Annotated in this window: 53 protein-coding genes; 29 read left to right on the top strand and 24 right to left on the bottom strand. The window is 59.1% G+C overall.

Annotation, left to right across the window (positions count from 1 at the left end; translation table 11 throughout):
* Positions 1–393: 393 nt before the first annotated feature.
* On the bottom strand, positions 394–1,356 hold the full coding sequence (gene msrP, locus RDA78_RS15330; RefSeq protein WP_434050694.1) for a protein-methionine-sulfoxide reductase catalytic subunit MsrP: 963 nt from the start codon (positions 1,354–1,356) through the stop codon (positions 394–396).
* A gap of 299 nt (positions 1,357–1,655) precedes the next feature.
* Here msrP and RDA78_RS15325 point away from each other — a divergent pair, with 299 nt between their 5' ends.
* Positions 1,656–2,789 (top strand): serine hydrolase domain-containing protein, encoded by a 1,134-nt coding sequence (locus tag RDA78_RS15325; protein ID WP_434050693.1) that lies wholly within the window; start codon positions 1,656–1,658, stop codon positions 2,787–2,789.
* 170 nt (positions 2,790–2,959) lie between these two features.
* On the opposite strand, the gene RDA78_RS15320 is transcribed toward RDA78_RS15325, so the two are convergent.
* The gene (locus RDA78_RS15320) at positions 2,960–5,026 is read right to left on the bottom strand and encodes an elongation factor G (protein ID WP_434050692.1); all 2,067 of its coding nucleotides are present in this window, start codon (positions 5,024–5,026) and stop codon (positions 2,960–2,962) included.
* A gap of 680 nt (positions 5,027–5,706) precedes the next feature.
* Here RDA78_RS15320 and RDA78_RS15315 point away from each other — a divergent pair.
* Positions 5,707–6,003 carry a hypothetical protein gene (locus tag RDA78_RS15315; RefSeq protein ID WP_434050691.1) on the top strand — a complete coding sequence of 99 codons (297 nt, stop codon included), beginning with the start codon at positions 5,707–5,709 and terminating at the stop codon, positions 6,001–6,003.
* A 104-nt stretch (positions 6,004–6,107) separates the two neighbouring features.
* Here RDA78_RS15315 and RDA78_RS15310 read toward each other — a convergent pair whose 3' ends face one another.
* Positions 6,108–6,716 carry a hypothetical protein gene (locus RDA78_RS15310; RefSeq protein WP_434050690.1) on the bottom strand — a complete coding sequence of 203 codons (609 nt, stop codon included), beginning with the start codon at positions 6,714–6,716 and terminating at the stop codon, positions 6,108–6,110.
* 258 nt (positions 6,717–6,974) lie between these two features.
* Here RDA78_RS15310 and RDA78_RS15305 point away from each other — a divergent pair, with 258 nt between their 5' ends.
* The 4 genes from RDA78_RS15305 to RDA78_RS15290 are packed head-to-tail and all read left to right on the top strand — an operon-like array spanning position 6,975 to position 11,178.
* Positions 6,975–7,982: a glycosyltransferase family 2 protein gene (locus tag RDA78_RS15305; RefSeq protein ID WP_434050689.1), complete on the top strand. Its 1,008-nt coding sequence runs from the start codon at positions 6,975–6,977 to the stop codon at positions 7,980–7,982.
* Positions 7,969–9,498 (top strand): hypothetical protein, encoded by a 1,530-nt coding sequence (locus RDA78_RS15300; RefSeq protein ID WP_434050688.1) that lies wholly within the window; start codon positions 7,969–7,971, stop codon positions 9,496–9,498. The genes RDA78_RS15305 and RDA78_RS15300 overlap by 14 nt, the downstream gene beginning before the upstream one ends.
* Complete coding sequence (locus RDA78_RS15295) at positions 9,495–10,262, top strand: class I SAM-dependent methyltransferase (protein WP_434050687.1); 768 nt, start codon at positions 9,495–9,497, stop codon at positions 10,260–10,262. Before RDA78_RS15300 ends, RDA78_RS15295 begins: the two co-directional genes overlap by 4 nt.
* Before the next feature lie 19 nt (positions 10,263–10,281).
* Entirely contained in the window at positions 10,282–11,178 is an 897-nt protein-coding gene (locus RDA78_RS15290) for a hypothetical protein (RefSeq protein ID WP_434050686.1), read from the top strand.
* A 52-nt stretch (positions 11,179–11,230) separates the two neighbouring features.
* Here RDA78_RS15290 and RDA78_RS15285 read toward each other — a convergent pair whose 3' ends face one another.
* Positions 11,231–12,430 carry a pyridoxal phosphate-dependent aminotransferase gene (locus RDA78_RS15285; protein ID WP_434050685.1) on the bottom strand — a complete coding sequence of 400 codons (1,200 nt, stop codon included), beginning with the start codon at positions 12,428–12,430 and terminating at the stop codon, positions 11,231–11,233.
* Positions 12,431–12,563: 133 nt separating this feature from the next.
* A complete protein-coding gene (locus RDA78_RS15280) occupies positions 12,564–13,697 on the bottom strand; it encodes a hypothetical protein (RefSeq protein ID WP_434050684.1) in 1,134 nt (377 codons plus the stop codon).
* A 262-nt stretch (positions 13,698–13,959) separates the two neighbouring features.
* Between RDA78_RS15280 and RDA78_RS15275 the strand changes: the two genes are divergently transcribed.
* Together RDA78_RS15275 and RDA78_RS15270 are read left to right on the top strand one after the other, a co-directional pair.
* Positions 13,960–14,187, top strand: coding sequence for a hypothetical protein (locus RDA78_RS15275; RefSeq protein ID WP_434050683.1), 228 nt, complete (start codon positions 13,960–13,962; stop codon positions 14,185–14,187).
* A 42-nt stretch (positions 14,188–14,229) separates the two neighbouring features.
* Positions 14,230–14,457: a hypothetical protein gene (locus RDA78_RS15270; RefSeq protein ID WP_434050682.1), complete on the top strand. Its 228-nt coding sequence runs from the start codon at positions 14,230–14,232 to the stop codon at positions 14,455–14,457.
* A 9-nt stretch (positions 14,458–14,466) separates the two neighbouring features.
* On the opposite strand, the gene RDA78_RS15265 is transcribed toward RDA78_RS15270, so the two are convergent.
* Both RDA78_RS15265 and RDA78_RS15260 read right to left on the bottom strand, forming a co-directional pair.
* Complete coding sequence (locus tag RDA78_RS15265) at positions 14,467–14,898, bottom strand: YqaA family protein (RefSeq protein WP_434050681.1); 432 nt, start codon at positions 14,896–14,898, stop codon at positions 14,467–14,469.
* 141 nt (positions 14,899–15,039) lie between these two features.
* Positions 15,040–15,345, bottom strand: a complete 306-nt coding sequence (locus RDA78_RS15260) for a helix-turn-helix domain-containing protein (RefSeq protein ID WP_434050680.1) — start codon at positions 15,343–15,345, stop codon at positions 15,040–15,042.
* Positions 15,346–15,473: 128 nt separating this feature from the next.
* On the opposite strand from RDA78_RS15260, the gene RDA78_RS15255 reads away from it, so the two are divergent.
* A complete protein-coding gene (locus RDA78_RS15255; protein ID WP_434050679.1) occupies positions 15,474–16,913 on the top strand; it encodes a helix-turn-helix domain-containing protein in 1,440 nt (479 codons plus the stop codon).
* 50 nt (positions 16,914–16,963) lie between these two features.
* On the opposite strand, the gene RDA78_RS15250 is transcribed toward RDA78_RS15255, so the two are convergent.
* Positions 16,964–17,368, bottom strand: a complete 405-nt coding sequence (locus RDA78_RS15250; RefSeq protein WP_434050678.1) for a LuxR C-terminal-related transcriptional regulator — start codon at positions 17,366–17,368, stop codon at positions 16,964–16,966.
* 15 nt (positions 17,369–17,383) lie between these two features.
* Between RDA78_RS15250 and RDA78_RS15245 the strand changes: the two genes are divergently transcribed.
* Positions 17,384–17,746, top strand: a complete 363-nt coding sequence (locus tag RDA78_RS15245) for a nuclear transport factor 2 family protein (protein ID WP_434050677.1) — start codon at positions 17,384–17,386, stop codon at positions 17,744–17,746.
* 28 nt (positions 17,747–17,774) lie between these two features.
* Here the strand turns inward: RDA78_RS15245 and RDA78_RS15240 are convergent, their stop codons facing one another.
* The 9 genes from RDA78_RS15240 to RDA78_RS15200 form a co-directional block, all read right to left on the bottom strand.
* Positions 17,775–18,275, bottom strand: coding sequence for a hypothetical protein (locus tag RDA78_RS15240; protein ID WP_434050676.1), 501 nt, complete (start codon positions 18,273–18,275; stop codon positions 17,775–17,777).
* A gap of 58 nt (positions 18,276–18,333) precedes the next feature.
* A complete protein-coding gene (locus tag RDA78_RS15235; protein ID WP_434050675.1) occupies positions 18,334–19,011 on the bottom strand; it encodes a L,D-transpeptidase family protein in 678 nt (225 codons plus the stop codon).
* 21 nt (positions 19,012–19,032) lie between these two features.
* Positions 19,033–19,560 (bottom strand): L,D-transpeptidase, encoded by a 528-nt coding sequence (locus tag RDA78_RS15230; RefSeq protein WP_434056153.1) that lies wholly within the window; start codon positions 19,558–19,560, stop codon positions 19,033–19,035.
* 113 nt (positions 19,561–19,673) lie between these two features.
* Positions 19,674–20,000 carry a hypothetical protein gene (locus tag RDA78_RS15225; protein ID WP_434050674.1) on the bottom strand — a complete coding sequence of 109 codons (327 nt, stop codon included), beginning with the start codon at positions 19,998–20,000 and terminating at the stop codon, positions 19,674–19,676.
* A 106-nt stretch (positions 20,001–20,106) separates the two neighbouring features.
* On the bottom strand, positions 20,107–20,835 hold the full coding sequence (locus tag RDA78_RS15220; RefSeq protein ID WP_434050673.1) for an aspartate/glutamate racemase family protein: 729 nt from the start codon (positions 20,833–20,835) through the stop codon (positions 20,107–20,109).
* Positions 20,836–20,842: 7 nt separating this feature from the next.
* Positions 20,843–21,682, bottom strand: a complete 840-nt coding sequence (locus RDA78_RS15215; protein WP_434050672.1) for an ABC transporter permease — start codon at positions 21,680–21,682, stop codon at positions 20,843–20,845.
* A 3-nt stretch (positions 21,683–21,685) separates the two neighbouring features.
* Complete coding sequence (locus RDA78_RS15210; RefSeq protein WP_434056152.1) at positions 21,686–22,633, bottom strand: ABC transporter permease; 948 nt, start codon at positions 22,631–22,633, stop codon at positions 21,686–21,688.
* Positions 22,633–23,925, bottom strand: coding sequence for an ABC transporter substrate-binding protein (locus RDA78_RS15205; protein ID WP_434050671.1), 1,293 nt, complete (start codon positions 23,923–23,925; stop codon positions 22,633–22,635). The genes RDA78_RS15210 and RDA78_RS15205 overlap by 1 nt, the downstream gene beginning before the upstream one ends.
* Before the next feature lie 62 nt (positions 23,926–23,987).
* Positions 23,988–24,977 (bottom strand): ABC transporter ATP-binding protein, encoded by a 990-nt coding sequence (locus RDA78_RS15200; protein ID WP_434050670.1) that lies wholly within the window; start codon positions 24,975–24,977, stop codon positions 23,988–23,990.
* Between the two features lie 238 nt (positions 24,978–25,215).
* Between RDA78_RS15200 and RDA78_RS15195 the strand changes: the two genes are divergently transcribed.
* From RDA78_RS15195 to RDA78_RS15180, 4 genes are all read left to right on the top strand, one after another.
* Complete coding sequence (locus tag RDA78_RS15195) at positions 25,216–25,953, top strand: GntR family transcriptional regulator (protein WP_434050669.1); 738 nt, start codon at positions 25,216–25,218, stop codon at positions 25,951–25,953.
* Positions 25,954–26,163: 210 nt separating this feature from the next.
* Positions 26,164–27,804 (top strand): hypothetical protein, encoded by a 1,641-nt coding sequence (locus RDA78_RS15190; protein ID WP_434050668.1) that lies wholly within the window; start codon positions 26,164–26,166, stop codon positions 27,802–27,804.
* A gap of 509 nt (positions 27,805–28,313) precedes the next feature.
* Complete coding sequence (locus tag RDA78_RS15185) at positions 28,314–28,724, top strand: DUF3775 domain-containing protein (RefSeq protein WP_434050667.1); 411 nt, start codon at positions 28,314–28,316, stop codon at positions 28,722–28,724.
* A 570-nt stretch (positions 28,725–29,294) separates the two neighbouring features.
* Complete coding sequence (locus RDA78_RS15180; protein ID WP_434050666.1) at positions 29,295–30,257, top strand: heparan-alpha-glucosaminide N-acetyltransferase; 963 nt, start codon at positions 29,295–29,297, stop codon at positions 30,255–30,257.
* On the opposite strand, the gene RDA78_RS15175 is transcribed toward RDA78_RS15180, so the two are convergent.
* The gene (locus RDA78_RS15175) at positions 30,247–31,032 is read right to left on the bottom strand and encodes a phosphotransferase (RefSeq protein ID WP_434050665.1); all 786 of its coding nucleotides are present in this window, start codon (positions 31,030–31,032) and stop codon (positions 30,247–30,249) included. The genes RDA78_RS15180 and RDA78_RS15175 overlap by 11 nt on opposite strands.
* Before the next feature lie 150 nt (positions 31,033–31,182).
* Between RDA78_RS15175 and RDA78_RS15170 the strand changes: the two genes are divergently transcribed.
* Positions 31,183–31,476, top strand: a complete 294-nt coding sequence (locus RDA78_RS15170) for a SelT/SelW/SelH family protein (RefSeq protein WP_434050664.1) — start codon at positions 31,183–31,185, stop codon at positions 31,474–31,476.
* Positions 31,477–31,528: 52 nt separating this feature from the next.
* Here the strand turns inward: RDA78_RS15170 and RDA78_RS15165 are convergent, their stop codons facing one another.
* Together RDA78_RS15165 and RDA78_RS15160 are read right to left on the bottom strand one after the other, a co-directional pair.
* Entirely contained in the window at positions 31,529–31,912 is a 384-nt protein-coding gene (locus RDA78_RS15165; RefSeq protein WP_434050663.1) for a carboxymuconolactone decarboxylase family protein, read from the bottom strand.
* A complete protein-coding gene (locus RDA78_RS15160) occupies positions 31,866–32,342 on the bottom strand; it encodes a MerR family transcriptional regulator (RefSeq protein ID WP_434050662.1) in 477 nt (158 codons plus the stop codon). Before RDA78_RS15160 ends, RDA78_RS15165 begins: the two co-directional genes overlap by 47 nt.
* A 452-nt stretch (positions 32,343–32,794) precedes the next feature.
* Between RDA78_RS15160 and betC the strand changes: the two genes are divergently transcribed.
* Positions 32,795–34,312 carry a choline-sulfatase gene (gene betC, locus RDA78_RS15155; protein ID WP_434050661.1) on the top strand — a complete coding sequence of 506 codons (1,518 nt, stop codon included), beginning with the start codon at positions 32,795–32,797 and terminating at the stop codon, positions 34,310–34,312.
* 11 nt (positions 34,313–34,323) lie between these two features.
* On the opposite strand, the gene RDA78_RS15150 is transcribed toward betC, so the two are convergent.
* A complete protein-coding gene (locus RDA78_RS15150; protein WP_434050660.1) occupies positions 34,324–35,175 on the bottom strand; it encodes a hypothetical protein in 852 nt (283 codons plus the stop codon).
* A gap of 231 nt (positions 35,176–35,406) precedes the next feature.
* Between RDA78_RS15150 and RDA78_RS15145 the strand changes: the two genes are divergently transcribed.
* From RDA78_RS15145 to RDA78_RS15120, 6 genes are all read left to right on the top strand, one after another.
* A complete protein-coding gene (locus RDA78_RS15145) occupies positions 35,407–36,942 on the top strand; it encodes a diguanylate cyclase domain-containing protein (protein WP_434050659.1) in 1,536 nt (511 codons plus the stop codon).
* Positions 36,943–37,039: 97 nt separating this feature from the next.
* Complete coding sequence (locus tag RDA78_RS15140; RefSeq protein ID WP_434050658.1) at positions 37,040–37,942, top strand: HNH endonuclease; 903 nt, start codon at positions 37,040–37,042, stop codon at positions 37,940–37,942.
* Positions 37,943–38,502: 560 nt separating this feature from the next.
* Entirely contained in the window at positions 38,503–39,441 is a 939-nt protein-coding gene (locus RDA78_RS15135) for a hypothetical protein (protein WP_434050657.1), read from the top strand.
* A 38-nt stretch (positions 39,442–39,479) separates the two neighbouring features.
* A complete protein-coding gene (locus tag RDA78_RS15130) occupies positions 39,480–41,078 on the top strand; it encodes a D-Ala-D-Ala carboxypeptidase family metallohydrolase (RefSeq protein ID WP_434050656.1) in 1,599 nt (532 codons plus the stop codon).
* A 109-nt stretch (positions 41,079–41,187) separates the two neighbouring features.
* Complete coding sequence (uvrB, locus tag RDA78_RS15125; protein WP_434050655.1) at positions 41,188–44,334, top strand: excinuclease ABC subunit UvrB; 3,147 nt, start codon at positions 41,188–41,190, stop codon at positions 44,332–44,334.
* A gap of 254 nt (positions 44,335–44,588) precedes the next feature.
* Positions 44,589–44,876: a GIY-YIG nuclease family protein gene (locus RDA78_RS15120; RefSeq protein WP_434050654.1), complete on the top strand. Its 288-nt coding sequence runs from the start codon at positions 44,589–44,591 to the stop codon at positions 44,874–44,876.
* A 416-nt stretch (positions 44,877–45,292) separates the two neighbouring features.
* Here RDA78_RS15120 and RDA78_RS15115 read toward each other — a convergent pair whose 3' ends face one another.
* On the bottom strand, positions 45,293–46,603 hold the full coding sequence (locus RDA78_RS15115) for an adenylate/guanylate cyclase domain-containing protein (RefSeq protein WP_434050653.1): 1,311 nt from the start codon (positions 46,601–46,603) through the stop codon (positions 45,293–45,295).
* Between the two features lie 181 nt (positions 46,604–46,784).
* Between RDA78_RS15115 and RDA78_RS15110 the strand changes: the two genes are divergently transcribed.
* Positions 46,785–47,957 (top strand): DUF1176 domain-containing protein, encoded by a 1,173-nt coding sequence (locus tag RDA78_RS15110; RefSeq protein WP_434050652.1) that lies wholly within the window; start codon positions 46,785–46,787, stop codon positions 47,955–47,957.
* 30 nt (positions 47,958–47,987) lie between these two features.
* Positions 47,988–48,980 (top strand): agmatine deiminase family protein, encoded by a 993-nt coding sequence (locus RDA78_RS15105; RefSeq protein WP_434050651.1) that lies wholly within the window; start codon positions 47,988–47,990, stop codon positions 48,978–48,980.
* Between the two features lie 186 nt (positions 48,981–49,166).
* On the opposite strand, the gene RDA78_RS15100 is transcribed toward RDA78_RS15105, so the two are convergent.
* On the bottom strand, positions 49,167–49,454 hold the full coding sequence (locus RDA78_RS15100; RefSeq protein ID WP_434050650.1) for a GIY-YIG nuclease family protein: 288 nt from the start codon (positions 49,452–49,454) through the stop codon (positions 49,167–49,169).
* 470 nt (positions 49,455–49,924) lie between these two features.
* Between RDA78_RS15100 and RDA78_RS15095 the strand changes: the two genes are divergently transcribed.
* Entirely contained in the window at positions 49,925–51,424 is a 1,500-nt protein-coding gene (locus RDA78_RS15095) for a hypothetical protein (RefSeq protein WP_434050649.1), read from the top strand.
* Positions 51,425–51,596: 172 nt separating this feature from the next.
* Positions 51,597–53,768, top strand: coding sequence for a cation:dicarboxylate symporter family transporter (locus tag RDA78_RS15090; RefSeq protein WP_434050648.1), 2,172 nt, complete (start codon positions 51,597–51,599; stop codon positions 53,766–53,768).
* 27 nt (positions 53,769–53,795) lie between these two features.
* On the opposite strand, the gene clpS is transcribed toward RDA78_RS15090, so the two are convergent.
* Positions 53,796–54,098: an ATP-dependent Clp protease adapter ClpS gene (gene clpS, locus RDA78_RS15085; protein WP_434050647.1), complete on the bottom strand. Its 303-nt coding sequence runs from the start codon at positions 54,096–54,098 to the stop codon at positions 53,796–53,798.
* 432 nt (positions 54,099–54,530) lie between these two features.
* Here clpS and RDA78_RS15080 point away from each other — a divergent pair, with 432 nt between their 5' ends.
* Genes RDA78_RS15080 through RDA78_RS15070 form a run of 3 tightly spaced genes read left to right on the top strand, consistent with a single transcriptional unit; the run spans position 54,531 to position 56,864 of the window.
* Positions 54,531–55,094, top strand: a complete 564-nt coding sequence (locus tag RDA78_RS15080) for a chalcone isomerase family protein (protein ID WP_434050646.1) — start codon at positions 54,531–54,533, stop codon at positions 55,092–55,094.
* Between the two features lie 28 nt (positions 55,095–55,122).
* Positions 55,123–56,463, top strand: coding sequence for an MFS transporter (locus RDA78_RS15075; RefSeq protein ID WP_434050645.1), 1,341 nt, complete (start codon positions 55,123–55,125; stop codon positions 56,461–56,463).
* A gap of 56 nt (positions 56,464–56,519) precedes the next feature.
* Positions 56,520–56,864 carry a DUF6665 family protein gene (locus RDA78_RS15070; RefSeq protein ID WP_434050644.1) on the top strand — a complete coding sequence of 115 codons (345 nt, stop codon included), beginning with the start codon at positions 56,520–56,522 and terminating at the stop codon, positions 56,862–56,864.
* Positions 56,865–57,129 lie beyond the last annotated feature (265 nt).

The following is a 57,129-nucleotide window of genomic DNA, read 5'->3' as shown; positions in this document are numbered from 1 at the left end:
CGATTTTTCCACTCCCTCAACGAATGCATTCAGGAATGGAATCCGGATTTTTCCGAATAAGTTTAGCTGATTGGCAGCAAGACGCCTAGACAAACGATTGTAAAGAAACACTTTTCGCGCTGAGATATGCACACGCCTTCCAGCCTTGCAGAAAATGCATAGCAGATTTGCGCACCTGCCACTTGTTTATGCAGCTTGTGCACCGCATATAAGCATCACTGTTGGTCACACGGGGATCACATCCTCCTCCCAGTGATGCCCGGACCAGCTGTTCCCCTCTGGAAGGTGATTCCACTGTTTTCAGTGAATCAAAATAAACTGCCGGGTCCTTAAAGACCCGGCTCTTTTTTTGTCCAGCCGATATTGCGGCGCACAATTTAGAGCACTGTCCACTCACATGAACAGGCTTTCACCGCCGAGATTCTTGTACAATCCTGCGACCTGCTCTTCGTAGCCATTATAAAGCAGCGTATCTCTGCGCTCATCCGTGCCGAGCAGTTTTTCGCTCGCCTGCGACCAGCGGCGGTGCGGAACCTCCGGATTCACGTTGGCCCAGAAACCATACTCCTTGGGCTGGATTTCTTCCCAGAAACTGACAGGACGTTCCTTTGTGAAGGAGATCCGAACCACCGACTTGATGCACTTGAAGCCGTATTTCCACGGCGTCACCAGGCGGATCGGGGCACCGAACTGCTTGGCCAACGGCTTGCCGTAGATGCCGGTCGCCATGAACGCCAGCTCGTTGGTTGCTTCTTCCAGCGTGAGACCCTCGACATAAGGCCACGGATACCAGCTTTGTTTCTGTCCGCTCGCAATGGACGGATCCATGAACGTTTCAAAGCGGAGATACTTCGCGTCTGCCTGCGGCCCTGCCAGCTTTACCAGTTCGGCCAGGGGAAATCCGGACCAGGGCACGGCCATAGACCAGGCTTCCACGCAGCGATGCCGATAAAGCCGTTCTTCGAGCGGCATTTTGGCGAGAAGCGCGTCGATGTCGACGATCTGCGGATTGTCGACCAGACCATCAAGCGTCACCGTCCAGGGGCGGATCTGAAGTTTCTGTGCCGCAGGCCAGATCTGCTTGTGGGAACCGAATTCGTAGAAGTTGTTGTATTGCGAAGCAATCTCTTCGGACGTCAGGTCGCGGTCCAGCTTGAAGGCCGGATTGCGCGTGACCGGATAAAGGCCGGCACTCGGATCGTCCTCCGCGAACGCCGGGCGTACGCCGAGACCGGACCCCAAGAGAACGCCGCTACCCGCAAGGCCCGCGAGGATCTGACGGCGGTTCAAAAACACATGTTCCGGTGTGGCTTCACGCTCTGGAAGTTCCCAGCTGCGCTTCTTCAAGATATGCATGTCATGGCTCCTGTTTGCCAAAGAAAGAACCGGAATCGGGCTTCAAAGGCAAATAACGCCCTAGTGACCGGGAGCAACAGGATCGTGAAGAAAACCACGTCGCCACACCAAAAGCCGGCGCTCAAAGATATCGGACGCCGTTTGCTGTTGGACCTTGATCCGAAAACTCTTGCATTGCGGAGATCACATTCCGGACGGAAGTCTGCGTCTTGGTGGTATTGCGAATTGAATAGCAACCAGTGCGATTATGGGTCTATTGTTGGATACTGAAAAAAATGACAATAGCGGGGAGGACACAAATGTCGATCGAGAGCGTACTGAGAAATGCCGTCGATGAAGAGAAAGTGCCATTCGTTATAGGCATGACCGGCAATTCCGATGGTGTCACATCCACACATGCGTCCGGTAATGCCACCGCGTCGAAGCCTGTCGATGCCGATACCGTATTCCGCATTTTCTCCATGACCAAGGCCGTCGGCGGCCTCGCCGCCGCTATCCTGGTGGACAGGGGCAAGCTGACACTCGACACACCGGTAGGAGAACTCCTGGACGCCTGGAACGGTCTGAAGGTGCTGGAGGGTTTCGACGGCGACACTCCTCAATTGCGCGCGCCGAAAACCCGCGCCACCTTGCGTCATCTTGTGACGCACACAAGCGGGATGGAATACGAATTCTGGAACACGGACGTGCCGCGCTACATGGAACTGACCGGCCATCCCACGATCCTGTCCGGGCTGAAGAGTTCGCTTCATTATCCGTTGACCTCCGATCCTGGAACACGCTGGGGCTATGGCCCCAGTACCGATTGGCTGGGTCAGATGATCGAGGCTGCCGACGGCAGGCGCATCGACGTCTTCTGCCAGGAGGAAATCTTCGAGCCGCTCGCCATGACCAGCACGGCATTTGAGCCCGACGGACTTCAGGAGCGGCTCGCCGACGTCCAAATCCGCGGTGAAGACGGCAAGTTCGCTCCGATGGAGATCGCGCCTCCGGCGTTACCGGAAGTCTACGGCATGGGGCATGCCCTTTACTCCACCCCGAACGATTACATGCGGTTCCTGCGCATGATCTTGAACGGGGGACAATTGAACGGCAACCGGATTTTGTCGGAGAGCGGTCTGGAAACAATGCTCGCCGACCAGATGAACGGCCTTACGTTTGAGACGATGGTTTCCTGTGCTCCCATCACGGCCGATGTCGTTCTGCCGGATGACACGTCGCACAGCATGATCGCAGCGCTGCACACATCGGATGTTCCCGGCAAGCGGTCTGCCGGAACGCAAAGCTGGGCGGGCGTTTGCAATACCCACTACTGGGTCGACCCGGGCAAGGATCTGGCCGCCGTGATCATGACCCAGTCCCTCCCCTTTGTGGAACCGCCTTTCATGGAGACTTACGACGCGTTTGAGCGCGCGGTCTACGCTGGTCACTGACCTTCAACACGCCGCTCATGAAGGCATACGAAGACCGCAGACGGAACCAATTGGCGTGGCCCCTTTAAACAAGGGGCGCATCCCGGCCCGCAGCTACTCGTCAACCCAAATCACAAAGAGGAGCCAGTAGCCCCTCTTTGGAAATGTGCGGGTTTGCCAATTTCGGCCAATCAGGCCGCCTGCTGCTTCCCGGACTTCTGAAGCGCCTGCTCGGCGGCCTTGCCGGCAAGTTCGGCCATGTGGTCGAATTCGGACGTGTAGCTGGCGACGCCCGCCGTGGCGGATCTGAGTTCGACGATCAGGTCGCCGATTTCCGCTTCCGGCATCAGCGCCTGCACCTCGTCCCAACCCGGCCAATTCGGCCGGGCATCGAAGCCGAGCAACTGACCGCGCCTTGCCGAAACAATGGCGTTGACCCGCGCCGTTGCATCGTTCGGGCAGGCAACCACGACCTTGTGGATCGGCTCCAGCAACACCGGCTTGCACTCCGGAAGTCCCTCGCGGATCGCCAGAATGCCGGCCATCTTGAACGCCTGGTCCGAGCTGTCGACAGAGTGATAGGAGCCATCCGTGAGGCAGACGGCGACATCCACGACGGGAAAGCCGAACGTGCCCCGTGTCAGCGCGTCCATCACGCCATCCTTCACCGAAGGGATATACTGTTTGGGCACGACGCCGCCGGTGATCGTGTCGGTGAACTGAATGCCTTCGCCTCTTGGAAGCGGCGAGATTTCAATAACCGCGTCTCCGAACTGGCCGTGTCCGCCAGACTGTTTCTTGTGGCGCCCGCGCACCTTGGTCTTGCCCCGGATCGTCTCCGCGTAGGGGACGTGCGGCGTATGCACCGCGACATCAAGCCCGTATTTTCCGGCAAGCCGTTCCTGGGCGACCCTGAGATGCATTTCACCCTGGCCTTCCAGAAGCGTTTCCGCCGTCGCCTGGTTCTGGCTGATCGAAAGGGACGGATCCTCTTCCACCAATTTCGCCAGCGCCGTTGAAAGCCGAACCTCGTCCTTTCTCTGGGCGGCCGCAACAGCGGTTGCCAGCACCGGAGCGCGGCGTTCGCCGGCATCCATGCTGACCAGGTCGCCCTGGTCATGGCTCAGAAGATCCCCGGTCGCCACCTCGTCGAGGCGGCCGAGTGCGACAAGGTCGCCCTTGCTGGCCGTCGCCGTCTTGCTGGCATGCTGTCCGAAGATGGAGAAGAGGCCCGACACCTTCACTTCATCGCGGCCGTTGCGGAAAAGACTGTCGCCGTCCGAAACCTCACCCTCAAGCACGCGGGCAATGGAAAGCTTGCCGCCGTGCTGGGTGTGCATGGTCTTGATGACCTGGAGCACGGACCCGGTTTCGCGATCGGTCGTGCGGTATTTGAGCACATCGACACCCGGTGCTTCGTGGCGCAGCGCCTTGAGAAGACGGCTGACACCGTTGCCGTGATCCGCGGACCCGAAGAACACCGGACAGATGAGACCGTCGCGCATTTCCTTGACAAGATCGGAGAAAACCAGGTCGCGGTCCGGGGCGATGTCCTCCAGCAGCGCTTCCATGAGATCATCATCGTGATCGGCCAAAAGCTCCAGCATCGTGAACCTGGCTTCCAGTTCACGTGCGTGGTCCTCATCGGACATGTCGATCTGCGTGCTGGCCTCCTTCTCGTGATAGACATGCGCGCGTTCCAGCGCCAAATCAATGAAACCGGTCGCCTGTCCGTCCTCCCAGATCGGGATCTGCCGCAGCACGAGCGGTACGGCGGAAGCCGGTTGCAGCACGCTCAGCACATCACGGACGCGCCGGTTGCTCTTGTCGATCTTGTTCAAAAACAAAACCCGCGGGATGGCGCGGGCTTCAAGAGCTTTCAGGATGAGCTGCAAGGCTGGAACCTTGCGCTCGTCGTCCTCCGCGACAACGATGGCAAGATCGACACCACTTAGAGCTCCGTCCATTTCGCTCAGGAATTCAACAGAACCCGGACAATCGACGAAGACAAACCGGTCACCGAGATAGTCCGTTTCCGCGATGTTCACTTCGACACTCATCCCGTGCGCACGCGCTTCCGGGGAGGCATCGCCGACGGTGTTTCCGTCGGTCACCGTGCCCTGCCGCTGCAGCTTGTCGGTTCGCGCAAGCAACGCCTCCAAGAGACTGGTCTTTCCGCTGCCGAAAGGACCGACGAGGGCGATGCAGCGCGGCGTACTGCCGGCAGCTGATCCTTTTCCGTTTATCGTGTTTGCCATAATGAGCCTCCCGTTTGTTCGAGGATATCCCCGTAACAACGCGGCATGGCCGACGAGGGACGCGGGCCTGCCGCGTCACACCCCTCAAGGATCTTTGCCCGGTCCGGCTGCATGGCTCTTTGCCCTGCAAATCGGGCACTCGATCTGGGGCGAAGAGATATCGTCGCGCCGAAAGAGGCCTCAAGGCAAGGGAATAATGCGCCGCAGCGCAGCAATTCCGCCCTCCGATTGGAATCAAGACCCGAATACAAAGTCTTGCCGTCTTGGTCGCTGAAACCAAAGATAGAAGAGTTCACCCACTGGCGCTGCAGCCGCATGCACCGTTGCCGAATGGATAGGGAAAGCGCTAGGGTACGGACTCATAAATGAAGTCGATTTGGCGGCAGAAATGGCAAAATCTCGGGAGGAAGCGTGTGCAGAGCGGGCTCATTGCCCGGTCAAGCGCGGTGACGCTGCGAGGTACAGCCATTTTGCCGTCCTCTGGATTTGGCCGTTTTGGCCATCTGCAACGTCGCGAAAGGCTTGAAAATGAATCACATTTCCTGCGCTTTCGCTTCTCGCAGCTGGTCAAAACGATCCAAACCAAATTGACTTCAATTAGGAGTCCGTACCCTGGGGTACGGACAGATGTCAGGGTCATCTCATTGGTGAGATGACAGGAGAAATCGAAAGTTTCCTTGATGAGTGTTGGCAAAAGCCTGCTGCTGGCTTCCCTCTGTTGCTTCTGTATTCAGCCACTGGCGGCGCAGAACGTGCAGCTCCGTGGCCTGCCAAATTCGAGCACGCTGCCGTCCGCCGAGCAGATGCTCAATCAGAACCTAAACAATCAAAGGAACAATTTCTCGACCCAACAGCAGATCGAAAGAGCGAACCGTCTGAACCGGACCGATCAGATCAACCGCCTCAATTCCAGACGCGAGAATCCGGCGAACCCTTGCGCAGGTCCGGGCGCGCCATGCGACATCCAGCAACGGTAGAACCGGACGGGCAAACGCCCGGCCTGAAACGCTTGCCCGTCATTCGCTTGGAACCCTTCGCGGCTAGTTGATCTCTTGCAGCGTCAGTTTGCTGACCCCGAGGGTCAGGTCTCAGCCATTGGGCTGGACACCTCCCCAGCCGGCAAGACACCAAGCGGCGCCAGCGCGGAGGAGGAGTTGTCCGCCTGACGCGCCAGCACGAACCTGCGTCCGGCGATCAGCGCCGTGAGCGTGACAACGACGGGCACCAGGCTGCTATCCGGCTGCGACAGTGCCCAGATCATCCCGAGTGCGGAGACCGCAAGCATCGCGAACGAATAGCGTCTGTTCCGTTTTGGTGGCAGTCCCTTTGATCCGATGAAACCGCGCTCGGAAAAGATGGTGAGGAAAACGCCTGCCAGAAAGACACTCACCAGGACAGCGCTGTGGGCATAAGCCGCCAGGAATGCGCCAAGATCCGCGAAGCCGAGGCGATAAGTCCCGACGATCAGGGGCGTCACGATGAGGAGATGCAGATTGATCCCCAGCAGCACCGGATTCATCCTGGACCTGGCCGCGAAGAACAGCACAAACGAAATCAGCGCGAGCAAAGCCCCGCACCAGCCTGCAAGTTCCAGATCTCCGCTCTGGCGCCATACGAGCAGAAAAGCGACCGAAGGCAGTCCTTCGAGGATATCCTGAAGCCATTGTTGCTGATGCGATTTCATGCTCACGAACCTCGCTCATTTGTTGCCGAACGCCCGAAATACAACCGCCCGACTTCATTGAAATTCAAGACTATTGTCCGGTTTCGGGCAGTCAAGGCTTATCATTTTTTTAAAGTGTGAGTGCTATGTCTCGACAACCGAATTAACGAGTCCTGACCCTGGTTGCGGAAACGGAAGAACATGCGACAAGTCTTCCCCACCTCAAACGCACAGCCTGGTCATCGGCGGAACAAACGTAAACCAGTCTGAAGTCTTGCGCTTTCCATGAAACTGATCGTCCAAATCCCCTGCTACAACGAAGAAGCCACGCTGGCCCTTGTTGTTGCCTGTATTCCCAGATCGATCCCGGGGATCAGCAAGGTCGAAATCCAGATCATCGATGACGGATCGACCGACCGGACCGTTGAAATTGCCCGTCTGTGCGGCGTTGACCACATCGTTCAGAACGGGCGCAACAAGGGACTTGCGAGAAGCTTTCAAAAGGGGATCGAATCCGCGCTCGCGCTCGGCGCCGACATCATCGTCAACACCGATGGCGACAACCAGTATTCCGGCGGCAGCATTCCGGACCTTGTCAAACCGATCCTGGAAAAACAGGCAGACATCGTGGTCGGCGATCGCAACCCCGGTGACAATCGGGAATTCTCCTGGCTGAAACGCCAGTTGCAGAAACTCGGAACGCGCGTCGTGCGCAATCTCTCCGGTGTCGATGTGGGTGACGCAGTTTCAGGCTTCCGGGCCTACACGCGCGAGGCGGCCTTCACCATCAACGTCATGACCCGTTTCAGCTACACCACGGAAACACTCATCCACGCCGGACAGCACGGGCTGACTGTTCTGTCGGTTCCGGTTGAAACCAACCCGACGACGAGACCGTCGAGGCTCGCTGGATCCACTTTCCGTTTCCTGAAGAAGCAGATCGTCACCATTCTGCGCAGCTATTTCATGTATCGCTCCCTGAACGCGTTCCTGTGGGCCGGCATGATCATGATCGCGGTTGGCTTGCTGCCTGTTCTACGGTTCCTCTACTTTTATTCGATCGGCGATGGGGAGGGGCGGCTACAGTCGCTCGTTCTTGGCAGCATGTTCCTGCTGGCCGGATACATCACGGTCGTGATCGCGTTTTTGAGCGATGCGCTGGCTACCAATCGGCGTCTCACCGAAGCCGTTCTTGAGCGTGTGCGCCGCCTCGAACAACACCCCTCTTCCGAGAAGCCGTCGGAACTGAACGAACCGCTTCGTATTGTTGGTCAATCACATGACACAGTCTAGTTCCGCTGCGGGCCCGGCCGAAAACATCACGCTTTTCCGGGCGATCGATCTGATTGCCATCGGCACGGTATTCTACGGCATTCTGGCCAGCGGGTTGCTGCAGGGGCCGGACGCTTTTCCCCTCGGCCAGAACATCTACGACGAATACTATCTGGCGATCCTCTCCGGCCACCTCGATCTGCCGGCACGCGTTGTCCAGATCGAAGGGCATTACACAGCCGACGGCACGGCCTACCTCTATCATGGTGTCGGACCGCTCTTGACGCGGTTCCTTCTCGGCTGGTTCTGGCCGTTTCAAAGCGTCGGCCTTGCCCAGCTCTCCATCTGGGCCTGGGCCTGCCTTGGAACGCTTTGCTACCATGCGGCGTTCGTCAAGGTGTGCGCGAAGGACCTCGCGCAGCTCGGAAGCCGGGGATTGTCTCTGAGCCGATTGCTCGGCATTGCCATCTGGTTCAGCAGTCCCGGTTTCCTGCTGGCGGCAAACACGTCCTTCTATCATGAGCCGATCGCGCTTGCTTATGCCACGACCGGCGCTTTCGTGCTGATCTGGACCCATGTCGGTTTCGGCAACTGGCCCTTCTGGCGAACCGCAATTCCATGCGCTCTATTGGCGGCCGCAACTCTTCACGCGCGGCCGAACATCGCGATCGGGCTTTACCTTGCCTGCAGTCTTTGCCTGTTCGTTCTGGCGGTCACTTCCTTCAGGCAGCACTGGCTGCGTATCGGGCTCGCCCTTGCGATCCTAGGCGCGAGCGGCGTGGGATATCTGGGGCTGAACGTGGCACGGTTCGGCGATGCCACCCAGACCCATGGCAGCTTCGCAAAGACCGAAGTCCAGTACGGCTTCGTCTACTGGGGCTTTGAAGAAACCGACAGCGAGCGGGCCGAAGCCTTCAAGAAGCACGGCAAGTTCAACATCAAGCGCATTCCGCACAATTTCACGCTCTATGCTTTCGACCCGCCGATGATCAAAACCTACCTTGATCCGGTCTCGGAAAAGTTTCATGCCTTCACCAAGCAGGTCCTGGCAGGCGATCTCGGTTTCATAAAAGTCGAACAGCCCTATGCCGGGATCGTGTTCTTATGGCCGCTCTGGATCGCGTTCGCCTTCTTCGCGCCGTCGGCAAAGCGAGCCACCTGGCGGAAAATGGCAATTCCGATGGCGGGCGGTCTGAAAATCGCGCTGCTGACGCTTTCCTACGGCAGTGTTACGCTCCGCTACCGGATCGATATGTGGCCGGCCTTGAGCCTTCTTGCCCTCGTCGGTCTTGCCGCTCTGGTGCCCAGGTTCTCGGCTTCGCCAGATAAGGCTGCCTGGAAATGGGGTATCGGTGCCTGTTTCATGGTGGGCCTGCTGATGTCCGCCAACAGCGCAGGACAATTGCGCTTCTTCCAGGTGAATGAACAGACGAAACCGGTCTGGACCATGGATCAGTGCCGGCTGCTCACCGAGAGAAAAGGATTCTCGGAGACAGACACGCTTAGAATTTGCCAGCCGCCCAGGATCGGCGGATGAGTGTCGCGATGCACCTCAATCCGCTGCCAGGAGCCAAACAGGCATATGTCGGAACCATGCGTCTTGCGCGCCCCGTCGCACAGCGGCTCGGCCTCCTGAGCCGGCTGAATGAGGCGGCTGCAGAAAAACGCTGGGCTCATTTCCTGAGAAGCCTGTTTGCCATTCATGACATTGACGGGCTGATCGAGCTGGACGTGCCCTGGTGGACTTACAGCGCAATCGACGAGATCGAGGCATTTTTGCGCACGCACCCGGACGCGCGCGTGTTCGAATACGGTTCGGGTGCAAGCACGGTCTGGCTGAGCAAACGGGCGGGTGTCGTCAAAAGCGTTGAACACGACAAGTCCTGGCATGCGCTGGTAAGCCAGCGCCTGAGCTGTGGTGGGTGTGGTGAAAACACCAGCTACACACTCATCGAAGCCACCCCGGCAACACCGGACACCGATCCCGTCTATCTGTCGAAAAAGCCTGGATATGCCGGATTCTCGTTTGAGAACTACGCAAAGGCGATCCTGCACGAAGACGGGGAGTTCGACGTGATCGTCATCGACGGACGCGCACGCGGTGCCTGCCTGCGTCATGCAATCGAAAAACTGTCCGCCGGCGGCATCGTCGTTTTCGACAATTCAAAAAGAAAACGCTATCAGGAAGCAATGGGCACCTGCGGGCTGCAGGCGCAGATCCACCGGGGCCTGACGCCATCCCTGCCCTATTCCGAAGAGACAACCGTTCTCAAAAGGCGGCCCGGACACCTCAAGGAGTGAAGACGGCGTGGAGGCACGATTGAAAGGTGTTGCTGTCTGGGGCGGCCGCTTCATTCTTCTGGTCGCGCTGGTTTTTGTCGCCTTCGAGATACAGCGGCATTGGAACGGCATCTCCGGCTGGCGGCCAGGCGCGAGCCAGCTCTCGCTGATCCTTGCCCTGTCCGTTCCCTACGCACTGTCCCTCTTGCTGCTGGCGGAAGGCTGGCACCGCATTGTGAACCTCTTCGCCTCAGAGCCCCGATCGAGAACCTTCCCTTCTTTCTGCGTCACACAGGTCGCCAAATACCTGCCTGGAAACGTCGCGCACCTGATCGGCCGGGGTCTCTATCTGCGCGGTAACGCTGTCAGCGATGGCGGGATCGTCAAGGCAACGCTGCTCGAACTCGCCGTGATTCCTCTCGGCGCGGCGGTGACCATCGTTTGCCTGGGGGCACTCGGGTTTCTCTCAGATCTTGTCCCCTGGCTGCCCCGCATCGCATGGTACGGCTCGGCTGTGATCCTGTGTTGCGCCATTGGCCTTGCAGTTCTCTTTCCGGATCGTGTTCCGGGCATTACGGTGCGGCAAATTCACAAGGTCTTGCCGGTTGTCGGCCTCGCCGCGATGTTCATGCTGTGTCTGGGCGGCACCTTTGCTGCTGTTTTCAACCTTCTGTCAGAGGCACCGGCAGCCGTTTTGGCCGGCGCTGGAATTGTCGCGTGGCTCGTTGGCTACCTGACGCCAGGCGCACCTGGGGGCATAGGCACCCGCGAAGCGACCCTGATCGCGCTGCTGTCGTTTCTGAACCAGGAAGACACCGTGCTGATCGCGACCGCCCTGTTCCGCGTTGTAACCACGCTCGGCGACGTGCTCCTGTTTTTGGGAAGCTGGTTGAAAGAGCCGCGAAGAGCCACACTCGGCGAGACCCCGCACAACTGAAAAAGGGCGGCTCATGCCGCCCTTCCTTGCCTCGGATGAACCGGGACTTTGACTATTTCAGATTGCCGCAGAAACGCTGGATGCGCTGACAGGCTTCTTCCAGCGCTTCGGTCGAGGTCGCATAGGAAATGCGGAAGTTCGGACCAAGTCCGAAGGCCGACCCGTGCACGACCGCAACGCCTTCCGTTTCCAGAAGCTCAGTCACGAAATCGGCATCGTTTTCAAGAACCTTGCCGGACGGGGCCGTCTTGCCAATCGTACCGGCACAGGACGGGAAGACGTAGAACGCGCCCTCCGGCACAGGGCATGTGATGCCATGTGCCTGGTTCAGCATGGAGACCACAAGGTCGCGCCGCGCCTTGAAGATCTCGTTGTTCTTCGGAATGAAATCCTGCGTGCCCGAAAGCGCTTCGACGGCCGCCCACTGTGCAATCGAACAGGGATTTGACGTCGACTGCGACTGCACCTTGGCCATGGCCTTGATGAGATCGGCAGGCCCGCCGGCATATCCGATCCGCCAGCCGGTCATCGCATAAGCCTTCGAGACGCCGTTGACGGTCAGCGTGCGATCGTAAAGCGCATGTTCGACCTGTGCGGGCGTCGTGAACTTGAAGTCGTCATAGACCAGGTGCTCGTACATGTCGTCGGTCATGATCCAGACCTGCGGATGCTTCATGAGCACATCGGTCAGCGCCTTCAGTTCCGCTTCCGTATAGGCAGCCCCGGAGGGGTTGGAAGGCGAATTGAAGATCAGCCACTTGGTGCGCGACGTGATCGCGGCATCAAGCGCTTCGGGCGTGATCTTGAACGTGGATTTGTCCGCTTCGACGATTACCGGTTCGCCACCGGCCAGAAGCACCATGTCGGGATAACTGACCCAGTAAGGTGTCGGGATGATGACTTCGTCGCCCGGATTGATGGTTGCTATAAGGGCATTATAGAGCACCTGCTTGCCACCGGTTCCGACCGTGATCTGGTTTGTCGCGTATGTCAGCCCGTTTTCCCGCTTGAACTTCTCGGCGATCGCTGCCTTCAGTTCGGGAATACCGTCCACGGCGGTGTATTTCGTCTTGCCTTCGTTGATGGCCTTGACCGCAGCGGTCTTGATGTTTTCCGGTGTGTCGAAATCCGGCTCGCCAGCGCCGAGACCGATTACATCGCGGCCAGCAGCTTTAAGCTCGCGCGCCTTGTTGGTGACAGCGATGGTCGCAGAAGGTTGTACACGCGCCAATGCGTCAGCAAGAAAGCCCATAATGTCCTCCAGGGGGAAACGGGATTAACAGCGCGCGGACCGTAGAACCGTGCGTGTCAGAAGACAAGAGTCAATCGGCATCACCCAAGGCGGCAAAGCAATTTTTTTGCCGGCCGGAGACCTCTGCGCTGGGTCAGCTGCGCGTTTCCAGAATGAGTTTCGGCTCGTCGGTCTCGCTGTCGATGAGACTGCACTTGAAGCGTTTCTTCTTGGTCCCGGACTTTGTCTTCACCTCAACCGCGAGAGGCACATCGGAATCCTGCTTTGCCGCTCCGAGCATCGACTGAAAGTCGGCATCCTCGAAAAGGGATTCCGTAACGGCCCGGTCTTCCAGACTGTCAGACGTCAGACTGTAGGTTTTCATGGCAGCGTGATTGGCCGCGACGATCATCCGTGTCTGCGAGTTAATGACCAGCATGGGTGCGGAGCAGACCTCGAAGACCTCGGCGAAATTGACGTCGCCACCGATATGCCCGGCCGAGAACAGAACGCCGCCGACGGTTCCGCCCATGCGGAAATACATCGCGTCGTATTTGAGGTCGATGCTGTCACTGGCAGCGAGCAGGAACTTGCCGCGTCCCGTTGCGCTCGCGCGCCGTGTCAGGGCCGCCAGCGTCAGTGATACGATCGTTCGACCGACCCGGTTCTGGATGTGGGCAACGTTTCGTCCGAGGATCAGGCGCACGTCCTCGATCTGGAAACTCCTGAGGAATCCGTCGCTTGCAAAGCGGACATAGCCGAAATTGTCGACCAGAAGAACGATCCGGGAGGACGAAGCGACAAAATGCTGAAGGATCGGCGCAATGCCGAGCGCAATCTTGCCGGGGTTGTCGTCGGATTCGCCGATCGACGGAAAGCAGATCGCCAGGATCCGGCCGTCCGACAGTTCGTGGCGGTACGCAACGATCGGAATGCCCGGAATGCGATGGTCCGGCCCACCGCCGACGTCGAAAGGACCGGCGCGTCCTTCCCTGATTGCGCCCTGCACGAGCCTCAGGATGGTCTTCTTGTCTTCCGGTGCCAGATGCCGCAGGGCGTCGTTGGACGGAGCTTCCTGCAGATCCCTGACTTTACTGTCGAAGTTCTGCGATCCGATTTCGTGCCACAAGATCGTTTTCTTGTTGATGTCGGCGATGAAAAACTGAAGCCCGGACAGCGACAGCGCGGGCGCTTCCCCTTGCTGCTGCGGCTGCGCCTGCCCTTTTGGCGGCGCGTCGGACTCCTGCGACTGTTGAGGCAAAGCGTTTTGTGCTTCGTTAAGTGTCATACTGTGCCCGACCTGTTTACTCGGCGTTACCAGCCTCAGAGGATCACACAAAAAAGCAAACAAAGACTAAAGCCGCAGGACAATCGGGCAGGACTGGCGAATTTGTGGAACGTTCCGAATTTGCTGCTGTCCCGCGTGCGTCTCCACCGAAACTCCGTTGCCGCATTGTGGTCACGAAAACACACACTGATTGCCCGATTGCGGTCCGTCTCACGGCCCAATGTTCCACACATATGGAACGCGGAAGATGACAGGAGTTCACATGGCCTTCGTGACTTCAACGGACGCATCGAAAAGAGTTCCAGCGACAGGTTTCTCGCCTGTCGTGCTTTTTCTGCTGGCAATTGCCTTGCTGATGCTGATGTCACTGGCGATTGCGCCCTCCCTGCTGCTTCCACTTTCGGCATTCGTTACGATGGCGGCCGTAACCCACCTTCTCGGGATGCGCCTTTTTGAAGACCTGCGGCAGGCAATCGAACGCGACGGTTAGACAGACAACAGCAACAAGAACAAGAAAACCGGTTTACTCATCATGGCCAAAACGGAACAACTGAGCCGTCGGGACAATCGCTCCCGGCGAAGTGACCTGCGTGACGCAAAGCCGCTGCTGCAGGCGATTTTTCTCGGCATGGCGCTTGCCGTGGGGCTTGTTGTTGCAGCGGCGATGGCCAATTCGGACGCAGAGGACGCAATCGAGTCCGGAATGCCTGCAATCGAACAGACATTGCCGCACAGCGGCAAGTCACCTGCAAAAAAATAGGTTCGCGTATCACAAAAACTGCGTCGCAAGCAGCGCGACGAGAATATAGCGGCCCGTCTTGGCAAGGGCGACCAACCCCAGAAACACCCAGAACTTCTCTTTCAGGACACCGGCAGCCAGGGTCAACGGATCCCCGATGATGGGCGCCCAACTCATGAGCAGGCTCCAGCGGCCGTATCGGCGATACCACGCCGTTGCCCGTTCCAGTTTGTCGGGTTTGACGGGAAACCATTTGGCATCGGCGAAGCTGACAGCGCCCCGCCCGAGTGCCCAGTTCACGACCGAACCAAGCGTGTTGCCGAGGCTTGCCGTGAAAACGAGCAAGGCGACCGGTGCTGTTTCCAGATAGATGAGGCCGGAAAGGCCGAGTTCGGATTGAACCGGAAACAGGGTGGCGGCGAGGAATGAGATGCCGAAAAGACCGAAAAGACTGCTGTACATGACAGGGTCTGCATATACGCGGCACGCCTGGTTCGGCAAGTCGGCACGACGCCGAAGCTCACCAGCTACGCGATTGGTCTTGAACCGGGTTCGCCGGATCCCTGCCCACGAAACCCGGCCTTTCGTTCGATCTTCCTGCGTTCACACCACCTCGAGGACGGAGTTCCTGAACAGGGCGCTGTTTGCGGCGACGATTGCCACGGCATTCATGCGGTTCTTCGCACCCAGCCGCGTGATCGCGTTGCGGATGTGCACCTTAACCGTTGCTGTTGATACTCCAAGATCATAGGCGATCTGCTTGTTGACCTTGCCCTCGCAAAGCATGAGCAGGATTTCCAGCTGCCGGCGGGTCAGCTTTTCGGCAAGGTTAAGGGGCCGGCGCACGGGCTCGATCAAGACATGAGCTGAAGGAGCATCCTGGGCGTCGATGGAAAAAAGAGCGTTCATGGCGAGGGTCCAACCTGGTGCGTTTCCGTTTTGTCGGACAGACTTTCCCCCAAAGTGATTATATTGTAAAATGTTAAAGAGCATACAGAATAAAGCTAAAAATTTGCAATTGACTGACGGAACCTGCGATGAACAAGAAGCTCTATTCAGGTCACACGCTTCGGCAGATAAGGTCCGACTTTGGCCTGTCGCAGACCGAATTCGCCCGGAAAATCGGGCTCTCCACCGCCTACGTCAATCAGATCGAGAACAACAACAGGCCGGTGACCGCCTCGGTCCTTCTGACGATCAACCGGATTTTCGGCGTCGACCTTGCCGCCTTCGAGAAGAACGACATGGACCGCGTCGTCCAGGATCTCGAGGAGGTTTTCGCCGACACCCAGTTTCACAATTCGACCGTCGGCAGGCAGGAGATCCAGGAACTCGTTTCCAGGGCGCCGGCGGTGACCCAGGCGATCATGGACCTCTACGGTGCGCTGCGCAGCTATCACGACAGGGACGTCCTGGAAGACGACCTCGTTCACATGAGCGGCACCGACGAGACGGCGACAAGCGTGCGCAAGTCCGCCTATGACGAGGTACGCGATTTCTTTCACTACACGGACAACTACGTCGACACGATTGACCGGGCCGCGGAAAAGCTCTCCTACGAGATCAGCCTGCACACCTGCGAAAGCAAGCTGGACCGATTGACCGGCTGGCTCAAGAAACGGTTCGACATCTCCGTTGAGCAGGTGTCCGACTATCAGGGCACACTCATCCGGCATCAGGACTATACCAGGAAGATCCTGATCTACCGCGCCGTTCCGCAGTCGACCAAGAGCTTCCTTTTGGGAACGGTGATCGCGGATCTGTGCGTGAAGGACCTGATCGCCGAAGAGGTCAAACGCGCAAATTTCAGGACGGGGTCGGCGCAAGGGATCGCAACGCTTGCCCTGCGCAATTACTTTGCCGGTGCCCTCCTCCTGCCCTATGACGACTTCTTGCGCACCGCGACGGAATGCCGGCATGACATACAGCTTCTGTCGAACCGGATGGATGCCAGCATTGAAACGGTCTGCCACAGGCTGTCGACGTTGCAACGTCCCGGTGCGAATGGACTGCCATTTTACTTCGTGAAGATCGATCGCGCCGGAAACGTCGTCAAACGGCACAGCGCCACCCGTTTCCAGTTCGCCCGTTTCGGCGGATCGTGTCCGCGCTGGAATGTTCATCAGGCCTTTGAGCAGAACTCGAACAAGTTCACAGCGCAGATCGCACAGATGCCGGACGGCATCGAGTATCTTTGCATCGCAACCAGCATAACCAAGCATCAGGCCGACTACCGCACGGGAGAACGCAGATACGCGCTCGGCATCGGCTGCGAGCTCAAATACGCCGATGCGATCGTCTACGCGGACGGACTGGCCGTGAATGAAGTCTCGACACCCGAGCCAATCGGCGTGAATTGCCGCATCTGCCCACGCGACGATTGCGACCAGCGCGCCTTCCCGGCCATAGACAAGGAACCGCTGATCGATCCCGCACAGCGCGGCATCGTCCCCTACCGCGTAAAAGCCGCCGGGTGACGCTGCCCACCATCCATCTTCGGATGGATTGTGCGCCGGCAAAGCCGGGACTAGTCTCTTGTGGCTGCTCTCGACGCTGCCATGACCGCACCTCTCGAAGGCAGGTTCAGCCGTTGCAGAACGGCGTGCACATGATCTTTCACGGTCGCAACGCTTATGCCGCAGGTCTCCGCAATGTCCCGATTCGACTTTCCATCGATCAGCAACCGTGCGACGTCCTTCTGGCGCAGCGTGAGCGGCGCCAGGAACTCCGTATCCGACGGCTTCTCGAACACCGTGACCAGGGGTGCGCCGAGTGTGCGGCTGGCGTCCAGATCAACCCTCAGCTTTCTGCCGTTCATCGCAAGCGCCGAAAGCGCCTCGATCGTACGTGGCGGGATAGGAGATTGCGGGCCCTTCTGCAGATCCTCCAGCACCACGGCCAGGGCTTCAATCACATCCGCATCGACAGTCATTGGAAAGGACCTCGCATGAGCAATCTTCCCCTGAACATTGCAAACTTCTTTTTGGCAATGCAAGCCGTGCCCTCGGGTACTGATCTGCTCGGCTCGATCTTTGCCGATGACGCGATCTATTCCGAACCCTTCTCAGGGCAGAGCGAGCCGCACCGGGGACGCGACGCCATTCTGGCGGCGTTTGCCGCCAGCCGGAGCGAAGACTTCGACGATGCCGTGATCAATCTGGTCGCCGTTGAAATCGAAGGCAACACAATCACGGTCAAGTGGACCTGTTATTCCCGGGCAATACCGGGCGGAAGCGGCAGCGGCACGAACATCTTTACCGTTTCAGACGGCAAGGTCGTGTCGCTGGTCACCACACTGGGCATGCCATGACCGCAGACCGCGCCCTGACCGCCAGGACTCACCCGTTCAGCAGCGCCTGGAAATGGTTGCGCAACTCGTAGGCTCCTCGCTGTCCCTGCAGAACCTCCTGCAGGTCTCCCTTGCCGTCGAACAGCAGCAGCGTGACGTGCGGCACGCCATACCGGTTCTGAAAGGTCTTGCCCTTTGCGGTCCGGATATTGGCGACGACATAGTCAAGCTCTCCGTCCTCGAACATGTCGAGCGCTTTGCGGGTGTCGGCCTGCAGGGAGCGGCAGAGGGAACACTGCGGATCGTGGATCTGGACGACCGTTGGCCGCCCGTTCCCGACCCGCGTGAGATCGTGCTCGTGACGCATGCTGGCGAAGTTCTGTGCGAACACGTAGCCGGTGCCGCCCAGGAGCACGGCCCCGATGCCGATGTTCCGCCCAAGACGCAGGAAATTCCGGCGTCCCGCTGAGACGCCTTCGACCTGCTGTTGCTCAATGTTCTGCCGCGACTTCCTGTCCTTCGGCTTGGAGGATTTGCGTTGTTTCTTCATAAGTCACCTGATTGATTGCCGCGCCGGGGCACACGAAAGTGGCCAGCGCGAGACACGTTCAAACCACCACGATGTTCGCACCCGAACGGACCCGGTCGTAGAGATCGATGACATCCTGATTGATGAGGCGTACGCAGCCCGAGGACACCGCCTTGCCGATCGAAGCCGGCTCGTTGGTGCCGTGCAGGCGGTAAAGCGTGTCGACATTTCCCTGGAAGATATAGAGAGCCCTCGCTCCGAGAGGGTTGCCCAGGCCCGGCTGCATGCCGCCGTTTTCCGCGCTGTAAGGCGCCAGATGCGGTTCACGGGCGATCATCTCTTCCGGCGGCGTCCAGGTCGGCCACGGCCTTTTCCAGGCAATCCGCGCCCGTCCCGACCACTCGAAACCCTGACGGCCCAGACCAACGCCGTAGCGCATCGCGGTTCCGCTCGGCTCGACCAGGTAAAGGTAGAAGCTGCTTGTGTCGACCACGACCGTGCCGGGTTTCTCATCGGTTCTGTAAGCCACCCGTTGCCGCCTGAATTCAGGCGCAAGGACCCTGGGATCGATCCCGGGAAGCGGGAACTCCTCCTGCGGGCGCGGCCCGTAGTTCTGCAGGAAGGACGCATCCACCTGGGGCTGCGGCTGCACTGGTGCAGGTGCCCGACTTGTCGTTGTCGAGCATCCGGCAAGCGTCAGGGAGGCCATGCAAAGGCCGCCTGACAGGACCTGACGCCGTGTCACGTGGTTTGTCATCGATGTCTTGTCCGGATCGCGCTAGAGAACCACGACCTGTGTGCCGAGCGGAACCCGGGCATAGAGATCGATGACATGATCGTTGATCATGCGGATACATCCGTTGGAGACGGAGCGGCCGATGGACCATGGCTGCGTGGTGCCGTGGATCCGGTAATAGGTGTCGCGCCCATTCTTGTAGAGATAGAGCGCGCGCGCTCCGAGCGGATTGTTGACACCGCCTGGCACACCCTTCGCGTAGCGCGCATATTTTTGCGGTTCGCGGCGGATCATGTTCTTGGTCGGGGTCCAGCGTGGCCACTCGGCCTTGCGGTCAACCGTTGCCCGGCCCTTGAAGGCCAGCCCGGCCTTGCCGACACCCACGCCGTAGCGGCGCGCCCGGCCCCAGCGTTCCGTCAGATAAAGGAAGTGGTTCTTCGGATCGACGACAATCGTCCCCGGTGCATAGCTCATCGACAGGAACACGCGTTGTGGTGCGTATTGCGGGTCCAGTTTGAAGTTCTTGTATTTCGCGGTGTGATGCGCGTTTGCGACGCCCGGCATGGCCATCACAAGGGAAGCGGCACCGCCAAGCAACAGATCTCGTTTGTTCAGCACGAGGGTATCTCCTGATTTCCAATAGCATTCGGGCGGACCAAACGTCCGCCGGGAAAGTCGGCTGATCAGGAATTGGGCGGTTTGGGTTCCAGCCTCTTCTGCACGGAGGCCTGGTGCCCCGGCGCTATCCAGTCCGGATGACCCTGCCCCGCGCGCGAAACCGGGGACGCGGACGCCATGACGGCTTTGCATTCGGAATTCTTGCAGAAGGAGGGTTTAGTCTCGGCGACCGATTGCTCATCATCCGGTTCGCCCGCTGTGAGCTGTGCCACCGCCTCGTCCATCGACACGACAGTTTGAAGCTCGTCCTTGGACACATCGACGGCGCCACGCGCAAAACCTTGCTGCACGCCCGCGACCAGAAGACCAATGATGAGTAAAACCCGGAACATGCACAACAATTTACCGAAGCGGGTTAACGAAACCTAGACACGTGACTTCACACTCTTGTGAAGCGGGATGCGGCGCTAACGAAAACATCATGCCCGTGACCCGCGATCAGGTACCGAAATCCAGCTTGGTATCCGGGTTTCCCGTTTCACGCACGTCCTGCCGGCCAATGTCGAGCGCGACGTCGGCGAGCCGCACGGCGGCTGCAACGCCATCTACGACGGGTATGCCGAATTCGGCGCTCAAGGCATGCGCAAGATCCGCCATGCCGGCGCACCCCAGCGCGATCGCCCCGGCCTGGTCCTCTTCCAGTGCAGCTCCGATCTCCGCGCGGATCTTGTCGACGGCGACCGGGCTGGCCTCTTCGAGTTCCAGAACCGGCACTTCCGACGCGCGCACCTTGCCGCAGCGGCTCAGCAGCCCGTTTTTTTCGAGATTGTCTTCAAGCACCGGGACGGAGACCGACAGGGTCGTGACCACGGAAAAGCGGGAGGCCAGCAGGGCTGCCGAGTGATAGGCGGCTTCGCCGATGCCGATGACTGGAATGTCCAGTTTTTCCTTCAGTGTCCACAGACCGGTATCATCAAAACAGGCGATGATCAGGGCGTCATACTGTTCCCCGCTTTCCAGAACCTCCTCGACGAGGGAATAAAGGCCGGGGAGTGCCGCGGCGCCGTCATCCGCCCCCTGGATGGCTGCCGGACCGTGCACCGGATTGATGGCCGTAATCCGTGTGCCCGGGCCCGCAGCGGCGCGCGCGGCCTCCCCGATTTTTTCGGTCATGGCGACCGTGGTGTTCGGGTTGATGATCAGGAGATGTCTGCCGGTCGGGGTCATGCCTGCCTCACACGAGCCCCTTGCCCGCATCCGACCCCTGCCGTTCCTGCCGTCTGCGCAGCAGCGCCAGCACGGTCAGGAACGTGCCGATGATCAAAAGCGAAAACAGGGTCGTCAGCGTGCCGAGCGCGTAAAGAACAGGCGACGTCACGTTCGTGGTCATGCCGTAGATTTCAAGCGGAAGCGTGTTATAGGAGCCCGCCGTCAGCAGCGTCCTGGCAAACTCGTCGTAAGACAGGGTGAAGCCGAACAGTGCCACCCCGATCAGCATCGGTGCGATGATCGGCAGAACGACAAATCTGACCGTCTGCCACGGGCTCGCACCCAGGTCCCGCGCGGCCTCCTCGTAGGATTTGTCAAACCGGTTGAAGACCGCGAACATGATCAGCAATCCGAACGGCAGAGTCCAGGTGAGCTGGGATCCGAAACCCGAAGTCGACCAATGCACTTCCCAGTCCAGAATATTGAAGATCAGGCCGACACCGAGCGAAACGAGGATCGACGGAATGATCAGGCTGGCAACGATCACATAGAACAGAAGGCTCGATCCGCGGAACCTGTTCCGGAAGGCCATGCCGCCCATCACCGCGACCACGACCGTCACGCACATGACCATTAGGCCGAGCGCGAAGGACCGGCGGAACGACCCCCAGATGTCTCCGACCGCCTGTTCTTCGAAGAGATCGAAGAACCAGTGCAGCGAGACACCGTTCATCGGGAAGGTCAGTCCGCCTTGCGGCCCCTGGAAGGAAAGGATGCCGATGGTCACAACGGGTCCATAGAGAAACAAAAGGAAAAGCGCGAAAAAAGCTGCCAGGAAATAAAAGGAACGGCCACGTCTTTCCATGGATCAAAGTTCCTTTCTGATATCGACGAAGCGCATCATGATGCCGATCATCAAAAGCACCGTGCACAACAGCACCACCGAAGACGCAGCAGCGGCCGGGTATTGAAGCAGCGATATCTCATTGGAAATGATCCGCCCGACCGACGCGCTCTGACCGCCGGACATGTGCCGGACGGTGATGAAGTCGCCCATCACCAGGGTGACGACGAAGATCGACCCGATCATGATGCCCGGCTTGGCAAGCGGCAGGATGACGTTGGTCAGGATCTGAAAGCCGTTCGCACCCGCATCGCGTGCCGCCTCGATCAGCGACTTGTCGATCCGCATCATGGTGTTGAAGATCGGCACCACCATGAAAAGTGCGTAGAGATGAACAAAGGCCAGCACCACGGCAAAATCCGAATAGAGCAGCCATTCCAGGGGCGCGTCGATCACGCCGATCTCTATCAGCGTCGAATTGGCAATCCCGTTCCGGCCCAGAAACGGGATCCACGAGATCATCCGAATGATATTGGACGTCCAGAACGGGATCGTGCACAGCAGGAATAGCGTCACCTGCATCGGCAGCGTATGGACATGAAAGGCGAGGAAATAGGCGATCGTGAAACCGATGGCCACGCAGAAGATCCATGTCAGCGCCATGAATTTAAGAGTCTTCAGATAGGTCGCCCATGTCACCGGCGATGTCAGGTGAAAGGCATAATTGTCCAGGACAAAATCGGGAAAAAACGACCACTCGTTGTAGTTCCAGAAACTGACGACAACGATGATCGCGATCGGCAACAGCAGAAAGAAGCCGAGAATGCAGACAAGCGGGATGGACAACAGCCAGCTCACCCTCTCGGCTTGTCTTGAAGGGTCAAACCTGCCCGGTTTGCGGGTGTGCGTATCACTGGAAGAACCTGCCCCTGCCCGGCCTTCCGCCGGGCAGGGAGCAACTTGCGACGTCATCATGCTGCGATGAACTCGTTCCACTTGCGAACCATGTACTGGTTTTCGTCCATGACAGCGTTCCAGCAGGCGACCGCACCCATGCGGTCGAAGAAGGCGCCGCCATCGCGGACCGAACCGGCTTTTTCCATCACGTCCCCGAACGGGTTGACGATGTCCTCGGTCGCCGGCTTGCCTTCGAACCAGAAGCCCCACTCGTTGTCGCTCATGTAGTTCTTCGAGGTCTCCGGAACAGCGGAATAGTAACCCTGACGCATCAGGAAACCGCCGACCCAGCCATCGAGATACCAGTTGATGTATTCATAGGCCGCATCCAGTTCCAGGCCGGAGAGATTCTTCGACAGGCCGATGCCGCCGCCCCAGGAGCGGTAGCCCTCTTTCAGGGGCTGGTAGACGCACGGGATACCTTTCGAACGGACCGCCGTGATGGCCGGAGACCACATGGACTGGATGACCACTTCGCCGGATGCCATCAGGTTAACGCTTTCATCGAAGCTCTTCCAGAAGGCGCGGAACTGGCCGTTTTTCTTGGCCTCGGTGAAGATCGCCATGGTCTGGTCGATCTCTTCCTTGGTCATGTTGCCCTTGTCGCCATAGCTGACCTCACCCATCGCCTCGCACACCATCGCCGCATCCATGATGCCAATGGAGGAGATATCCAGAATGGAAGCCTTGCCCTTGAATTCCGGGTTCAGCAGTTCGGTCCAGCTCTCGATCGGACGGCCGATCAGGTCGGGCCGGATGCCGAGTGTATCGGCGTTGTAGATCGTCGGGATCAGGGTCATCCAGCCCGTTTCCCCGGTTGCAAATGACTTGGCATCCGGCCCTTCGACGAACCCGACGGTGTGCGGCGCGGTGCCCTGCGCGATGGTGGATTCCGGCGTCAGCTTGCCGCTTTTGAAGATACCGACGATCTTGTCGTAGTTCTTGATCTTGGACGTGTCCATCGGCTGCAGGTTGCCCGCACCCCAGACCTTCTTGCAGATCCAGTACTCGATGTCCGCGATGTCGAAGGACTTGGGCTGGGTTGCCGCACGCTGCGTGACGCTGTCACTGTCCAGTGCCGTCATTTCGAGCGTGAAACCGAGGTCTTCCTTCACCTTGGCCGCAACTTCGTTCAGGTTCGAAACACCTGTACCGAACTGGCGCAGGGTGACGTCCTTGATGTTCTGCGCCCAGATTGTCGGGAAACCGGTGACGGCTCCCGATCCGAGCGCGGCGCCGGCAGCCGCCGCGCCGCCCTTCAATACGCTGCGGCGGCTCAAGCCCTTCCTGTCTGTCGTGTTCTTCATGACTGCTACTCCTCATCCCCTTGGAGGTTTTGGCCCCTTGAGCGGGGCGTTGCAGCGGCGCCTTAGGCCGCCAGATTGTGCGCGTCCTCAGGCTTCCAGGACAGGAAGACAGTTGCGCCAATTTCAAACGGATCACTGAAGAAGACCTGGTCCGGCAGCGCCGCCGTCAGATCGCCGATCTCGGGAACTGCGAGCGCGACGTTGACGGACGACCCGAGATATTCGACATCCCGCACGCTGGCCTCGTAGCCGGAAATCGCCGCGCCGGATTTGCTGAGCGTCAGACGATCGGCCCGGATCGCGACCGGGCCGCTTTCCATACGCAGCACGTTGTGCCCGCCGATGAAGCGGGCAACGAATTCAGTCAGCGGCGCATTGAAAACGTCCTTGGGCGGGCCGGCCTGCTCGATAATGCCGCCATTCATGACGATGATCTCGTCTGCGAGCGCCAGGGCCTCGTCCTGCGAATGGGTCACGTGAATGAAGGAAATTCCGAGATCGCGCTGCAGCTTCTTGAGTTCCAGCCGCATCCTGATCCTGAGAAAGGGATCGAGCGCGGACAGCGGCTCATCGAGAAGCAACACGGAAGGTTCGGTGATCAGAGCGCGCGCCAGGGCGACGCGCTGCTGCTGGCCACCGGAAAGCTGGGAGGGCAGACGTTGTGCGTAGTCGGCCATGTCAACCAGGTCGAGACGCTCCAGCGCCCGCGACCGCCGCGCCGCCTTGTCGACGCCCCGCATCTTCAGCGAAAACGCGACATTGTCGGCCACGCTCAGATGCGGAAACAGCGCATAGTTCTGAAACATCATCGCCGTCCCGCGCTTGGCCGGCGGCAGATCCGTTATGTTGCTGGAACCGAGGAGAATGTCGCCTTCGCTGACATGCTCGTGGCCCGCAATCATGCGCAGGGTCGAGGACTTGCCACACCCGGACGGGCCCAACAGGCAGGAATAGGTCGCAGCCTGAAACCGGTGATTGATCGCATCGACCGCGATGGTGTCACCATAGCGTTTGGTCGTCGCGACGAGTTCGAGGTCTTCGGTATTTTTCATGCAGCACACTTGCGAATTCGACGAAATCGATGCCTTATCTGCACGAGACGTGCCAAACAGAAGAAACGGCTGATTTCGGTGATTTTCGATGCTAGGCTGCCTGGGACTGGCAGCTAAAGTGCACAAAAACTGATCAAAAAAAATACATCATGATGAAAAATTGTATACGATCTAAATTGCGATTGGGCACATCTGGATATATAAACGGATACGAAACCAGAGACGTGATGACGACAGCATGGCCCGATCGATAACAGCGCCGGACGGATTTGGCGCCACCGCCACGCACGAGACCTTTCAGCTGCCTCCCGGACGTACGCTCGACATCTGCCTGAACCTGCATAACGCGATCCTGGAACACCGTCTCGCGCCAGGCATGAAGCTGTCGGAAGATGAGGTCGGCGAGATCTATGGTGCCAGCCGCACCGTTGTGCGGGCCGCTCTTCAGGCGCTCGCCCATTCCGGCCTTGTTACGATTGCCAGGAACCGCGGAGCCTTCGTTTCACGCCCCGGCATCCGGGAGGCACAGGAGGTTTTTGAGGCGCGGGCTCTGATCGAACCGCGAATTGCGCGCCTGGCGGCAGATGCAATGAAAGCATCTCATCTCAAGAAACTCAAAAAACACCTGGACGCCGAACATGCCGCCCTCGCCTCAGGTGACAAGGGCAAGGCGCTCGCCCTCTCCGGCGCCTTTCACATTGCAATTGCGGATATCGCCGATCAGCAGGTGCTGTCCCAGATGGTCCGGTCTCTGATTTCCCGCTCTTCGCTGATCATTGCGCTCTACTGGCGCCGGGCCGACACGACCTGTGAAAGCCACGCACATCATGCCCTGATGAAGGCCTTTTCCGAAAAGGACGGACCGGCGGCTGAAGAGATTCAGAAAAGCCACATCGTCGACCTGCATTCGGGGCTGGACCTGCGCGAAAAGCAGGAGCCGAAGTCGTCTCTGGCGGACGCGTTGAAGTCGGACTGAGGAGACCAGCCGGTTTCCACTCAGCTTAGCTGCTGCATCGGATCGGCATCGACGGGCAAGAGTTTCTGAAAAGTCCGCTCAACGCAGGTCTGATCCCGAGTTCACATTCGTAACTTGACCCTACGGAATTATGGCGTCTGAATAGAGCTTCGAAACAAGCTGGCACCGCTCGAATTCGAGCAAAACCGGAGAGTATTTGGGGGGAGCGACATGGATTTTGATCTCGGGACCTATTCAAGAAAGATCACGACACAGTCTGCGGAGGCCCAGCGCCAGTTCGACAAGGGTCTGATCTGGCTTTACGGCTATAACCACGAAGCGGCAGCGGTCTGTTTCGAAAAAGCGCTCGCCAGCGACCCGGACTGTGGCATGGCCTACTGGGGATTGGCCTATGCCATCGGGCCGAACTACAACAAGCCCTGGGAGTTCTTCGAACCCGACGAACGCGTTTCGATGTTGGAAAAGGCGCACGAGACCGTTGCCGCGGGACTGGCGCTGAGAGACAGGCTGCGCCCGGTTGAAACGGCGCTGATCGAAGCGATCGGCAAACGCTTTCCGGAGGACCCGGCGGTCGAGGACTACCTCCCCTGGCACGATGCCTTTTCAGATGCGATGCGGATCGTCCATGCGGAGCACGGTGATGATCTCGACGTCGTCACGGTCTTTGCCGAAGCCCTGATGAACCGGTCGCCCTGGCAACTCTGGGACCTCAAGGAAGGAAAGCCCGCTGCAGGTGCCTCCACGCTGGAAGCCCAGGCCGCGCTGGAAAAGGTCTTTGAAAACCGCGGTGACGCCTGGGACCATCCGGGCCTCCTGCACATGTACATCCATCTCATGGAAATGTCGCCGACCCCGGAAAAGGCGCTGAAACACGGCGACCGTCTTGTGGACCTCGTTCCGGACAGCGGGCATCTCTGCCACATGGCAACGCACATCGACGTTCTGTGCGGTGACTACCAGAATGTCGTCTGGCGCAACCACCGGGCCGCCGAAGTCGACCGGAAATACGAAGAGGTTGCCGGGCCACAGAACTTCTACACGCTCTACCGGATCCACAATGTGCACTTCGAGGCGTACGGCGCCATGTTCCTCGGGCAGCCGGAAAAGGCCCTGGCGGCATCGGAGGAACTGATGCGCATGCTGCCCGACGAGGTCGTCCGTTTCTTTCCCGATCTGTTTGAATCCTTCTACGGCAAGAAGATTCACGTCATGGTCCGGTTCGGTCAGTGGCAGGAAATTCTCGACGAACCGCTCCCGGCAGATGCGGAGCTCTACAGCTATACGACAGCGGCGATCCTGCAGGCACGCGTGGTTGCGCTCGCGAACCTGGGCCGTCTTGAAGACGCGGCGGCGGAACGTGAGCGAGCCCTTGCGGCCCGCCGCGCCGTGCAGGAAAGCCGCATGGTTTTCAACAACACCGCAGACGATGTCCTTGCTATCGGCGAGGCGATGATGGACGGCGAACTTGCGTTCAAGTCGGGCAACAGCGAGGCGGGTCTTGATCATCTGCGCCGGTCCGTCGAGCTCGATGACAATCTCATGTATGACGAGCCCTGGGGCTGGATGCAGCCAACCCGTCACGCCCTTGGGGCGCTTTTGCTGGAGGACGGTCGTTTCGAGGAAGCCGAAGGCGTCTACCGTGCCGATCTCGGCCTCGACAACACGCTCGCCAGGGCCTGCCAGCATCCCCAGAACATCTGGAGCCTGCATGGTCTGCATGAGTGCCTGGTAAGACGCGGCGAGCTGACGGAGGCCAGGCACGTGGAACTGCTGCTGGACAAGGCCGCGGCACGCGCGACGGTCCCCGTTCATGCGTCCTGCTATTGCCGGAGCCGTGCCAGGGCTGCCTGACACCGGCGCGTCGGGTGCGGGAATTTCGCCAACCGAAGCGCGCGGATTGCTTGATGCGGACGTGCGTCTAAGGGGACGGATTAGCCGCAACTCGTCTTGATATGGAATGAAATTTGAAAGGAAAACGGTCCGGTTCCAAACCTTCGTTTGGAAACCGGACCGCGTGCCCGGTCCGCCCCCGGAAAATTGTCGCCTGTTCTGCCACGCTCGAGCGTTCGTGGAATGCAATCCTCGGACGCTTCGCCGCATGCCTTGATCCCGGTCAAGGACAGGCCTGATCCTGCAAACTAAAGCAAGAGGGAAACCAACGGCAAGTGCACTGGGTCTTGCAAATCAAAGATCGGGCAACTTAACCGGGATGCTGTTAAGCCAACTTTGGATTACGTGGATAACCCTGGGGGTAACATCCGTTGAGCCGGCTGGGAGTGAGACAAGGAATGCGTGACATGACCATTGCCAACGACACAAAGTGGATTGATAAAGAAAAGACAGGTTTGTCGGAGGCAGCCATGGATATCAACCTCACGCTCTCAGCAGATACGATCCGCATGTTCGTACAGAAGGCACGCGCCGCCGCGTCTTCGATGCGCGACACCTTCGAGGACGGACACGACGGCGAAGTGGAATTCGATGCGGACACGCTTGAAGAAGGCCACAACCACGACGGTCTCGCGGAAGAGGAAAGCACGGACCTGTCCGACACGGAGCTGCGCGAACTGATCGAGGACCTCAACGTCGACGAGGCCGCCGGACTTGTCGCCATCGCCTGGGTGGGACGCGGTGATTTCGACGCCGAGGATTTTGAACAGGCCCTCGAGGAGGCCAAGGAGCGCGCGGTCGGATCGACGGCGAAGTACCTGCTCGGAATGCCGTTGCTGGCCGATTATCTCGAAGCGGGGCTCGACGCGCTGGACCTGTGAACTGTCTTCCGCGCCAGCCACAGCACGGCAATTGGCATGGCGGACGCGAAGATGGTCTCGCGGCTCAATTTCATCTGCCGGATGGCCGATGGTTGCTTTACGCCCCTGAACCGGACGCTACCGCCGCACCCCGGAAGGTCGCCTTTTGGTTGAAGGTGCCTTCACAGTTTTTCAGAAACGACCCTTCTCCCTTGATTTCAATACCTTGAAGGCATCAAGAGGCAGAACTGCTCAGGCATAGTCTCCACACCCTCGTGTTTTTCTTGGGAAAACACGCCCCCAGAGTCATTTCGGGGCTTTTCGCAAAGGCCGAATTGCCTCACTCTCGCCCAAGTTCATGGTGGGACATGGGAGTTGAGGGCAATGCTGCAAGACCCGGCGAACCGCGATGTATTTACAGTGCATCGCCCGTCTCCGTGGCCGTATGTCGGCGCAATGATCGCCGCGACAGCTTTGATAACAACCCTGGTTGTTGCGTTCAGCAGCGCATAATCCCGAAAGCTTGAGAATTGACACCCGATCCTGTAGCGATCGGGGAATGCTGACGCTCCTTTTTCGGAAAGCCTTTTGATGGCGACCAAACGCTTGGCCGTGCTCGATGTTGCCCGCGGCCTCGCGGTCGTCGCCATGGTGATCTACCACTTCTCGTGGGATCTCTACTGGTTCGCCTTTGTTGACTGGCCCGTCGCGGAAGGGACGGGCTGGAAAACCTTTGCCGGCATGATCGCGGGAAGTTTTCTTTTTCTGGCTGGTGTCAGCCTCGACCTCGCGCATCACGAAACGATCCGCTGGTCATCCTTCTGGCGCAGGTTCTTTCTGATTGCCGCGGCGGCCGCAGGCGTAACGCTGGTCACCTATTTCACTTTCGGCAGCAGTTTCGTCCGGTTCGGCATCCTGCACTGCATTGCCGCCGCCAGCCTTGTTGCGCTGCCATTCATCGGGCGACCGTTCTGGTTTGCCGTCGTCGGCGCTGTCTTCCTTGTTACGCTGCCAATTTGGGCGGGGTCCCCCTTCTTTGACGGACAGGCATGGCTCTGGACCGGATTGGGTACGCCGCTATTCGGCAGCGTGGACTATGTGCCGCTGGCACCCTGGGCGGGCGTCACTCTGGCTGGACTGGCCCTTTCAGGAGCGCTTCGGCAGTGGAACGCGTGGGATCGATTGGGCGGGCCGTCCTGCTCCGGAAAAGCCGGCCGCAGTGCGCGGTTCCTGGGACGACATTCCCTGTCGATCTACCTGATCCACCAGCCCGTGCTTTACGGTCTCGTCTGGCTCGTTGCTTCCTTCGGACCGGAACTTGACCGCGCAGGCGATGCCTTCATCAGCAATTGCGCAAATGCGTGCCAGGATACGCTCGGCACATCCGATGTTTGCACCGACGCCTGCACATGTACCCTCGAACACCTGAAAGCGGACGGTACCTGGAACCTGCTTGTCGTTGATCCAGCCGACCAGTCGCTGCGAACCCGCATGAACGATCAGTATCTTCTTTGCCTTGCCGACCCGGAACTGCGCCCGCCGGTCAGCCGGTGATCGCTCGGGCGGTGGCAACTGCCCTGTCCAGCCGTGCACGCGCGAAGACATGAAAATCCGTCTTGTCGCTTCCCTGACGCAGTTGCTCCAGTCCCCAAAGTGCGGAAACCACGTCGCACTTTATCTTCATGATCTGCAACTCGCGCGGCGTCGGGCGCAGCCGATCACCCGCTCTTTGCCGGTAAGCCTCCAGGAGTTCTCGTTCCTGCGCACGCGAAAATCCGTGTTCCAGGCTCGCATAGGCAATGTCCCAGGCAGGTTCGGCCATTGCGGAATACTCCCAGTCGATAAGCCACAACCGGTCGGACGTCATGAGGCAGTTTCCGGGCGACGGATCGCCATGACTTGGAACCCGGCGGCATCCACGTTCAGCAGGCTCGAAAGGCTGCAGGTCCACAAGAAGGGACTTCAATCGAGCAACATCCCCCACCGTGGTTCCCCCTGTTCCCAGCGCCTCCAGTTGGGCCTCGATCACGTGATCGGGATCGAGCTCTCCCCGAAATGCACACTTTGAGGCATGAAGCTTCCCCAGCACATCTCCGAGACGCGCGGCCAGGACATCCGGCGTGGCGCTGACCGTATCCACCGCCCGGGTCATCAGAACCCCCTCTCCCGGCTCACAAAAGAGCGGCCCGAGGGCAATGCCGAGATCGGCGGCATGTCCGATGTTCTCAGCCTCGTCGTAACGGTCCACCATTCCGGCGGTTTCGACGCGTGGAAGGCGAAGGAAAAACGCTCCCCGATCCGTCTCCAAACGGTAGACCCGATTGCTCAATCCCGCCTGGGACGTCGTGCGCAGAACGGTACCGCAAGTCTCCCGGAGCCCCGGATGGGCCGCAAGGGCGTCCTGAACGTCTGGTGCTGGAGGGTCTGATTGTGGCAAAAGCGGATGAATGTCGTTAGCTCATATCGAAAGTCAGACGCCATGACGGACGTCCCCTCACCGCATATCATCATCACCTATTGCCGCCAATGCAATTGGTTGCTGCGCAGTGCCTGGATGGCACAGGATATCCTGACGACATTTTCCGAAGAGACCGGTGCCGTCACGCTTGTTCCGGGCACCGGGGGCATCTTTCAGATTACGTGTGATGGACACTCCGTGTGGGACAGGGCGCGGGACGGTGGCTTCCCGGAGGCCAAGCTTCTCAAGAAGCGGCTGCGTGACCTCGTGTGGCCTGACAGGGACCTCGGACACGCCGACCGGGAAAAACCCTGATCCGGGCATTTGCCGGCCGGTCAAGCGGTAGAGACGGCAGTCTGGCCCAGCGTCAGCGCGGCCTGTCCTCGGCCTCGAACACTTCTCTTGCCGCGTTGAGCCCGTTGATGGCCGCGGGCAGTCCGCCATAAACGGCCATTTGCCAGATCGCCTCGATGATTTCCCGCCGCTCGGCCCCGGCAGCGAGCGTATGTTCGATATTGACCTTCAGCTGCGGTCCCGTCTGGCCACCCAGCACGGTCAGCGCGGCGATGGTGCACAGCTGCCGCGTCTTCAGATCCAGCCCCGGGCGTGCATAGTGCCGGCCATAGGCCCACTCGATCAGGCTTTCGGCAAAGCCGGGCACAATATCGTCGTATCTTTCGTTGAGGACGGTTTCCAGTTCGGGATTAAGTTTTCGGGTCAGTGCGCGACCCTGCTCCAGCGCGGTTGTCATCAGTCCGGCCTTTCAAGCCTGGCCGCGCGCCGTGTTCGGTCCGGGCGCAGCTTTCAAAGGCGGGGTCGACAGGCTCGCCGGCTTCCATCCTTTTGTAGAGATCGATTTTTTCGTCCAGCACAGTCAGCATGTCGGCGAGCGCGGCAATGTCGTCCGACACTTTTTGCCGGTGCTCTTCCAGCATGATCCTGCGTGCCGTAAGGGACGCGGCCCCCTTGGCGCGCAGCGCGGCATATTGCTGCCGCTTGCGAATCCCCATGCCCGTTGATTTGAGCCTTGCGAGAAAGTCGACCCATCTAAGGATCGTCTCGTCATAGATACGCCGTCCACCGGCATCGCGGAGTGGTTTCGGCAAAAGGCCAATCTTCTCGTAGTAGCGCAGGGTGTCGGTGGAAAGTCCCGACTTTTCAGCAAGATCACCAATCTGCATGACTGTCTCCGAACAGAACGATCTGATCCACTTACAGGCTGGAGCGCACTCCAGGTCAAGACCCGATATCCGTTTACGGCGATACGGGTCTGCGGGGGAGATCTCCAGCAAGTTTGCTTGTCATTCCGGCTGAAGCGCAGCGGAAGGCCGGAAACCAATACCTCCTGTGTCTCCGTTTTCCTGCAGCCTCCAGCCACACAGGACCCTGGTCTTGCGGCTTACATTCAACCCGGGAGGAAAAGTGCGCGAACATCCAGGTCCGGACCGGGCGGTGGGCAAACGTGTTCCGTTTTCACGAAGAAATGAAATCAACAGGACATTCCGGCCCGGACTGTAATGGTCAAGAGCCGGATGTCGGAAATCGGCAACAAACAACCGCGTTTTTGATTGAACGCCCAATCAAGAAAAAGCTACGCTCCCCGCAGCTCCAGATCCGGCCAAGGGGAAATGCCATGACCTCCCGCAAGAACATCCTGATCCTGATGGTTGATCAGTTGAACGGCACCCTGTTTCCAGACGGTCCGGCCGGGTTTCTGCATGCGCCCAACCTGAAGAAACTCGCCGAACGCACGGTGCGGTTCCAGAACACCTATACGGCGTCCCCCCTCTGTGCCCCGGGCCGGGCGAGTTTCATGTCCGGCCAGTTGCCCCGCCGCACGGGCGTCTACGACAACGCGGCCGAATTTGCCTCCGACATCCCGACCTATGCCCATCACCTGCGCCGGGCCGGCTATACGACATGCCTTTCCGGAAAGATGCATTTCGTCGGACCGGACCAGATGCACGGGTTCGAGGAACGCCTGACCACCGACATTTATCCCGCCGATTTCGGCTGGACACCGGACTACCGCAAACCGGGCGAACGCATAGACTGGTGGTATCACAACATGGGGTCTGTGACCGGTGCCGGTGTCGCCGAGATTTCCAACCAGATGGAATATGACGACGATGTCGCCTTCCAGGCCATCCGCAAGATCTATGACTATGGCCGCGGCAAATACGATCGGCCCTTCTGCCTGACCGTGAGCTTCACCCATCCGCACGATCCCTATGTTGCCCGCAAGAAGTACTGGGACCTCTATGAGGACTGCGACTACCTGTCCCCTCAGGTTCCCGCCAGGGCCTACGAAGACCACGACCCGCATTCCAGGCGCATCTTCGATGCCAATGACTGGCGCAGCTTCGACATCGGCGAAGACGATATCCGCAGGTCGAGGCGCGCCTATTTCGCCAACATTTCCTATCTCGATGACAAGATCGGCGAAATTCTTCACGCGCTTGAGGCCATGCATCTGACGGACGACACCACCATCCTGTTCGTTTCCGACCATGGCGACATGCTCGGTGAGCGCGGGCTCTGGTTCAAGATGACCTTTTTCGAAGGCTCCTCCCGCGTACCCCTGATGGTCGCCGACAGGGACCTCGGCGCACGCCGCATCACCGCACCGGTGAGCACGCTGGACGTGCTGCCGACCCTGTGCGATCTCGCCGGCATCGACATGAGCGAGATCATGCCCTGGACGGATGGCGAAAGCCTCGTACCGCTCGCAACGGGCGCGGACCGGACATCGCCTGTCCTCATGGAATATGCAGCAGAAGCCTCCTATGCGCCGCTGGTCGGCATGCGCGAAGGTGACTGGAAATACATTCACTGCGAACTCGATCCGCCGCAACTCTTCAACCTTGCCGACGACCCCTACGAACTGACCAATCTTGCGGAAGATCCGGCCTTTGAAGACGCAAGCTCGCGCTTCGCCGATGCCGTTCGCGCCCGCTGGGACATGTCCGCCTTCGATGCGGACGTGCGCCAGTCGCAGGCCCGGCGCTGGATCGTCTACGAGGCCCTGCGCAACGGCGCCTATTTCCCCTGGGACTACCAGCCCCTGCAAAAGGCCTCAGAACGCTACATGCGCAACCACATGGATCTCAACGACGTCGAGGAAGGGCAGAGGTATCCGCGAGGGGAATAGCCCGCGGGCACCTAGTCCGTAAAAGCCTTGAGCCCTTCGGGCAATGCCGCGCCGGTTGTTGCAGCTTCCTGTTTGGCAAGGTCAAACAGTATTGTGCGGCTTTCCGCGTAATCGGGCGACTTCTTGCCCGAGACGAGCGCCAGGCGCTCCAGGCCGAAACCGCCGCCGACGGTGCCCGCCGATCCGGACGCGGCATCTGCGAGACTGATCTCACCGATTTCCAGGAACCCGGAGAGCGGATAAGCAAGCGTTCCCTGAGATGCGTCCGCGATCGGATAGTGAAGGCTGACGGAGTTGAACCCGTCCGTGTCCGGATGTCCGTCCGGAGAGAAAAACCCCGACCCGTCGCCTGCAGCCCGGGCTTCCTGAAGGTCCCGTTTCACGAACTGTCCCTTCTGCAACAGGGGATCGCTCGCGAAGTGCGGTTCGAACACCTCGGTCGAGACGAAAACGAATTTCTCCGGATCGAGCTTTTCCACCTCGACGGCAAATCGCATCAACCGATTGATCGCTTCGCCTGGCCCGGAGCTCAGCGGGAGGTTGAGAACACCAATGTGAAAGAGCGCGAGAACGCCGGGGTCAGCGGCCTTGCCGGCATCCTCGACGCGGCAGGCCGGCTGGACGCAGACCGAAACCCCGTCGGGATAGGACACCCGCGTATCATCATATCTGAGGCTGCCGTTGAACCCAACGCCGGTGATCAAGGGAAGTGGCTCCAGCACGGAAGCGCCGCCGGATCCAAAATGATCGAGAAACGGCGATGCTCCAGGTGTTGCTCCCTGCGCCAATGAAGATGCGCCGGGCAGGAACAGTCCCATCCCGCCGGCGGCGAGGCTCACAAAATGTCTGCGGTCGAGCTCCATGCACGGTATCTCCAGAATGCGGCGCGGTTGCAACCAAGCGTATGCGACGTTGCGGCATGATGCAAAGCTTGGGCGGATTGGAGAAAATTGGCCTTTTCCTGCTCACTGAACGTTAACCCAGTCTCTCAAAACCCCCGCCCGTTCTTCCGCTTGAAAACCTGATTTTCACCCGTCCCGTGCAACGCTTTGTCCCGACAGACACGGTTTCGGCATTGTGGGGGCATGCGCGACATGGAACGGGACAAGACGGCAAACGGCACCACGACTGCGGCGACAGGAGAGGCGGTCCAGAGCGTCACCTTGCGCCACTTCGCCTATGCGTCGATTGCCTTGCTGCTGGCAGGCGGTGTCTTCGCCATGGTTTATCTCTTCATCAGCACCACTCACCGTGCGGACCAACTGGCCCTGCGCCACGAACGCGCCTTGGTGACCGAGGCGCTGGAACACAGTCTCGAGCTCGAAGCACGGCACCAGACCTTCATTGCCGTCAACGACAAGACGGCGCGCGAAGTGCAGATCGACGACCGCATCGACGATGCGTTCGCCCATGAAATCGCCCGCCAGATGTGGCTCGACTTTCACCATGACTGGACACTGATCGTTGATGGCCGCAACAAGGCGATCCTGGTTGCCGCCGAGGACGAGATTGTCCCGCCCATCGCCGGCCAGGAGGTTTTGGACGCGACGCGGGACCTTATCGCCAAGGCGCGCATCGGCTATCAGACCGTCCGCCGTCCTTCAGCCAACGGCTTCAAGGTGAAATATGTCGAGAAGGGAGAACTCGCGCCGATCTACGCCACCGATGTGCGCGATGTGGACGGAAAACCGGCCCTTGTGAGCGCCATGGCCATCGTGCCGGAGACGGCAAACCTGTCTCTGCCCGACGGCCCTCCGGGGGTGATCGTGTCGGTCGCCCTCATCGAGGAAGCCTTTCTAAGCGAAATCGGTGAAACGCTGCTGCTCGAGGACTTCACCTATGTTGCCGGCAGCGACCATCATGCGGCCAGCGTGCCGGTCGCCGTGCACGGTCACAGGCCGATCGGCTATTTCGAGTGGACGAGTGCAGCACCCGGCAGCAAGATCCGAAACACGATCGGCCCGATCGCGGTTCTTCTGGTGTTGATGTTCGTTGCCATCGGCATCGTCTTTGCGCGCAAGCTGGCACAGAAGTCCAAGGCGTTGGAAGACAGCGAAACCCTCAACCGGCGCATGGCGACCCACGACCTTATGACCGGCCTTGCCAACCGGCCTCGTTTCCATAGCGAATTCGACCGCGCGATGGAGGCCTGCCATGAAACGCCCTGCGCTGTGATGGCCATCGATCTGGACCGGTTCAAGGCGGTCAACGACACCTATGGCCACGAAGCCGGTGACATGGTCATCCGCCAGGTCGCCCATCGGCTGCGCAAGGTTCTATCCGGCCACGCGCTGGTGGCCAGAACCGGCGGCGACGAATTCATGGCCCTCCTGCGCGGCCCGGTCGACGACAACCGGATGCGCTGGCTCTCCGACACACTGATAGAGGCAATCGCCCAACCCATACCCGTGTCAGGCGGTCTTGCGCAAATCGGCGTCAGCATCGGCTGGGCATCGGCCCCCAAACATGCCGACACCGCTTCCCACCTGCTGGCCCTCGCCGACCAGGCGCTTTATTTCGCCAAGGAAAACGGACGCAACATGGCGGTGTGCATCGAGGATCTTTACAAGAAGCAGACGCCGGTGGCGGCAGGTATGCACAGTGGCGAGCGTCGGGCGGTGAGGGGGTAATACCTATAAGTGCATCCTTCAAATCAGAATATTGTGTTTGACTGACAATTCTATCCGAATAGGTTGAACTCACAGTCCATTCAACCGAATATGCTTGATGTCAAACGCTATCTTTTACTACAAGCCCGACAGTCCATATGACGATGTTAAAGGTGTAAGACACCATTTTCCAAAGAGATACCTTCGGACTGTTGAACAAGCCATCGGCGACTGGATCGTTTACTATGGCCCTGTTGCTGGTTTGCCTAGTCGTTACTATTCCTCGATTGCCAGGCCAACTAGAGTCGCTCCTGACACAGAGAAAGCGGATCATTTTTATGCATTTCTTGATCTGTGTTTAGATTTTGAGACCCCACTTGATTATGCGGCAAACGGTGGTTACGAGACCGGCCTGTTTAAGGCAGACGGGAGGCCCAACGGTGGACGCGTTATCAACGCTATTCGGCCTCTGAGCCAAGCTGATTTTCACGCAATCGTTAGCGCCGGATTTGCGGAGCAGGAAGAATGGCCAGCCCGTATCGACGAAATCGGAAACGCCACCCAACTCGAAGGATTTGAGGAGGATCGGCAAGTTCCTCTGGCGGGCGCGCTAGGTGGTCGTCCAATCAAACAGCTGATCGTAAACAAGCCATTTCGGGATGCTAAGTTTCGCCAGAACATTCGTAAGCTTTATGACCGAACTTGTGCCTTCACAGGTCTGCGTCTTATCAATGGTAAGGGTCGTCCGGAGGTTGAGGCTGCTCACATAATTCCTGTTGAAGACGGCGGTAACGACTCAGTCCAAAATGGCATAGCGTTGTCCGGCACGGTTCACTGGATGTTCGATCGTGGTTTGCTAAGCCTCTCTGATAACTTTGATATTCTAGCGTCGCGTCAATTGAATTATGACGTCTCGCACTTGTTGCACAGAGACATGAAAGCAAAGGTGCCTGTGAACCCGGCACATAGGCCCCATCCTCATTATCTTGCTTGGCATCGGTCGAACAAATTCAAACGGTGAATGCTATTGGAATACACGTGATGCTGACCACGTGGTTTCCACGTTTATGGACTTGTGTGCAATAAACGAGCACGTGTCGCCAGCCAAACGTCCTCGAGTCCCAGAACAACTTGACGATTCGCGTTTTTCCTTGATTGTAAATCAAAGGAACGGACGGGATTGCAGCCGCAACATCGCGCCAGCAGCAAATGTCCACACATTATCTACGGTACCGCGCAGTCTGCACTTCGAGGCGCACCGCTAGATTTCAGCCTGAAAAAGCGTCTCATACCGCAGCATTATGCAATGACGCCATCACCAGTCGAAGTGACCGTTTCCTGAAGGATGTTGCAGCGGCAAAATAAACTTGAGCCTCATCGGGTATCTTTTGTCCAGCCTCCCGGTTCTGCAGGACAGGCACGGCCGGTATTCAAGGAAACGGACAGAAACAATCTCCTTCACAACCAAGACGATTGAAGAACCAATATAAAATTGCACTGCCTCATCTCTCAACCTCGTTGACAAACCCGAATAGTTAACAAATCATTTCCGTTCAAGCCATGCGCAAGCCGGGGTGGGGCATGCAGATTTTTCTTGCATTATTCAAGACTTCAGACTGTTCAAAAATATCGAGAGGTTTTTCCGGCTGGGTTGCGATTGGTCTAATGCTTGTCACCGCAGCATGCGCGAGCTTCCCGCAACAAGAACTTACAAGTTATCGGGAAGCCTATCTGGAAGCTAAAAGAGCCGGCGACGTCCTCTACGATGAACTGTCGGCCGCGGTCATTAGGGCCGGCATGGCGCCGCCAGGATCGAATTGCGTACGCAAGAACACCGCACCTGTTTGTTTTGACCCGAATGTTGCCCGCGAAGACGGGAAAGTTGCAGATATACCCTCAATCAAGGCGCGCCGTGATGCACTTGCTACCGTTGCAAACTACAATATCGCCATAGTGGATCTTCTTGAGGGCAAACAAGGTGACGCACTTTCGGCGCGCATTGGCGAGCTTCGCGACGTTGCCGGTGATTTGCTGATCCTTGGACAGGTTACGACTGGTCCACTGCCAGCCATTGTCGGAGGTCAAAGCGTGGCGCTCCTCAGCAACCTCGTGAAGCAACTGGAAAACATTGCATCTGTTCAGCAAGCTAAGGCATCGCTGATCGAAAATGAGGAGATCGTTCTGGAAATGATCCAGGCCCTGACCGATGACACCGTAGTTATGTACAAGCTGTACAAGGCTGCCCAAGGCAAGTACGCGGTCGAGGTCGAATTGGCTGGCGGAACGGGCAACAAGGCCGCCCGGGCGGAGTTCGCCAAGATCGGTGCGTTTCATGATCAACTGACCGCGTATGTCAAACTGCTGGACCAGACAGAAGCCAGTTTCCGGCAACTGGTTTTTTCACTGAAGAACGGTACGGCCACTACGGCAGATGTGAGAGCCAACATCCGCACCGCCATCGAAATCCGAAAAGCGGCGGATGCTTTCTGGTCTGAGGTCAGAAAGGCCAACCAACTCTAGCGATTGCATTAAATCTGGAAATTGTCGAGGAGCGTACCATGACAGATCTATCCAACGACATTGACAATCTATTTTCCGAACTGGTCTCGCAGCTCTCCGATCCCGCTTTAACAGGCTCCGAACGCCAGGGTGTCCTTGAGGCCGCCGCAGCCATCAAGGATGAGGCTTTCAAAAATGCGCTTCGTAATTTCCGGCTCGGTACTGCGAAATTCAATAAAATCACCAGCAAGCTGACAAAGGCAACAGCAGCGATATCATCATCCAGCCTTCGAAAGAAGATTGAGAAAATACTGTCCAAAATGGGAGATCTGCAGGCCGATTTCACCGAACCCGCAAAGGACCCATCTCCGCCGCCTGTGGTTATCAACCAAAACAACGGTGAAACCGCCGAAAATGCAGCCAAAAAGGACGAAGAAGACGTTAAGCCAACTCCAGAGAAGCCCTCGGACACCTCCACATCGGGCAGTATAGACGGCCCGATCATCACCAACCCGGAACCTGCCAATTCGACCAAGTTTTCAGATCTGGAGAACGAATACAAAAGTTTCTTTGTCGGCGCACGATATCGCAGCCAGTCCGCAAAGGACGAGGTCCACGGTCTGTGCCGTTCGGCTGCCGATGACAAGCACAGATACGAAACTGTCAGCAGCGCACTGGGTGTCCCTTGGTGGTTTATTGCTGCAATCCACCTTTTGGAGTCTGGACGGAATTTCAAGCGGCATATGCACAATGGCGATAAGTTGACCGCGCGCACCGTCCATGTTCCGAAAGGACGGCCTGTTGCGGGCAGTCCGCCGTTCACCTGGGAAGAAAGTGCGACGGATGCAATGAAGTTAAAAAACTTCCACAAACGGACAGATTGGTCCCTCGCGCGGGCTCTGTACCGGTTGGAAGCCTATAACGGGTTCGGTTATCGCAGCAAAGGCATCCCGACGCCATACCTCTGGTCACTCACCAGCCTCTATACGAAAGGCAAATACGCCAGTGACGGTGTTTTTGACCCGAACCTTGTGTCTAAACAATGCGGCGCTGCAGCCTTCATGCGCGGTCTGGTGGAGATCGGAGCGATTGAGGCCGAGGACCTCACCGGCATTGATGCAGGCGATGCCGAAACGGAGGAATCTGGTTCCTCCGAGATAAATCCGATTGAGGACGAGCCGTCACCGCCGCCGCCGGTCGGACATGCTTTCAAGCTGTTTTTCGAAGCCAATCTTCCGAACGTGACCAATTTCCGCTGGGATGAGTTTCTGGTCAAAGGCGCTTCGCACAGCAACCCGGCCAAGAAGGGATTTGGCCTGAACACCGATCCACCAGCCGAGCTCTGGCCGAATGTCGTTACACTGGCAAAAACACTCCAGGCGTTCCGGGACGAAATCGGTGCGCCGGTGAAGCTGACCAACGTTTACCGAAGCCCTGCCTATAACAAAACGCTGAAGGGTGCGGCGAAAAACAGCCAGCATGTTCAGTTCAAGGCCGCCGACATAATCTGCAGTACAGGCACACCGAGAGATTGGCAGAAGATATTGATCAAGCTCCGGTCCGATGGTGTCTTCGGCGGCGGCATCGGGCTCTACAAGACGTTTGTCCATGTCGATGTTCGCGGCACGCCGGCCAACTGGAAGGGCAAGGGAGTCTGAAAGCTCCTGACACCCTTGTGTCAGGAGACTGACAGGAAGTTCGGAAAACCTGCTTGAAGCCGGGTCCACCCCCCTTTCCTCGCGCGCGGAACGGGACCATATTGCTGCCATGCAGAAGCGTTCCTCCAAATCCCGTTCCGAAGACACCGCCGCGCCCGAAGGGTTCGGCGAAACTCCGCAGAAGCCGCTCTCCGGCGCACCGCTCTCCGGTTCCATCAGCGACTGGGCCGCCGAAATCGCGGAGGAGGCAGACAAGCCGGCACCGAAATCCAGATCGAAGATCAAGGACCCCGCAGCGCCAAAGGATCTCGCGCCCGGCGCGCCCGGCACCATCAGCCGCACCGCGCGCACCTCGTCGCGCGAGCGTGAGCGCGCCGGCGGAGATGGCGCGGTCGCCAGAGATGTTCAGGAAGGCCGCAAGGCGAAGCTGTCTCCCAAGGGCGCGAAGGCCAGGGGCAAGATCGAAAGGCCGACCAAGTCCGCGCACGGCACCTCGATAGGGAAAGCCGACCGCAGCGCCATGGACCTTGCCTCCGGCAAGTCCGCAAAAGAAAATGAAGCGCGCAGGTCCACAACCGGAAAAGCGCCGAAACCGACGAAATCGGCTCGAGGCACCTCCATAGGAAAAGCCGAAAGTGCGCGTGAAAGGGCCGCGGGCGGCCTGAACCCTGTGGCCGGTCTCGACATATCGCTAGAAGAGGCCGAACAGCTCGAGGAAAAGCTCAAGCAGCACAAGAAGGACAACAAGAAGAAATCGGCGGCGGATGGCCGATACGGTGATCTAGGCGGCAACCAGGGCGCAACCGCGACCGTGGAGGCCCTTTCGGCTCTGATCGAATCCGGCAACCCCTTGCACAAGAACGGCGAATTATGGGTGCCGCACCGTCCGGAACGGCCTGCCAAGTCCGAGGGCGGCGTCGAGATCGTTCTGAAATCGGAATATCAACCCCAGGGCGACCAGCCGACCGCGATTGCCGAACTGGTCGAGGGCATGGAAACCGGCGAGCAGACCCAGGTGCTGCTTGGCGTCACCGGATCGGGCAAGACCTACACCATGGCGCAGGTGATTTCCCGCACCCAGCGCCCCGCCCTCGTTCTTGCGCCCAACAAGACCCTGGCCGCCCAGCTCTACGGCGAGTTCAAGAGCTTCTTTCCGGACAACGCGGTCGAGTATTTCGTCTCCTACTACGACTACTACCAGCCGGAAGCCTATGTCCCGCGCACGGACACCTATATCGAGAAGGAAAGCTCGATCAACGAGCAGATCGACCGGATGCGCCACTCGGCCACCCGCGCCCTTCTGGAACGCGATGACGTCATCATCGTCGCCTCGGTCTCCTGCATCTACGGTATCGGATCGGTCGAGACCTACACGGCGATGACCTTCGCCATCGAGGTCGGCGAACGCATCGACCAGCGCCAGCTCATTGCTGATCTGGTCGCCCTGCAATACAAGCGCAACGACGCCGCCTTCCAGCGCGGCGCGTTCCGGGTACGCGGCGACACGATCGAGCTGTTCCCGGCCCACTACGAGGACCGGGCCTGGCGCATTTCCCTCTTCGGTGACGAGATCGAGTCGATCACGGAGTTCGACCCGCTCACCGGCAGGAAGTCAGGCGAGCTGAAAAGCGTCAAGATCTATGCCAACTCGCACTATGTCACGCCGAAGCCGACGCTGAACCAGGCGATCAAGTCGATCAAGGAAGAGCTCAAGCACCGGCTGGAGGAACTTAATACCCATGGCCGCCTGCTGGAGGCGCAGCGACTTGAGCAGCGCACCATGTTCGACCTGGAAATGCTCGAGGCGACCGGCTCCTGCGCGGGCATCGAGAACTATTCGCGCTACCTGACCGGCCGCAAGCCGGGCGAGCCGCCCCCCACGCTGTTCGAATACCTGCCCGACAACGCCATCGTCTTCACTGATGAAAGCCACGTCACCATTCCGCAGATCGGCGCCATGTACCGGGGCGATTTCCGCCGCAAGGCAACCCTGGCCGAATACGGCTTCCGCCTGCCGTCCTGCATGGACAACCGCCCACTCCGCTTCGAGGAATGGAACGCCATGCGGCCACAGTCGGTCGCCGTTTCCGCCACCCCCGGCTCCTGGGAAATGGAACAGTCCGGCGGGGTCTTCGCCGAGCAGGTGATCCGCCCGACGGGCCTTGTCGATCCGACAATCGACATCCGCCCGGCCTCCACCCAGGTGGACGATCTCCTCGGCGAGGTACGCGAGGTCGCCCAGAAGGGCTACCGCACGCTGGTCACGACGCTCACCAAGCGCATGGCCGAGGACCTGACCGAATATCTCCACGAGAACGGCGTGCGCGTGCGCTACATGCATTCCGACATCGACACTCTGGAGCGGATCGAGATCATCCGCGACCTGCGCCTCGGCGCCTTCGACGTGCTGGTCGGCATCAACCTCCTGCGCGAGGGGCTCGACATTCCCGAGTGTGCGCTGGTCGCCATTCTGGACGCGGACAAGGAAGGCTTCCTCAGGTCCGAGACCTCGCTGATCCAGACCATCGGCCGCGCGGCCCGCAATGTCGACGGCAAGGTGATCCTTTATGCCGACAACATGACCGGTTCCATGGAGCGGGCGATCGCGGAAACCAACCGCCGCCGGGAGAAGCAAGTCGGCTACAACGAAGAGCACGGCATCACCCCGGAAAGCGTCAAGCGTAACATCGCCGACATTCTCGACAGCGTCTACGAGCAGGACCACGTCACAGTGGATGCAGGCTTTGCCGAGGAAGGCTCACTGGTCGGCCACAACCTCGCCGCCCATATCGAGGACCTGGAGAAGCAGATGCGCGACGCCGCCGCCGATCTCGACTTCGAGACCGCCGCGCGCCTGCGCGACGAGATCAAGCGCCTCCAGGAAACCGAACTGGCGGTGGCCGACGACGCCATGGCCCGCCAGTCCGACGTCGACGACCGCACCGGCGGTTTCAGGGGCGACCGCAAATTCGGCGCTGGCGGCACCAAGGAAGGCGCCAGCGGCAAGAAAAAGGAAACCGCAAGGGACCGTGCGCGAGCCGCCAAACAGAAATCCGCCCTCCCCGCCCCCAGCGCCAGGGTCCGCAAGAACACGCTGGACGAAATGACCGTCGGCCGCACGGAAGTGCCCCTCGGCTCCGATGATCCGGTCAAACCGGTCAGACGCGGCAAGATCGGGGTCGGGTCGTATGAGGACCCGGTGGAGGAGAAAAAGCGGCGCGGCCGGCCGAAGAAGAGTGGGCGTCCGGGGCGGTAGTCCATTCGTTCGCTCTGGAAACAAGTGGATCCCCGATCAAGTCGGGGATGACTGCTGAGGTGAGCTGACAGAATGCGTCAACGCCCCCCAAACCGTCGCGTAGCAAAGCTGCGCGCTGACCCGGAACCCAGATGTCAGCGCTGGCGCAGCGAACACCGAATTCAACAATTAGTTGGACTTGAACCATGAGGCTCAGGTCCAGAAAGAGGTCATCCCCGGCTTGATCGGGGATCCAATCCACGCAACAACAGGCTATGGCGTTTTACGTCTACATCCTCGCCAGCCGCCAGCACGGAACGCTTTACACAGGTGTCACCAATGACCCGGCGCGACGGGTCCACGAACACAGGGAGAAAGCCGGTAGTGCCTTCACCCGGAAATATGGTGTGAGCCGGCTGGTTTACTACGAAACCTGCGACACCCCGGACACCGCCATCGCCCGCGAAAAACGTCTGAAGCGATGGCCTCGCGCCTGGAAGATACAGGCAATAGAAAAACACAACCCCAATTGGCGCGATCTCTATGAAGATCTGAACCGGTAGTCTGTTATGTGCGGTTGGCTGTAATGGATCCCCGATCAAGTCGGGGATGACGGCTGAAGTGAGCTGATAGAACGCGTCACCGACACGCTAAAGTCATTCCGGACAAGCGCAGCAAAGCTGCGCGCCGATCCGGAACCCAGTTGTCGGCGCGAGCGCAGCGAGTTCCGGACGCAGTGACAAGCTGTCAATTCGCAAAAGACGCGCCTTTGGCGCGAAAGAAGTCTGGTTTCCGGATCGGCGCTCGGCTGCGCCTCACTGGTCCGGAATGACATCCGTGGGCGCGCACCGTCGCTGCGCTTGTCCGGATTGACGATCGTTTTCTCCAACGCCGTCCCGGACCTGATCCGGGACCGCCTGCAGTCAGGGCAAACGGACATCGGCTCAGGGCCGGCGCGGCGCGGAGTGTGAGGCAGCCCTCATCCGGGCGCAAACACGTCCACTCTGCCCGCAAGCCCCTTCAGTTCCTGACCGCCGAACTGCTCCAGCTTTTCGCCGGCGTATCCTGCCACCGCCTCGTCCATCAGCACCGCCCTGCCAAGCACCTTGCCGTGGGCCTCCAGCCTTGCAGCCCGATTGACGGTGTCACCATAGACCGTGAAGGCCTGGCGACTGGAGGAGCCGATGCTGCCGGATGCGACCATCCCGGCGGCAAGGCCGATGCGGATGGAAAAGCCGGAGGCCTCGGCCTCTCCGAGAAGACCCCGGCTTGCCGTGACCGCCGCACCTTCCGGCGCATCGCTGTCGATCGGCGTGCCGAAGGAGGCCATCAGGCCGTCGCCGGTGAACTGGATCACAACACCATCGTGACGGGAGATCACCTCCGCGCAGCCCGCCAGAAACCCGTTCAGGTGGTCGATCACGTCGCCCGGTGCGCGGCCGGCGGAATAGGCGGTGAAGCCGGTAATGTCCATCACCAGGATCGCGGCATGCCGTTCCTGAGGCGTCAGCGCGTCCGGGTCGTCGATCAGCCGGCGGGCGACCGCCTCCGGCACGTAGCGCCCGAGCGTCGCCGCGACCTGTTCCCGCTCCGCCTGCGCGGTCACCTGTGCGCGGAACACACGCCGGGCCCGGACAACGGCAAGCGCAAGGATGCCGGTCGCGATGAACAGGAACCCGGTTTCCTCCACCCGGTTGCCGTTTCCGATGAAGTCCGGTGACAGGAACACCCCGACATAGGCATCGTACCCGGCTCCAGGTGTGAGATCGCCCCAGGAGAGCGTGCGTTCCATGCCGGAAACAACAATCAGGAAGGCCGCCCACCAGCCGGCGATGACGGCAGCGCCCGTCCACAGAACCAGGCGCGGCGACAAGGACAGGGTCGCCATCGCGACCAGCGGAAACAGGTAGTAGATGCCGTAGGCCCGGAAGGCGAGGATCTGGGGCACGTCGCCGCTCCGGCTGATCGGGAAAAACGCGAAGGTCATGCAGATCCCGATCGCGTCAAAGAGATAGATCGCGTATTTCATCCACCAGCGGTCGAAGCGCGTGCCGATGACGCTTGCATGAAAGACGCCGATCGCCGTGAACGCGCCGAGCCCGACGAAGATCCAGGGATTGGGATAAAAGCCGGTAAAAGCCCAGGTTCCGCCAACCCACAGAAACGCAGCGCCAACGGCAATCGTGCGGCAGATGATCGCCAGCCGCAGCCCCTGCCGCTCCGCCCGTTCCAGACGGTCTTCGCCTGGCACGGACGCTTCGGCAGGCTGCGCGGTGGCGGTCGAGGTCAAGAGCGGCACATCCTTTGACGGCAAATGGTTCGAAAGCAACATATAGGACGGGCATGCGCACGCGTCGTCCCCTGAAGCATGCTCAATCGGAGATCCCGGCCGGTTTAAGGAATTTCGACACCATTGTGTGGTAGCTGTCAGGACGCCTGAAACGACACGCTTCGGTCCTTGGGGGGATTTCGTGACAAGACTTTGCATCACTGCCATTGCCGTGCTCACCCTGACCGACCCGGCTGCAGCCGAACTGGCCCGCACACCATTCGGCGACTGGTCGATCCGCTGCAACGACAAGAATTACTGCATCGCAGAGACGAAAGGCGAAAGCTCCAACGACGAGGCCTTTCGGCTGAAAGTGGAACGCGGCGCGAAACCGGGAAGCGACGTATTTGTCACCCTGCGGCCCACGACGACACTGGATGTCGGCATGCGCGCCCGCATCGAGATCGAGAGCCTGGACGAAGACAATTACGGCTATTTCGGCACGGCGTCGAAGATATATACCGGCAACGAGATGACCTTCGGCGGCGATGCCGACCGGGATCTCATTGAAAAGCTGCGCCTTGGCGAGGACGCCCGCATCGAGATCGACTATGGCGGCTCAACCGGCACCCTCACCTATTGGGTCAAGCTGTCCGGCCTGACCCATGCGCTGCTGGCGATGGACACCGAACAGGGCCGGATCGGCCGGTTGGACGCGATTGTCGCCTGGGGCGGCCTGCCGGCAGACGGCTCGGTCGTCCTTGCACCGGCGCCGGCACAACCCGCCGCCACGCCGAAGCAAACGGAAACCGCTGCTGCCCCACCAAAGCCGGCGAACGATCTGCCGCCTCCGGTCATGCCCTCGCAGGATCTGTCGTCCGGCGCGCGGGGGCTTGTTTACACGGTCGATGAATTGCCGGAGTCGGTCCAGATGATGGGCTACCGCACGCTGAACTGCCAGTTGGCCGAAACGCTGCCGGCCTACGGCGCGCAGTTCTATGCCGAGGGTGACGTGGAGACCTGGGTCGTGCCCTGCTCCATGGCCGACGCCAACGTTCCTTATTTCATGGCGATCCACATTCCCTTCAATCCGTCCCTCGACGAATGGAAGGAGTTCGAAACGCCGCCGGACTTCAACCAGCCCAACCATGCGCTGGTCAACAATCTCTTTTTCGATCCGGACACGGGCCAGGTGACGGGCACGACCTACTATTCACCGAACTATGACTGCGGCACGTTCGAGCGGCATGAAATGATGGCGGAAAGCGGCGATTACGAGCTTGTAGACTACCTGGAAAAGTCGAATTGCGACGGCGTGACCGGCCCGGCGGAGGGCTGGCCGCTGAGTTGGACCATCGACGAGATGGGCAATTGACCGGACCGCAGGCCAGGAAACGGGAACCCAATGCCGATAGCCAGATTGCCTCTTTACGGACTCGCGCTGACTGGTCTGCTGGTTGCTTCCGTGAGTAAGGCAGAAATACGCCGCGTGCCCGCGGAGTGGGAGCCACAGGCCGCAGTCTGGATGCAATGGCCCGGCCGGTACGAAAAGGAAATGCGGCCCGCCTTTGCCGACATCATCCAGGCGGTGCAGAAACACGAAAGCATCCACCTGCTCGCCAACTCGGAAAAGGAGCAGCAAGCGGCCGCCGAATTCCTGATGAACCGCGGCGTCAGCGTTGCCAACGTCACATGGCATATCATCCCAATTGACAATGCCTGGATGCGTGACAACGGTCCGATCTACGTCACGGACGGCGAAACGCTCCGCATCCAGAACTGGGCCTTCACGGGCTGGGACGGCACCACGGGGGCGACCTATCGCAAGGACGATCGGGTTCCGTTGCGTCTCGGCACGCTGCTCGACATGGAGGTCGAGGACCTGACGGATTACGTCCTTGAAAAGGGCAATCTCGAAGTCAACGGCGCCGGCATCGCCCTTCTCAACTGGGACTGCCAGGAGCAGCGCAACCCGGGCCTCAGCAAAGCCGAGCATGAGCAGATCCTCAAAGAGGCCCTCGGCCTGACCGAGATCATCTGGTCCTACGGCCATCACCCCGACGACATCACCACCGGACATATCGATGGTTCCGCGCGCTTCATCAATCCGACCACGGTCGCGCTTGCCGATACCGGCGAGGACACCGAAATACGGCTCGCCGAGGATCTCCAAACCCTCGGTTTCAATGTCGAATGGTATTCCGGCGACGTGAACTGGCTGGTCGGCGACGGCTACATCGTTGCCATGAGCGAGCTTGACGCGGACCTTGACGCCACGCTCCGCCAGCACCTCCGGCGCTATTTCCCCGGCCGCGAAGTCTACCTTGTCGACGCCTGGTCGATCGCCGACGGCGGCGGCGGCATTCACTGCGTCACCAACGATCAGCCGGAATTCTGAAAAGGACTGCCTTTGGCAGGATTACATCTGGATTCCAGATCAGCGTGCAGCACAGCTGCACTTGTCTGGAATGACGGTGGCTGTCGTTCGTTCGTCATTCCAGACAAGCGCAGTCCCACTGCGCGAAGATCCGGAATCCAGATATCAGCCTGAGCGACAGCGAAGACCAATCCTGATAGGCGAGCCTCAGAAAACACCACCCTCGCTCAAGTCGCTCCATTCCGGATTGCTTGCCTCGATGAGTTCGATCTTCCAGGCCCGCCGCCAGCCCTTGAGCTGCTTTTCGCGCATAATCGCGTCGTCCACTCTTGGGTGCTCTTCGACATAAACCAGCCGCGTAACGCCATACCGCTTGGAGAAGCCACCTAGCAAGCCGTTCTGGTGCTCGTAGAGTCTCCGGCCGAGATTTGTAGTGACGCCCAGATAAAGAGTGCCGTTTCGACCAGAAGCGAGAATGTAGTCGTATGCAGTCATATTGCTACTTTTACGAGCATTTCCCTCTCATTCAAGGGGATTTGACTGCCTTCGGCAAAAATAGGTTTGGAGTGACGGTCTTTCGGTCTTCGTCATTCCGGACGGTCTGCAGCGCAGCTGCAGGGCCAGATCCGGAATCCAGAGTTCAGCCTGAGCGAAAGCGAAGACAAAACCCAATAGGCAGACCTCAGAAAACCCGCCTCAAACCAGGGTTCATCGTCATCTGCATCAGCAATTCTTGCAGTGCCCCTTCGACGATGACACAACCCGGCAGTGGTGAATTTTTAACCATAGGTTTAAACCCCGCCGGTTGCCGGAGACATTTTGCTTTTTGGGGTTCCGCTTGCAGATATATTCTGTTTGTCAAATCGTCTGAGTCGTTGAAACGCCCACGACACATGAGTTAAGAAAGAGTAAAGAGTGCGTAGATTCCGCCGAAGCGGCACCGGCGGGAAATTCAGGAGACAGGAATGGGCATTTTCTCGAAGTCCCCGCGCCCGGGCAGCGTGCAGGAGCAGCGGGCCGAGAGCCAGAATGAGGCAACGGTCACACCAGAGACATCGGACACGCCCGAACAGACCGGCAACGTGGAAAAGCTGTCTCCCTTCGCGCTCAAGATGCAGGAAAAGATGAACCATCTGGACGGCCTGAAGTCGCGTGTCGGCGGGCTCAACCAGATGTTCGACCAGATGGCGGCCTTCGCCTCCGAAAGCCAGACCAGCATCCGAATGATGTCGGAATACATCGAAGCGTCCCGGCACAGCGTGGAGACCGAAGTCCGGCTGAAATCCGAAAACGCCAAGATCTCGACCGATCTCCTGGACGCCGAACACAAGGTACGGGCGCTGACGACCCAGCTTGAAGACGCCCAGGCGGAAGTGCATTCCCTACGCAAGCGCGCCACCGAAACGCGCACGGCGCTCGAGACCGCCCGCAACGACATCGTGTCGATCCGCGACAACAACAAGAAGATCAACGAGGAATACCGCCTGCAAAGCGCGAAGCTGGTGGAGGTGAATGCCGAGATTTCCGACATCGGCGGCAAATACAACGACCTGCTTGCGAAACACGAGACGCTTGAGCGTCACGCCGACAGCCTCAAGGAAGACCTGGAAGCCGTCAAGCACCGGGAAAAGGAACTCCAGCAGAACCTTGCCGAAAGCGCAAAGCTTCTGGAGGACGAGATCCGCAAGAACAACCAGGCGACCAGCGAGCTGGAAGCCGCCAAGCGCGAACTGATCGAATTCCGGAACGACAACATCGACCTGAAATCTCATCTGGATGTCGCCAACCAGGAACTAGTCTATGCGAAGACGCGCCTGGAGGAGGAGCAGCGCAAGCATGACAACGAAGTCTATGCGCTGAACGCGGAAATCGAGAACCTGTCGTCCCAGCGCCGCGTCGGTGCGCAGTCACTCCAGGAAATGGCCCGCGAGAACTCCGCCCTGAAGGAGCGCGGACGCGATATCCTGAAGCGGATGCAGGAGGTTGAGCATCTTCTCGACAGCGCGCAGAAAAACCACGAGAAAGACCGCAACGAGCTGATGGCAACGTCGGCCAAGCTGCGGGAAGTCAACCTGCGCTACAATTCGGCGCTCACCGACCTGAACCACCAGCGCAGCCAGAACCAGAAATTCGCTGACAACCTGGAAGATCTGGTGGACGAGAACAAGCGGCTGCAGCGCTACAAGATCCAGGTGGACACGGCCAACGAGCAGATCGTCCAGCTGAAATCCGTGATCGCGAACTACCAGATGGCCATGGAAGGCAAGGGGCCAGCCGAAGAACTCGGCCTGACGGAGAGCTATGATCCTGCCGCAGATCTGGGGATCACCGAACCGCTTGAGCCGGAGACGGAGACGGTCGAGATCGACTTCGACTTCGACGAAACCGAGACGGCGGAGACGGACAGTCCGGACGACGACGCCCCGGGCGGCGGCGACGACAAGATCGTCAAACTGCGCGATTGATTGACCCGCTGGCTGGCAGACCGGCTGGAACGGTCTGCCCACTTTTCGTTCGGTTGATTTTCCTGCAAGATCATAGACAGGAAACACTCGGGTGCACTCTTCCCTTCAAGAGCGCGTTCGAGATGACCTGCGCGAAACGCCGTCAAGCCATCCTGGGTGAGGAGCGCTTTTTGTGAATAGCAAGCTGCTGCCTCTCCTCGTTCTGATCGGTAGCGCACTCGGGATTACGATCGGCTCCTTGAGCCCGGCGCTGACGGCATTCCTGCAGCCATTCGGCGATGCCTATATCCGCCTGATGGAAGTGGTGGTGCTTCCTTATCTGATTTCTTCCCTGCTTCTCGGCCTGGGCCGTTTGTCCCCCGCGACGGCGCTCACGCTTTTTCGAAAGAGCTGGCCAGTCTATCTGCTTCTCTGGGGCGTCACTTTTGCATTTCTGATCGTGGCGGCATCGACGGTTCCGTTGGTCGGCAAGGCCACGGTTGTCGATTTTTCAGCAAGCCTGCCGGACGAGAAGGGCTCTGCGGTCTCGCTCGTCGAACTGCTGATACCGGACAACTTTTTCGAGGCCCTCAGCCAGAACTACATCCCCTCGGTCGTGCTGATGGGCGTGATTTTCGGCATCGCGATCCAGCACAGCGTCAAGCCGACACCACTGCTTGACATCCTCACGATCATCCGGAACGCCTGCGTGCGCATATGGGGCTGGATTGTCTACCTGGCACCGGTGGGTGTGTGCGCGCTGTTCGCTGAGTCCATCAGTTCCGTCAGCCTGACCGGCTTTGCCGCCCTGTCGATTTACATCGCAGTCGTGATGCTGAGCTCGCTGGTGCTCGCCTTGTGGGTCTTCCCGATGCTGTTGACCGTGTTTCTGCCGCTCACCTATCGCGAAATCCTGTCCGGTCTGCGCGACGCCTTCATGGTCGCCGTTGTCACGTCCTTGTCGGTGGCATCGCTGCCGCTGATCCAGCAGGCCACCCAGAAACTGGCGCAAAAACTGAACGAGAATGAAGGCGAGGAACAGCAACAGAAGGAAATCATCGAAACGACGCTGTCCGTCAGCTACCCGCTGGCGCAGATCGGGAACTTTTTCATTCTCGTCTTTCTTGTCTACGCTGCCTACTATTATTACCTGCCCATCGAAAGACAGCAGCTCCTCGAATTGCCCTTCGTCACGCTGATTTCCAGCATCGGCTCGCCGACGTCCTCCATCGGCGCCGTGACCTTCATGGCGGAATGGCTTGGCCTGCCGGCCGGAAGCACGGACCTTTACGTGGAGACGATGGCCATCACCAGGTACGGTCAGGTGATAACCTCCGTGTCCGCGTTCGCCTTTGTCGCGACGGCCATCACGTTCCTCTTTCACGGTAAGGTCCGGTTCAATCCGCGCGCGCTTGTCGTCACGTTGACCGTTTCCGGTGCGGCCTTCTCCGGGATATGGGCCATCGGCAGTCTCGGCGGCACCCACGTCCCGCTGCATTCGGAAGTCAGCTACAAGGCCGCCGGCCTTCCCGACTACGTTCAGGAACTGAGCGACGCAAACCGTCTTGCGGCCGCTGAACCGGCTGCGGGTGTCGACACCTCATCGGAAACGTCAGCACCGCAAACAAATGAGCTTTCAGCACGCAACACGATCGACCGGATCGAGACAACAAGCGTTCTGCGCGTGGGCATCAATCCCAATGTCATGCCGTTTGCCTACCGGAACAACGACGGCAGGCTGGTCGGCTACGATGTCGAATTGATGTACCGGTTCGCGCAGAGCATGAATGTCCGTCTGGAATTCGTACCCTATGACTGGCAAAATCTTGCGAACGATCTCAAGCAGCAGAAATTCGATATTGCGGTTGGAGGTCTTTATATCACCGACGAACGCCTCAACACGCTCACGGTCAGTGAACCCTATTTCGAAAGTCCGCTCGCTCTGATCGTCAAAAGCGATCGCGTGGATGAGTTCAAATCAAAATCTGTGATTTCTCAGAACAAGGATCTAACGATCGCCGTCTTCGACGATCCGGTCCTGATACCGCTTGCCAGAAGAACTTTTCCGTCGGCAAAACTGCGCGTGCTGCCGGATTACAGCAAGCTGCAAGACCTTGAGGGCGTTGATGCCGCCCTGTGGACCCGCGAGCAGGCCCGCGCCCTTGCCATATCGCTCGAAGGGTATTCGGCAGTTGTTCCGGAAAACACGGCAAGTCGTTTTCTGTTCGCCTACCTGATGCCGCCATCCTCTCCTGGTCTGGCAGCCTATTTCGACTACTGGATGGATCTGTCGCGCAAGGCAGGTGTCATTCAGGACATGCACCGGCGCTGGATAAGCCCGGTAAATACGGTTACGACCGATTAGTCGGATGTGTCAGGTTCTGAGACAGGCTCATTCCGGCTCGACGGTAAATTGCAGTGGGTATCCCAACTGGCTTGCCGCATCGATCGCCCGTGTTGCCTTGGTCTCGGCGACATCCTTCGGGTAGACGGACACGACACAGGCCCCTTTCTGGTGCGCCGTCATCATGACGACTTCGGCCTGGGAAACATCGAGGCGGAACTCGGCCTTCAGGATCAGCACCACGAACTCACGCGGCGTGAAGTCATCATTGAGGAGAATGACCTTGTAGAGCTTCGGTTTCTGAGCCTTGGTCTTCTGCTTCAATTTCGGTTTCAGGTCGGAATCGCTCATAACACTGGTCCAAACTCTCGCCCCGACAGCCGACCGGAGCGTCATCAAATTTGCTGATCTTCAGGCGCCCGGCCCTTCCGGCCGACCATCTGAAAACAGAATTGGCGCCTTTTTCCGAACAGCGGAAACAAGTCACCGACTACCTTAGAAGCTGAGCCGGGTCTCTCCCGGCGGGTTCGATCACAAATATGCGGCCGGGACCATCAATGGCGCCGGCTTCTGACTTCGTGATGTCTCGAACAGATTATAATGCATCGCACCATCAAAGGAAACATGCCCGTTGCGGATTTCCGTTAGGCGCTGGCTGGTTTCCCTCACCAATGCGTGCGTTCCAACGTTATTCGACTTTACGGCAAGAAACAGAAATCCGTCCATCGTTCGGCTGCGTATGCAGGCCGTGGTAAGTGCTGAAACTACCCGGAGGGTTGTTCCATGATTTCGCGCATAATGTCGGCCGGCTCGAACTGGCCCGTTCTTTCTGTTTTCTGCCTGTTCATGGCTTTTGCCGGCATGGTGGCGGCGCCAGCCGCAGCGGACGTGGGTCCGGCTGCCCGAACCGTTCCCTCCGCCGAGCTCGTCGGCAAGGGGCGCATGACCTATCTCGGTTTCAAGGTGTTTGACGCCGAACTCTACGCGCCGAACGGTGTCTACAGCGCGTCCGGCCCTTTCGCCCTCAAACTGAAATATCTGCGTAATTTCAAGGGCAAGACGATCACGGAAAGCTCCGTGAAGGAAATAAAACGCCAGGGCGGTGTGTCCGCAGCGCAATTGGCGTCCTGGGAAAAGCAGATGACGGCAATTTTTCCGAATGTTGCCGCAGGACAGGCCATCACCGGAGTGAGAACCGCCAACGGCAGCACTCTATTCTACCTTGACGGACGCAAGCTCGGCACGATCAGCGATCCCGCGTTCACGAAGAAGTTTTTTTCCATCTGGCTCGGCAATAAGACACGCAACCCGCAGCTGCGTGCACGGCTGGTCGGGGCCGGCTCGTGAAATCCTGATAAGCAGGACCTAAATCGTAATGTCCGTTGACGAAAGACACGCGCCTTCGGACCGCCTCGACGATGGCATTCCAAACGCCGCGGAAAAGTCGCTTTCACCCCTGAGTGTCAAAAGCCTCGCCGCTTATGGCACCATGGCTTTTCCGCTGGCCTTTGTCGGATTGCCGATCTATCTGCACGCCCCGGATTTTTACGCCGTGACGATGCAATTGCCTCTGGCAACGCTCGGTTCCGTCCTGCTCGCGCTCAGGCTCGTGGATGCGATCCAGGATCCCGTCATTGGTGATCTCAGCGACAGGTTCCACAACGCCCGAACATACATTCTGGCACTCGGCGCGGTGTTGCTGGGCATCGGTTTCTGGATGTTGTTTCACCCTGCCGCAGGCTTTCCCGTACTCTGGTTTGCCGTGTCGGTCTTCATCTGCACGACAGGGTTTTCGATCGTCTCAATCAACTTTCAGGCGCTCGGCGGACTATGGCATACGACCTCGGCGCAGCGGACCCGTGTGACAGCGAGCAGAGAGGCCATCGGTCTCGTTGGGCTTCTCGTCGCAGCCGTCACGCCGCCCGTTCTCACCCAGATCGTCGGCCCATATCAAGCCTTTCACTGGCTGTCACTCGGGTATCTGCCGCTGCTCTGCGTCGCGCTCTGGCTCCTGGTGCGCTGGATGCATGCGACATCGCTCGACCTGCCCGCCGGACGCGGCAAACAGGAAAGCTGGTTTTCCCTGATGAAAAATCGCTGGCGGGCGATCTTCTTCGGTCTTGTTTTCCTGAACACGTTCGCGAGCGCCATTCCGGCAGTGCTTGTTCTTTTCTTCATTCGCGACCGTCTCGGTGCGGAAACCTATACCGGGCTCTTCCTTCTGACCTACTTCCTGTCCGGGGCGCTATCGATGCCTATCTGGACCGCGGCGGCGCGCAAGTTCGGCAAGTTGCGCGCGTGGCAGTTTTCCCTCGCGGCGGCGATATTCACATTCTGCTGGGCCGCGCTCCTCCAGCAGGGAGACCTTGCGGCTTACGCCATGGTATGCGCCCTCTCGGGACTTGCGCTTGGCGCGGATCTCGCTTTGCCCCCTGCCATCCTCGCCGATCACATCGAGGCGGATGGAAAACAGCAGCAAGCCTCGCGCCTTTTTTCGGTCATGGCGTTTCTCTCCAAATCCGCGCTCGCGGTTGCAACGGGGCTCGCGCTGCCGATGCTCGGATTGTTCGGGTATCATCCGAACATTGCGATGACACCCCAGTTGAATTTCGTGCTAAGCGTGACCTACGCTGGCTTGCCGTGTGTCTTCAAACTGGCGGCGCTCGGTGGCTTGCTGTTTTTTGAAAACGATCTGAAGGCCCGGCGATCAGCCTGACCCGCAGCGCCAAAGAACAAAGTCCAGCACGTTCCGGACGATTTTGGGAACCCATGTTGTCAGTTCGACCGCCTCAGTTCACAAATGCCGCGGACAAGGATCCGTTGGCGGCTGCACTGGAACAGGAAATTTTCAGTGAAAAGGCATCGACACTCAACCGTCTGATCAAGAAGCTTGAGAAAGCGCTGGTTCTGTTGAGCGAAGCCGACAACGCCCCGGACGCAACCGAAGATCTGAGACGCGAGCGGCTAGCCCAGGCAGGCGAAGCCCTCTGGCACGTCACGATCCAGCGGGAACTGTGCGGCCTGCGGCGTCACCGGGAGTTCAACGATCATTTGAATGTACCGAAATCGGTCCGGCTTTCCATGGGCCCAGCAAGTATTATGAAAAAACGTATTTGACGGTAAGAAATACCCGTTGCACCGCGAAAGCTTGCGCGTGACGGCGATCACTTCTTTGTTGATTGGAATGCCGTTACGACAGGAAGATGTTGCATCTGCGCCATAGCAATGTTTTTTACGGGTGGTTATCGATATGTGTGTTATTTACCGGCGCATAGTTTGAACTATGTAAATTCATGCAGATTGACTGGTGCGGGGGATATTGGCCCGGCACACGATTTAACAAGAATGCCAAGCGCAGAGCGATTAATATGTGCAGAAAGAC

This window comes from Roseibium sp. (assembly GCF_051016195.1).
Lineage (GTDB): Bacteria > Pseudomonadota > Alphaproteobacteria > Rhizobiales > Stappiaceae > Roseibium.
The sequence above is the reverse complement of the archived record's forward strand: the minus strand, read 5'-3'. Positions and strand labels throughout refer to the sequence as shown.

What these genes read in the sequence shown, in the direction of transcription:
- RDA78_RS15100 (WP_434050650.1), bottom strand. Translation starts at nt 49,454, where the DNA reads ATGACTGCATACGACTACATTCTCGCTTCTGGTCGAAACGGCACTCTT.
- RDA78_RS15320 (WP_434050692.1), bottom strand. Translation starts at nt 5,026, where the DNA reads ATGGCAAACACGATAAACGGAAAAGGATCAGCTGCCGGCAGTACGCCG.
- RDA78_RS15140 (WP_434050658.1), top strand. Translation starts at nt 37,040, where the DNA reads ATGTCAAACGCTATCTTTTACTACAAGCCCGACAGTCCATATGACGAT.
- RDA78_RS15255 (WP_434050679.1), top strand. Translation starts at nt 15,474, where the DNA reads ATGAACAAGAAGCTCTATTCAGGTCACACGCTTCGGCAGATAAGGTCC.
- RDA78_RS15315 (WP_434050691.1), top strand. Translation starts at nt 5,707, where the DNA reads ATGAGTGTTGGCAAAAGCCTGCTGCTGGCTTCCCTCTGTTGCTTCTGT.
- RDA78_RS15130 (WP_434050656.1), top strand. Translation starts at nt 39,480, where the DNA reads ATGACAGATCTATCCAACGACATTGACAATCTATTTTCCGAACTGGTC.
- RDA78_RS15265 (WP_434050681.1), bottom strand. Translation starts at nt 14,898, where the DNA reads ATGTACAGCAGTCTTTTCGGTCTTTTCGGCATCTCATTCCTCGCCGCC.
- RDA78_RS15280 (WP_434050684.1), bottom strand. Translation starts at nt 13,697, where the DNA reads ATGACACTTAACGAAGCACAAAACGCTTTGCCTCAACAGTCGCAGGAG.
- RDA78_RS15220 (WP_434050673.1), bottom strand. Translation starts at nt 20,835, where the DNA reads ATGACCCCGACCGGCAGACATCTCCTGATCATCAACCCGAACACCACG.
- clpS (WP_434050647.1), bottom strand. Translation starts at nt 54,098, where the DNA reads ATGAGCGATTCCGACCTGAAACCGAAATTGAAGCAGAAGACCAAGGCT.
- RDA78_RS15225 (WP_434050674.1), bottom strand. Translation starts at nt 20,000, where the DNA reads ATGTTCCGGGTTTTACTCATCATTGGTCTTCTGGTCGCGGGCGTGCAG.
- RDA78_RS15325 (WP_434050693.1), top strand. Translation starts at nt 1,656, where the DNA reads ATGTCGATCGAGAGCGTACTGAGAAATGCCGTCGATGAAGAGAAAGTG.
- RDA78_RS15285 (WP_434050685.1), bottom strand. Translation starts at nt 12,430, where the DNA reads ATGGGCTTTCTTGCTGACGCATTGGCGCGTGTACAACCTTCTGCGACC.
- RDA78_RS15160 (WP_434050662.1), bottom strand. Translation starts at nt 32,342, where the DNA reads ATGCAGATTGGTGATCTTGCTGAAAAGTCGGGACTTTCCACCGACACC.
- RDA78_RS15295 (WP_434050687.1), top strand. Translation starts at nt 9,495, where the DNA reads ATGAGTGTCGCGATGCACCTCAATCCGCTGCCAGGAGCCAAACAGGCA.
- RDA78_RS15235 (WP_434050675.1), bottom strand. Translation starts at nt 19,011, where the DNA reads ATGACAAACCACGTGACACGGCGTCAGGTCCTGTCAGGCGGCCTTTGC.
- RDA78_RS15210 (WP_434056152.1), bottom strand. Translation starts at nt 22,633, where the DNA reads ATGACGTCGCAAGTTGCTCCCTGCCCGGCGGAAGGCCGGGCAGGGGCA.
- RDA78_RS15300 (WP_434050688.1), top strand. Translation starts at nt 7,969, where the DNA reads ATGACACAGTCTAGTTCCGCTGCGGGCCCGGCCGAAAACATCACGCTT.
- RDA78_RS15105 (WP_434050651.1), top strand. Translation starts at nt 47,988, where the DNA reads ATGCCGATAGCCAGATTGCCTCTTTACGGACTCGCGCTGACTGGTCTG.
- RDA78_RS15180 (WP_434050666.1), top strand. Translation starts at nt 29,295, where the DNA reads ATGGCGACCAAACGCTTGGCCGTGCTCGATGTTGCCCGCGGCCTCGCG.
- RDA78_RS15270 (WP_434050682.1), top strand. Translation starts at nt 14,230, where the DNA reads ATGGCCAAAACGGAACAACTGAGCCGTCGGGACAATCGCTCCCGGCGA.
- RDA78_RS15165 (WP_434050663.1), bottom strand. Translation starts at nt 31,912, where the DNA reads ATGACAACCGCGCTGGAGCAGGGTCGCGCACTGACCCGAAAACTTAAT.
- RDA78_RS15095 (WP_434050649.1), top strand. Translation starts at nt 49,925, where the DNA reads ATGGGCATTTTCTCGAAGTCCCCGCGCCCGGGCAGCGTGCAGGAGCAG.
- RDA78_RS15080 (WP_434050646.1), top strand. Translation starts at nt 54,531, where the DNA reads ATGATTTCGCGCATAATGTCGGCCGGCTCGAACTGGCCCGTTCTTTCT.
- RDA78_RS15305 (WP_434050689.1), top strand. Translation starts at nt 6,975, where the DNA reads ATGAAACTGATCGTCCAAATCCCCTGCTACAACGAAGAAGCCACGCTG.
- RDA78_RS15135 (WP_434050657.1), top strand. Translation starts at nt 38,503, where the DNA reads ATGCAGATTTTTCTTGCATTATTCAAGACTTCAGACTGTTCAAAAATA.
- RDA78_RS15240 (WP_434050676.1), bottom strand. Translation starts at nt 18,275, where the DNA reads ATGAAGAAACAACGCAAATCCTCCAAGCCGAAGGACAGGAAGTCGCGG.
- RDA78_RS15245 (WP_434050677.1), top strand. Translation starts at nt 17,384, where the DNA reads ATGAGCAATCTTCCCCTGAACATTGCAAACTTCTTTTTGGCAATGCAA.
- RDA78_RS15190 (WP_434050668.1), top strand. Translation starts at nt 26,164, where the DNA reads ATGGATTTTGATCTCGGGACCTATTCAAGAAAGATCACGACACAGTCT.
- RDA78_RS15205 (WP_434050671.1), bottom strand. Translation starts at nt 23,925, where the DNA reads ATGAAGAACACGACAGACAGGAAGGGCTTGAGCCGCCGCAGCGTATTG.
- RDA78_RS15185 (WP_434050667.1), top strand. Translation starts at nt 28,314, where the DNA reads ATGGATATCAACCTCACGCTCTCAGCAGATACGATCCGCATGTTCGTA.
- RDA78_RS15200 (WP_434050670.1), bottom strand. Translation starts at nt 24,977, where the DNA reads ATGAAAAATACCGAAGACCTCGAACTCGTCGCGACGACCAAACGCTAT.
- RDA78_RS15250 (WP_434050678.1), bottom strand. Translation starts at nt 17,368, where the DNA reads ATGACTGTCGATGCGGATGTGATTGAAGCCCTGGCCGTGGTGCTGGAG.
- uvrB (WP_434050655.1), top strand. Translation starts at nt 41,188, where the DNA reads ATGCAGAAGCGTTCCTCCAAATCCCGTTCCGAAGACACCGCCGCGCCC.
- RDA78_RS15120 (WP_434050654.1), top strand. Translation starts at nt 44,589, where the DNA reads ATGGCGTTTTACGTCTACATCCTCGCCAGCCGCCAGCACGGAACGCTT.
- RDA78_RS15170 (WP_434050664.1), top strand. Translation starts at nt 31,183, where the DNA reads ATGACGGACGTCCCCTCACCGCATATCATCATCACCTATTGCCGCCAA.
- RDA78_RS15275 (WP_434050683.1), top strand. Translation starts at nt 13,960, where the DNA reads ATGGCCTTCGTGACTTCAACGGACGCATCGAAAAGAGTTCCAGCGACA.
- RDA78_RS15215 (WP_434050672.1), bottom strand. Translation starts at nt 21,682, where the DNA reads ATGGAAAGACGTGGCCGTTCCTTTTATTTCCTGGCAGCTTTTTTCGCG.
- RDA78_RS15145 (WP_434050659.1), top strand. Translation starts at nt 35,407, where the DNA reads ATGGAACGGGACAAGACGGCAAACGGCACCACGACTGCGGCGACAGGA.
- RDA78_RS15260 (WP_434050680.1), bottom strand. Translation starts at nt 15,345, where the DNA reads ATGAACGCTCTTTTTTCCATCGACGCCCAGGATGCTCCTTCAGCTCAT.
- RDA78_RS15150 (WP_434050660.1), bottom strand. Translation starts at nt 35,175, where the DNA reads ATGGAGCTCGACCGCAGACATTTTGTGAGCCTCGCCGCCGGCGGGATG.
- msrP (WP_434050694.1), bottom strand. Translation starts at nt 1,356, where the DNA reads ATGCATATCTTGAAGAAGCGCAGCTGGGAACTTCCAGAGCGTGAAGCC.
- RDA78_RS15075 (WP_434050645.1), top strand. Translation starts at nt 55,123, where the DNA reads ATGTCCGTTGACGAAAGACACGCGCCTTCGGACCGCCTCGACGATGGC.
- RDA78_RS15195 (WP_434050669.1), top strand. Translation starts at nt 25,216, where the DNA reads ATGGCCCGATCGATAACAGCGCCGGACGGATTTGGCGCCACCGCCACG.
- betC (WP_434050661.1), top strand. Translation starts at nt 32,795, where the DNA reads ATGACCTCCCGCAAGAACATCCTGATCCTGATGGTTGATCAGTTGAAC.
- RDA78_RS15230 (WP_434056153.1), bottom strand. Translation starts at nt 19,560, where the DNA reads ATGGCCATGCCGGGCGTCGCAAACGCGCATCACACCGCGAAATACAAG.